A 57,367-nucleotide genomic window follows, 5' to 3' on the forward strand; every position below is an offset into this window, starting at 1 on the left:
GATGGAAAGAGGGTCATCTTTATCCATCGCCCTGCAAGATAAGACTTGCGGGGCGTGGTGTGTCCGGAAATAATAGGTAGAACCATTAGCGCATTTGCGCGGGAGTGAGGACTGGATGGGACAGGTGTCCGAGATCAAGATCGACCCGAAGACCGTGCTGGCGGGCAATCCGCGCAAGATGCTGATCGACGGCGAATGGGTCGATGCCCTGAGCGGCGAGACATTCGACACGATCAACCCGGCGAACGGCGAGGTGCTGGCCACCCTGCCCAAGGGCGGAAAGGCGGATGTCGACCGGGCCGTGGCCGCGGCGCGGCGCGCCTTCGAAGGGGACTGGTCCCGGCTGACGCCGTTCGACCGGCAGGGCCTGCTGATCAAGCTGGGCGACCTGATCGAACGCCATTTCGACGAGATCGCGATGACAGACACGCTCGACATGGGCGGCCCGATCTCGCGCACCCTTCTGGGCCGTCGTCGCGCGGTCGGCCTTTGCCGGTACTACGCGGGCATGGCGACCAGCGTCCACGGTGCGAGCTATGCCAATTCGGCGCCCGGCAACCCGCTGTCCTATTCGGTCAAGGAACCGGTTGGCGTGGTCGGCGCGATCAACCCCTGGAACGGACCCTTCGGCCTGTCTTTGTGGAAGATCACCCCGGCGTTGGCCGCGGGCTGCACCATCGTTCTGAAGCCGGCCGAACAGGCGCCCCTGTCGCCGCTGGTCCTGGGCAAGCTTTGCATGGAGGCAGGCATCCCGCCGGGCGTCGTGAACATCGTCACCGGCTTTGGCGACGCGGGCGCGGCGATCGCGGAACATCCCGGTATCGACAAGGTCGCCTTTACCGGCTCGACCGAGGTCGGCCAGTCGATCATCCGCGCCTCGGCGGGCAACACCAAGCGCGTGTCGATGGAACTGGGCGGCAAGTCACCCAACATCGTCTTCGCCGATGCGAACCTGGCCAAGGCGATCCCGGCGGCGGCGATGGCGGTGTTCATGAACTCGGGCCAGATCTGTTCGGCCGGCACGCGGCTGTTCATCGAGCACTCGATCTACGACGAGGTGATCGACGGCATCGCCGCGTTCACCCGCACGCTCAAGCTGGGCGATCCGACCGACCCGGCCACCGACCTCGGCCCGCTGGTGACCCGCGAACAATACGAGAAGGTCGCGGGCTATATCGAGAGCGGCCTGGCGCAGGGTGCACAGATGAAGACCGACCCCGACTGGCGTCCCGGCGGGGACATGGCCCGGGGCAACTACATCGCGCCCACCCTGTTTTCCGAGGTCCAGGACGACATGAAGATCTGCCGCGAGGAGATCTTTGGCCCGGTCATCTCGGCCATCCGCTTTTCCAGCATCGACGAGGCGATCCGGCGGGCGAACGACACGCCCTACGGGCTCGGCTCCGGCGTCTGGACCCGTGACATCAACAAGGCGAACAAGGTGGCCGCGGGGCTTCAGGCCGGGTCGGTCTGGGTCAACTGCTACCAGCAGCTTGATCCTGCGGTGCCCTTTGGCGGCTACAAGATGTCGGGCTTCGGACGCGAAAGCGGTCCCGAGCATATCGAAGAGTTCCTGAACACCAAGGCGATCTGGGTGATGCCGGACGAGGTCGCCTGAGAACCGGGCGGGGGGAGGACACGCGGATGAGCGAGACCTACGATTATATCGTCGTCGGGGCCGGATCTGCCGGGGCGGTCGTCGCCGCCCGGCTGGCCGCCGACACGCGCATCCGCGTGGCGCTGGTCGAGGCGGGCGAAAGCGACAGGCGGTTTCCGTCGAACATCAAGACCTTGCTGCCTTTCGGCAATGTCTTCCTGCTCTCGGACAAGCGCTATAACTGGCAATACCAGTTCGAGGGCGCGCCCGAGGTCGGTGGCCGCGAGATCAATTGCCCCCGAGGCCGGATGCTCGGCGGCTGCACCGTTCTGAACGGGGCCGTCTACATCCGGGGTCATGCCCGGGACTATGACGACTGGGCCGCGCAGGGCGTGACCGGCTGGGCCTATTCCGACGTTCTCAAGGCGTTCAAGCGGCAGGAGAGATGGGCCGGCGAACACAGCCAGTTCCATGGCACGGACGGAGAGCTGGACGTGCGCCCTCTGCCCAGTCCGAACGCCGTGGCGCGGGCCTTTGTCGAGGCCGGCCAGCAGGCCGGATATGCCCGCAACGACGACTTCAACGGCAACACGCAGGATGGCGTGGGCTTTTATCATGTCAACCAGCGACGCGGGAAACGCCTGAATGCCTCCCGTGCCTTTCTTCGCGGGGTGGAGGGGCAGGCGAACTTCGACATCCTGACCGAGGCGCATGTGCACCGGATCGTCATCGCGCAGGGTGTCGCGACCGGGGTCGAGATCGAACAGGCCGGCCAGCGGCGCGTGATCCACGCGCGTGAAGAAGTGGTCCTGTCGGCAGGCACGATGAATTCGCCGCAGCTGCTGATGCTGTCGGGCATCGGCGCCGGGGACGAATTGCGCGCCCATGGGATCGACGTGGTCCTTGACCTGCCGGGCGTCGGCAAGAACCTCCAGGACCACCCGAGCATCGGCATCACCGCGCAGGACAAGTCGCGCGCATCCATGGCGCTGAACGCGCGGACCCTGCCGCGCATGGCCTTTGCCGGAGCCCGCTACCTGCTGGCGCAGGACGGGCCGTTCTCGTCCAACGCGGCCGAGGCGGGCGGGTTCGTCCGAACGCGTCCGGGGTTGGACAGGCCGGACGTTCAATTGACGCTGGTGGTCGGAATGAAGGGCCGGGCGGACATCCTGCCCAAGGAGCACGGCTTTGTGCTGCACGCCAACGTGGCGCGTCCGAAGTCGCGCGGGTCGGTATCTCTGCGCTCGGCGGACAGTCGCGCCAAGCCGGTGCTGGAACATGGCTTCCTCAAGGACGACGAGGATCTGCAGACGCTGGTGCGCGGCCTGAAGGTCAGCCGCAGCATCGTCTCGCAGCCGGCCTTTGCGCATGTCATGGGCGAAGAGATCACGCCGGGCGCGCGGTACCAGAGCGACGCCGAGCTCGAGCAGGCCGTGCGCGACCATGTGGCCACGGTCTATCACCCCGTCGGCACCTGCCGGATGGGGGTCGACAGCGACCCCTGGGCCGTTCTGGACGACCGCCTGCGGGTGCGCGGCATACGCGGTCTCAGGGTCGCGGACGCCTCGGTCATGCCGTCGATCGTCGGCGGCAACACGTCCGCGCCGGCGATGATGATCGGCGAACGGGCGGCGGAATTCATCTTGCAAGAACGGGGAGGACAGGCACATGAACTTCGATCTGCCTGAAGACGTGGCCGCGATCGTCGATACGACGAAATCGGTGGTAAAGAAACTTCTGGCGCACGAGCCCGAGTTCCAGCGGACCGGCGTGGTGCCGGACGTGGTCAAGCAAACGCTGCTGGATGGCGGCTATTACACCATCAACTTTCCCGAGGCCCATGGCGGGCTGGGGCTTGGCGCGCTTGCGACCGCCTGCGTGCAGGCCGAACTGGCGCATTTGCCACCGCAATTCTGGGCCGAGTGCCGGGCTCTCATGGGGCCGGGGTCGCGCACGCTGCTGAACCACGGAACGGAGGCGCAGCAGGAGGAATGGCTGCCACGGCTGATGTCGGGCGAGATCGGCATTTCCATCGGCATCACCGAACCGCAGGGCGGATCGGACATCTCGGGGATGCGGACCACGGCCGTCAAGGATGGCAACGGGTGGCGGTTGAACGGTGAAAAGACCTATATCTCCAACGGGTTGAAAGCGGGTGTCTGCTTTGTCCTGGCCTATACGGACAAGTCCCGCGGCCCCAAGGGCGGCATGTCGCTGTTCATCGTGCCGCGCGCTTCCGAAGGTTACAAGGTGGCGGGGACGCTCGAGCTGATGGGTACGGCCACGCCCGGCGTCGCGCATCTGACCTTTGACGATATCAAGCTGCCGGCGGATGCGTTGGTGGGCGAAGAAGGCAAGGGCCTTGCCTATGTCATGGAGGGGCTGAACGCCGGCCGCATGTCTGTGGGCTCCACCGCGTTGGGCATGGGCGAATTTGCCCTCGAACTGGCGACGGACTGGGCGCTCGAGCGCGATGTCCACGGCGGAAAGCTGGCCGACAAGCAGGCGATCCAGCACATGCTGGCGGACATGAAGCTCGACATGCATGCCGCGCGGATGGTGATGTACGAGGCGACGACGCGCTATGATGCCGGCAGGGGCACGCGGGCCTCGACCTCGATGTCCAAGCTCATCTGCACCGAGGCCGGATGGCGCACCGTGGACAAGGCGCTGCAGATCTTCGGGGGCGCGGGCTATGTGCGTGGGATGATCGTCGAACGCTTGTACCGCGACGTGCGGATCACCCGCATCTACGAAGGGTCTTCGGAGGTGCAGCGCAACACCATCGCCAAGGAAATGCTCGCGGCCTGAGCCGGGACAGGTCCGCTGCCCGTCAAAGGGCCGGCAAACCCGCCGCATCCGCGGCGGGTTTTCACGTGTCGCGGCGGTGTCTTGCGTAAAGGTGCACTTACACTTCACATTTTCCTATGCCCGCGGCGCATTTCGACAGGCCAGCAGGCATGGTTTCACCTTGGTGTATGTTGACGGATCAACGTAAAAGGTCGCAAATGGTCGGACCAAAAGACGCGAGCCTGACAGAACGATGAACGCCCTGTTTTCGAACGAGTTGCCACTGTGTCCCGGTCGCAGGATGGGGCGTATGCCCGGCCCTGTTCCGGCTCGGCCGCCAAGCCGCAACGGGGCGGCCCGGACCCTCGGGGCAGTCGATCCGGTCGCGTCCAAAAGAACTCAACTTGCGCCAAACGCATAGCGTAACCGAAGGCCGTTTCGGTGATCCGGGGCGCTTTTGGACGGCGCAATCACGTCAAATCGGGAGGAAACATGACCACATTCTTCAACATCGCACGCCGCGGCGTGATCGCCGGCCTCGTCGGGACGCTCGCCGCGCTGCCACTTGGCCTTGCGCCGGCCCAGGCGCAGGACGCGGAGGCCACGCTGAAGGTGTCGTTCTTCACGCCGCCGTCGTCGGACAACAACAAGCTGGTCCGTCGCCTGCAGGAGAGGCTGACCGAGGCCACCGATGGCCGCCTTGTGCTCGACTTTTACGAGGCGTCCCAGATGGGCCCGGCGCCGCGTCAGTTCGACCTGGTGCGCACCGGGGTCGCGGATGTCTCGATCATGCTGATCGGCCTCGCCCCGGGGCGGTTCCCGCTGCTTGAGATGCTCGACTATGCGGGTGTCATCGACGAGGGCGTGTCGCCGGAGGTCGCCGTGCCGGCCACCTCGGCCGCGCTCGAGATGAGCGATGCGTACCTGTCGCGCGAAATGGCGGGCGTCAAGCTGCTGAACATCGCGGTCCTGCCGAACCCGATCATCATCTCGAAGGATCCGATCACCTCGCTCGCGGACCTCAAGAACAAGCGCATCCGGCATCCCGGCGCGGCCCATGCGGTCATGCTGGAAAAGGTCGGCGCCGTTCCGACCGCCGTGCAGTCGAACGAGATGGCCGAAGCGCTGGCGCGGGGCGTCGTGGATGGCGTGCTGACCGGCTATACCGGTGTGGACGTGTTCCAGCTTCAGGACAGTGCGACATACGTGCTTGAACTGCCGTCGGGCGGCATGACCTTTATCGCTGTGATGAACCAGGACAGCTATGACGCGCTGCCGGCAGACCTGCAGGACATCTTCGATACGCAATTCGGTCCGGCCAACCAGGCCGAATGGGGCGCGCATCTTGCGATCGGCGAGGTAGAGGCCCGTGACCGTCTGCGTGCGGATCTGACCATCACGCAGCTGCCCGAGGCCGATATCGCCCAGTTCCGCGAGGTCACCGCCGGCATCCGCGAAGGCGCGGCCGCCGAGCGGGACGCGAAAGGCATTCCGGGCACCGAATTCCTCGAGCAATTGCGCAAGCGCGGCGAAAGCTACCGCTGATCGGCACCGCCTTTGCCGGCCGGGCGCGTCGGACACGCGTCCGGCCGGCTTGCTGTCTGGAATTGACCGGAGGACATGATGCTGGACCGCCTCAACAGGTTTCTCGTTATTCTGGCGGCTGTCGCGCTTTTCGCCGTGATCGCCGTCACGCTGTTCGACATCGGGATCACCCTTGTCACGGGGCGGCCCTACAGCGGGGTCTATGACATCGTTCAGGCCTTCCTCGCGGCTTCGGTGTTCCTGGCGCTGCCGGTCGTGTTCCGGGATGAAACGAACATCCAGGTCAATCTGATCGACGGATGGATGGGGCCGCGGGCGCGGGCGGTGAACCTGCTGGTCGCCCGGCTGGCGACGCTGGTGTTCATCGTGATCGTCGGCTGGGCCGAGATCCGGCCTTTCCGCGACACGCTGATGTTCGGGGACATCCTGTACGAGACCGGGCTCAAGGTCTGGATCATCTGGATTCCGATCCTCGCCGGCACCGCGCTGTCCATCCTCATGGTGCTCACGACCTTCCGGCGACCCGCGCCGCAAGCGACCGGAGGCAGCGAGGCATGAGCATCCAGGCCATCGGGGTGATTGGCGTCGTAACCCTCATCCTTCTGATCTTTCTTAGATTTCCCGTGGCCGTGGCGATGGGTCTTGTCGCCTTTGTCGGCTATGGCTCGATCAACGGGTTCCAGAGCGCGTTGCAGGTGCTGGGCGTCATTCCCTTCGATCTGGGCACGAACTATGCCCTGTCGCAACTGCCGCTGTTCGTGCTGATGGGCGACTTCGCCGTCCGCTCCGGCATGTCCGCGCGGCTTTATGCGGCGGCGCAGACGGTGTTTTCCGGCCTGCGCGGAAGCCAGGCCTATGCCACGCTGGGCGCAAGCGCCGGGTTCGGTGCGGTCAGCGGCTCGTCCATCGCGACGGCGGCGACCATGACCCGCGTCTCGGTGCCGCCGATGCGCGCGGCGCGCTATGACGACCGGCTGTCGGCCGGCAGCATCGCGGCGGGGGGCACGCTGGGGATCCTGATCCCGCCGTCCATCGCACTGGTCGTCTACGCCATGATCGCCGAGCAGTCGGTGCCGCGTCTCTACGCCGCCAGCCTGATCCCGGGCCTTGCGCTGTGCCTGCTTTACTGCGTCGTGGTCGCCGTGCTGGTCAAGCTGAACCCGGCCATGGCCCCAGAGAGCGAAGACCGCGTGGGCATCGCCCGGCGCATCCGCGCCCTGGGCCAGGTGTGGGAGATCGCGCTGCTGTTCGCCGTGGTGATCGGCGGCCTCTATTCGGGGATCTTCACCGCGACCGAGGCGGCTGCGGTCGGCGCCTTTGGCGCCTGGGTGCTGGGTTTCGTGACCCGGCGGCTGACCTGGCGCGACACGTTCGAAGGCTTTCTGTCGACCCTGCGGACGACCGCGATGCTTTATGTCATCCTGATCGCCGCCAATGCCTTTACCTATTTCGTGGTTCTCACCCAGATCCCGCAGGGGCTTGTCGAATTGGTGACGTCACTGGGGCTTGGCCCGGTCCTGGTTCTGATCGTGATCGGGGTATTCTATGTGATCCTCGGCTGCTTTCTGGAAGCGTTCGGCATGATCCTGATCACCGTGCCGATCCTTTTGCCCGTGGTGGTTCAGGCGGGGTACGATCCGATCTGGTTCGGTGTCTTCCTTGTCGTGATGATCGAACTCGGGATGATCACGCCTCCGGTCGGGATGAACATCTTCGTGATGCAGGCCGAACTGACCCGGATGCCGCTGTCGCGCCTTTACCAGGCCGTGCTGCCCTTCCTGTCGGCACCGATCGTGCTGGCACTCCTGCTGATCCTCGCGCCGGGCATCGCGACCTTCCTGCCGAGCCTGTTCTTTGACTGAGGCCGCGCGCGCGGCCCGGGCCCGCGACCCATTCAGGGTTGCGGGCGGTTCATTGCCCCGTTGCAAAAGGTCGCGAAACCGCTGAAACTCGAATGGTCTGACATTTAAAGGCCGTGCACCGTGACCGAAGCGAAGAATTTCAAACCCATCCGAACCAAGCGCGCCTTCGAGGAGGTCTGCGAACAGATCCGGCACGAGATACAGTCCGGCAACCTGACCCCCGGCGACAAGCTTCCCTCCGAGCGTGAACTGGCCGAGACCTTTCAGGTCAGCCGCTCGACCGTGCGCGAGGCGTTCCGCACGCTCGAGATCGGCGGGGTGCTCGAGTTGCACAAGGGTGTGCATGGCGGGGCCGTCGTGGTCACGGGCAACGAGCGCCCGATCACGCAGACCATGGCGGACCTGTTGTCGCTGGGTGGCATTTCCCTAAAGGATTACACCGAGGCGCGTGCCTGCATGCAGCGCGAGATGATCCGCCTTGCCTGCGAACGCGGCACCGACGAGGATTTCGCCGCGATGGAGGACAACCTGGCCCGGATGCGCGCGGTGGGGCCCGGCATCTCGGTCGAGGAGCGCACGGCCTTCACGCAGGAGTTCTACGACGGGCTGGCCCGGGCGACGCATAATGGCGCCATGGTCATCATCATGCGGGCCTTTACCGAACCGCTGTCGTTCTACCTCAACAAAATCGGCGTCGACCGGGCCTGGGATGTCGCGGCCTCGCGCGAGAAGTTCGTGGCGCATCTGCGCGACCGCGATGCCGACGCCGCGACCCAGGAGATGATCGGCCACATGGACCGCCTGCACACCTACATGTTGTCGCAGCAGGCCGAGTGAAGGCGGCGCCGCGCCGGGCGCGGCGCGCGGATCAGTTTCCGAACAGCAGGAACCCGGCGACGGCCAGGGCCAGCGCCGTCCCCACGAACGGGCCGTTCCAGCGCAGCCCGACCGTGCCCGCGCTTTGGCCCGTGGCGCCCGCCGTGACAATCACGGTCGAGGTCACGGGCGACAGCAAGAGCGAAAGCGACCATCCGACCTGGATGGCGAGGATCAACAGGATCGGCTGGATCTCGGCTTCGGTCTGGACGACCGAGGTGACGAGGACCGCCGCGATGATCAGCGGGTTGATCCCGATCAGCGAGGTGCCGATCACGATGATCGCCAGCGCGGCGGCAAGCTGCCCTTTCTCGAGGCCCGCGCCACGGACGATGCCGTCGATCACCGCATGCGGGATCAGGTCCACCGCGACGATGCCGAGAAAGCCCGCCGCGCCCATGATGCAGATTTCATTGACCGATCCGGGAAAACCCCGGGCCGTGCGCAGGGCCAGGTCCTGCAGGGCGCGGACCGGCCCCTGGCCCGCGCCGGCGCCCAGGATCGACCAGCCAAGGGCAAAGGCGGGCACCACGATCAGGATCGCGGCCCGCAGGGGCAGGCGGGTCAGGTATTCAAGCAGGGCGGCGCTGGCGCTGATCGCCACCAGAACGGCCAGCAGGCCCACCAGGGCAGAGGGCTTGCCGCCGCGCTGGACGATCGTGCCCGGGCTTGGCATCGGGTTCTGGATGCGGTCGAATATCCAGCCGAGGACCAGGTAGGATAGCGTCACGCCCAAGCCGTAGGGCAGGTAGTGCACCAGGCTGACGTCCGGCACGAGCGTCAGCAGCAGGTTCAGCGACAGCCCGAGCGGCGACCAAAGGATCGTGGCCGCGAAGCCCCGCATCGCGGCCGTGGTGATCCGGCGCAGCTGGATGTCGCGGATGCGGTCCGGCGTTCCCTTGGCGATCCGGCCCGCCATCGCAGTATCGAGCAGCAGCAGGTAGCCGCCGATATTCAGCAGGATGCCGAAGATGTGGCCTCCGCTTGCCAGAAGGACAAAGCGGCGGTTGGGCGGTTGGCGTACCGCGAACTCTCCGGCGTCGCGGATCATCGGCGACGAACGCGCCGCGAAGCGCAGGAGGGTGAGCACGATGATCAGGGCCGGCAGGTAGGCCGAGCGGTTGGCGACGCGGGCGAAATCCTCTGCGCCCGCGCCCTGAAGCCCGAAGAGCAGGGCGGCGGCGAGCGACAGCACCAGGAAGACCCGGGCGGTAGGGCCCGTCCCCCGAAGGTTGACCAGAACGAAGACCAGGATCAACAGGAAGGCCCCGATCGACAGGCCGTGCAGGCCCAGCACGAGGTCCCCGAGCACCAGTACGGGCGAGGCGACCACGGCCAGCGTGGCAGTCACCGACAGAATGTCCCGGCCTGACCGCACGCCCGCCTCCCGTATCTCTCAATTTTGGTTCTACCAATTGACGCGGCGCGGGCAAGCCGCGACACTGGGAACGGTTGGCGAAAGGCGGACCATGTTGCTAAGGATGAGCCGCAGCAGACAAGGGGAGCGTGATGGCCAAGACCAACCTGAAACCATTGGCGGTGCCGTTCAAGCCGGTACAATCGCACCGCAGTTTCGAACTGGTCTGCGAGCGCGTGCGCGAGAAGCTGCTGCAGGGCGAGTTGAAGCCGGGCGACAAGCTGCCGCCGGAACGTGACCTGGCCACGCAGCTTGGTGTCAGCCGGAACGTGGTGCGCGAAGCCTTGCGATCGCTGGAAATCGCGGGGGTCGTCGCGCTCAAGAAGGGCGTGAAGGGCGGCGCCTTCATCCAGGAGGGCGCCGCCAGTTCCATCTCGCAGGCCATGTCCGACCTCATCACCCTGCGGGCGGTGTCGCTCAAGGACCTGTTCGAGGCGCGGGTGATGATCCTCGAGATGGTCATCGACCGCGCCTTCAGCGACAAGGCCACGCCGGACCTCTCGGCGATGGAGGACGTGGTGGCGCGCACCGCGGTCGCGGCCCGCAACAATGCCATCGCCGAGCGGGTGCGACTGGCGCGGGAGTTCTACCACGAGCTGGCGTCGCTGACCGTGAACACGGCGATCATCTTTACCGTCGACAGCCAGACCGAGCTGGTCCAGACCTTCCTGCGATACCGGGTCGGCGAGCTGGAGCCGGAGGCGCTGATCGCCTCGCGGACCGAGTTCCTCGGGTTGCTGAAAGCCGGAGACATCGACGGCGCCAAGGCCAACCTTCGGGCCCACCTGAACAAGGTGCACACCAGCCTGTGGTAGAGGTCAGCCAAGCAGGCCCCGTGTGCGGAACCTGTCGACCTCGGCCGTTGAAAAGCCCAGGATCTCGGTCATGACATGTTCGGTGTGCTCACCCAGTCGCGGCGAGGCGGTGCGCAGCACGGTCGGCGTTTTCTCGAACCGATAGGCGGGCCCGTTGTACTTGAGCGTGCCCATCTCTTCGTGGTGGAGCGGCCAGAAATGGCCGCGCGCCTCGAGGATGGGATCGTCCAGCAGGTCGGAGCCCTTGTAGGCGACGGCGGCGGGAATGCCCGCGCCGCGCAGGCGGTCCCAGAGTTCGAAGGCGTCCTGAGGCGCGGTGAGTTTGGCAATCGCCGCGTCGAGCGCATCCTGTCCGGCCGCCCGCGCGGCGTCCAGCCCGGCCGCGTCCTCCAGCAGGTCGCACAGCGTGCACCAGTGGCTTTCGGTCTCGCATTCGATCACGATCCAGCGCTCTTCGCCCGCGCAGGGATAGACGCCATGCTGGATCGCGCCGTCCTTGCGGTTGCCGTTGCGCTGCGCCTCGCGCCCGGTGACCTGCAGGTCAAGCAGTTGGGGCGCGACAAGCTGCACGGTCGCCTCGATCTGCGCGAGCTCGACGAACTGACCTTCGCCGGTCTTTTCGCGGTGGATGAGCGCGGCCATCAGCGCAGACAGCGCGTACCGCGGCGAGACGCTGTCGGAATAGGCGCCCTTCGGCGTGGCCGGGGGCCGATCCGGCCACCCGGTCATGTGCTGGATGCCCGCGAGCGCCGCACCTTGCGCACCGTAGCCCGGATGCTTGGCCCAAGGCCCGGTCGAGCCGTGCAGAGACGAGGACAGGACGATGATCCTGGGATTGATCTGTTTCAGGTCTTCGTAGCCCAGACCCCACTTTTCCATCGTGCCGGGGCGGAAACTGTCGGTGACGACATCGGCCCATTCCACCAGTGGGCGGATGATCTCGAGCCGGTCCGCGTGGCTCATGTCCACCGCCATGCCCAGCTTGGACGAATGGAAATCCGCGAAGAAGCCCGAGCGGTTGATGCCCGGCTTGTTGTCGATGAACGGCCCGCCCAGCCGGATCGAATCCGGGTGTTTCGAGCTTTCGACCTTCACCACCGTCGCGCCGTTGTCCGACAGCTGTTTCGTCGTGATCGGGCCAGCGGCGGCCCACATGAAATCGCAGACTTTCAACCCGTCGAAGATGCCTTTGGTCACGTCGCGGTCTCCGTCTTTCTGATGTCTTGCCAGTATTTGGCGGTTTGCGCGCCCGGCGCCGGGGCGGGACGGGGTGCGTGGATCGGCGTCTCGCTCATCCGCACCCAATTCGTCGGGAGCTTCACGTCGAGACCCCGCGCCGGATCGTGGAGCACCTGGAAATAGTCGCGCGCGTCGTGCTGCGGGTTGACGAGGATATCGCCCAGCCCGTTGATCGGCGCCATCAGGATGCGTTCGGCCACCGCGCGGGTGGTCAGCTCTTCGAGCGTCTTGGTCTCGATGAACTTGCGGATCACCTCGGTCACGGTGTCATAGTCGTCCTGGCTGATGAAGAACTGGCCGTCGCCGTTCCAGTCCCGGCTGGTGAGAATGTCGGCGGTGATTCCGTCCTCGGCCATCCACTTGAGCAGGGCGTCGTAGGATTTGACGCGGGCCGAACCGCCGCCGCCGCCCACCGGGCCAAAGACGACATAACCGTCGCGGCAGGGCCATACGAGGCGGGTGAAGAACTGGTTCGCGCGTTCCTTTCGGATCGCGCCGCCGCGCAATTCGTTCAGCTGGAGGATCTGCCACGCCATCGTGGTGTTGAGCAGCGTCCATGTCACGCATTCCTGCACCGACACGTCGACGCGCTGGCCCTCACCCGTGCGCAGGGCGTGGTAATAGGCCATGAGCGCGGCGTTCGACGCCTCGGCCCCGGCCTGGATGAGCCCCACGGGCACGCCGATACGCACCGGCGGGCGGTCCACGTCGCCGTTCTGGTAAAGGTGCCCGCCCAGCGCCTGAAGCGTGGTGTCCGTCGCCGGCACCCGGTCATAGGCATGGCCGCGCCCGAAGGGCAGAATCTCGCACCACACCAGCGCCGGGTTCACCGCACGGGCGATGGCGGCGAGCCGGTCCATCTCGTCTATATCCATGCGCTGGAAGTCGGTCACGACGATGTCGGCGGTCTTTGCCAGCGCCTCGAACGCCGCGCGCCCGTCGTCCGAGGACAGGTCCACCGTAACGCTCGCCTTGCCGAGGTTATAGACGATCCAGGCCGCGCTTTCTTCGCCGCCCTCGACCGGAATCAGGGGGAAGTCGCGGCGCGCAGGCTCGCCTCCTTCCGGCTCCAGCTTGATGACTTGGGCCCCGAGGTCTGCGAGCGCGCGCCCGCAGACAGCCCCGGAGAGCGACGAGATTTCGATCACGCGGACGCCTGCAAGCGCGGTCTTGCCTTCACTCACAGCTCGTACCCCAGCGGCTCTCCCACGTTGGCGCGCATCAACTGGTTGCCGCTGTCGGCCCACGGCTCGTCCACGGGGAGTTTCAGCGACAAGGCGCGCACCTTGTAAAGGTCCGGGTCGTTGTAGCGGTCCGGCAGCTTGCCGGTCTCTTCGAACGCTCCGGCGACCTCGAGCAGCATCCGCCGGGTCATGGCGATGCCGGTGTCCGAGGTGCAAAGGTTCTCGGTCGAGCGGTCGTAGACCCGCGCGACGCCCGACTGACAGGCGGCATCCTGTACCCACAGTCCCGGCAGACCCGAGAACCACGTCGTTTTCTGAAGGTCGTAGTCGAAGTGGTAGCCGGTTTCGCGGCGGTACCTTGAGACGTAGCGACCATAGGGCACCTCGGGTCCGAGGTTGGCATGGCCGGCCTCGGAATGATGGCCCGTCTCGCGCCCCTTGTGGCCGCGCAGGAACACCTCGCGCGATTTGGGGTTCAACGGCTCGTCAGGGCGGTAGGAGAACATCAGGCACAGGGTGTTCTCGTCGTCGATCGGCACCCAGGCGTGGCCGGACAGCTCGTAAAAGTCGTTCGCCTGCGGTGGAACGAGACTGTAGAACGGCATCACGAACTGGTTCACGCGCCAATAGAGCGTGTCGTCGTTCAGAACCCGGCGGGCCGCGATGGACATGCCGAAATCCTGCCGGACGCATTCGAACTTGGGCCGCAGGTCGCGCTTGGCCACCCATTGGTTGATCGAGCCGCCGTCATCGATCCGGCCGTGCAGGATCGGGGCATGGGCGCTGTCGATCTCGCCCTCGAGCGCCTGGAGCCAATTGCATTCCTGCACGCGGAAGGTGACCACCACGTTTTCGTCCGACACCATGTTCCATTCGAAATTCGGCAGCGGCGGGCGATCGGCCTCGGACGCCTCGCCCATGTAGGTCCAGACCACGCCGCCGCGCTCGACGCAGGGGTAATGCTTGATCTTGACCTTCTCTTTCAGGCGCGAACGCACCGGCTCGGCTGGCATATCGGTGACGTTGCCGTCCACGTCGAATTTCCAGCCGTGATAGACGCAGCGCAGGCCGCAATCTTCGTTCCGGCCGTAGATCAGCGGCGCGCCGCGGTGCGGACAGACCCGGTCGACCAGACCGACACGGCCATCGCTGTCGCGGAAGATAATCATGACCTCGTCGAGGATTTTCACCGTCTGCGGCTGCGCGTCCTTTTCCAGGTCGGCGCTGGCGAAGATCGGGAGCCAGTAATTGCGCATCAGCCCGCCCATGGTGGTGCCGGGTCCGATGCGAACCAGTCGTTCGTTGTCGTCTTGGGACAGCATTGGGTGTCTCCTTCGTTTGGTCAGTTGGACCGGCTGCGCCGGTAATCTTCGGGTGTCTGGTCGAGGAACGCGGTCACCTCGTCGCCGAAGCCGAGAAACCGCGCCCACCAGTCCGGGGACGCCGTCGCCAACGGCGGGCGGGGCACCGGGGGCAGATCTCCGGCCTGAAGCCGCTTCATGATCTCGGCAAAGCGCATCCGCTCGACGTCGAGATAGACGGTTTCAACGTCCACGCCCTCGGCATGGAACCCGCCCAGTTCCGGGTAGCTGAGGCGCCGCAGCCAGATGCCGTCGCCCACCTCCACCGGCTCGGCGAGCAGGGTGTAGGGGATGTTCAGGTAGTCTCTTACGGTCATCTCCGTCATCGGCGCCTCACTTTGCCGGTTCGATCATCAAAAAGGACGAGTCATCAAACGGCCCGTTGTGGACGAGGATCGGCCCGACATTCGGCTGTTGCCGCGCCCCCGCCTTGCCCGCGGCCTGGAGATAGGCTTCGCGCAGGTGGCCCATGCCGTGCATCCGGCCTTCGCCCAGACTGCCGCCGAAGGTGTTGAGCGGCAGGCGCGCGCCTGCATTGCCGTGACCGTCGCGGATAAAACGCCACGCCGTGCCGGTGTCGCAGAACCCGAAGCCTTCAAGCCATTCCCAGATCATCGACGAAAATCCGTCGTAGAGCTGGGCCTGGGTCACGTCCGCCGGGCTGCGCCCGCTCATGTCGAACACCGCCTTGGGCGTGGTGAAACCGGAAAAGCCCGTGACCCGCGCCGGGGTCGCGCCCTCTGGCACGTCGCCCGCGCGACACATGACGAATGCCATCGCGCCGCAGACTGGCATGTCGCAGTCGAGAAGCCCGTGCGGCGTCGCGATCATCGGGGCCTTGAGATAGTCCTCGAGCGTCGCACCCTTGTCGCGCCAGACCGCATCGGGGTTCTGCGCAGCGTGGCGGCGGGCGAGGGCGACGACCTCATACAGGTCTTCGCGGGACGCGCCGTGGGTCGCCATATAGCGCTGCGCTCGCGTGCCGAACCGGGCGCCCGCGGTGGTGAAGCCGAAGGGTTTGGTGAACTGGTCGTTGCCAAAGGCCACGTCCGCGCCCGATGTGGCGTAGGACAGGCCCGGCAGGTTGTACATCGCCCGGAGGCCGACCACATAGCGGCTCGTCCCGGACGCGAGCGCGTTGGCCGCAAAGCTCACCATGTCGGTCGGATAGCGGCGGAACAGGTCCGCGCCGTAGGTGAGCGGCAGGTTCATGGCTTGCGCCACGGACTTGAGCGATATCTCGTCGCCGCCTTCGGCATGGGGCGAGCCTGCGTTGGTCGCGAAAGGCGCACCCACGTATCCGTCGACATCGTCCGCCGAGAGGTGTGCATTCGACAGGGCGTCACGGATCGCCGCAAGCGACAGGTCGGTGATGGACCGATCCGTCTTGCGCAGGATCTCGGAGGCGCCAAATCCGGCGATGACCACAGCGTTCATGGCGCACCTTCCTGGTCTGCCGGCCGGACGACCGGAAAGCTCCAGCCGTTCGGATCCCGGACGAAGCCGATGGTCAACGGCGCATCGGGCGGGAGGTCCTGGACGACGCCCAGTTCGTCGAGCGCGACAAGGACGGCGCGGGAATCTTCGACAAGCGTGACCTCGACGACCGTGACCGGCGGCTCACGGCCCGGGACGGCCGCGATGTGAATGCGGCTCCATCCCTTGAGCGTCCCGCGTCCCGAGAGAGTGGCCCAATTCAGTGCCGTGCCGCGACAGGAGGGGCAGGCAGGCCTGGGCGGACAGACGATCCGGCCGCAGTCCGCGCATTCCGGCAGGGAGAGAACGCCTCTTTGCCCGGCCTCCCAGAAGGGGCGGGTGTCGGCGGTCGGAATGGGCTGTGGGCGCGTTGCTTTCATTGGTCCGCGATTCGAGTCGTCATAGATTGATCTAACCCTATAAAGGTCAGACCATTAACGCAATGGGGGAGACTGCAAGTCGTGTGTCGGTGGGGCCGTCGCTGCGACTGCCGCCGTCCGTCGGTCCATGAACAGAGAGGTACGTCCAAAATCGAACAATCAACACTTTGTAAATAAGCATAAAAGCAAGTTTGACTTCAAAAGGTACTACCTTTAATGATAAGGCAAAGCGATCAGTGGAGGACGCGATGCTGGAATCATTCGACCAATCCGAGGAACTGCAGATGTTCCGGGATGCCGTGCGGAAAATGAGCGAAAAGGAATTCGCCCCAATCGCCGCCCAGATCGACGAAGACGATGCGATGCCGGACAAGGTGCTGCCGCTTCTGGGCGATATGGGGCTGGTTCAGCTGCAGGTGCCCGAAGAATACGGTGGCCCCGGTGGTTCGCTTCTTATGAACTGCATCGCGAAGGAAGAGGTGGCGCGCCACTCGTTCGCGATCTCTCACCTCGTTGGGGCCTGCGATTTCGCGATGGTGCTGCCCCTGCGCGATTTCGGGACCGAAGATCAGCGCCAGCGGTTCCTGCCCGAGGTTGCCAAAGGCAATATCACGGCGGCCATCGGGCTCACCGAGCCGGGCACGGGGTCGGACGTATCGGGGATGAAGACATCGGCCCGGCGCGACGGCGATCACTGGGTGATCAACGGTCAGAAGACCTTTATCACCAAGGGCGATACCGCGCAGTACATCAACGTCATCGCCCGTACCAGCGAAGGCAAGGGCGGCAATGGCCTGTCTTCCTTCCTGGTCGAGAAGGGCACGCCCGGCCTCACCGTCGGCGGATCGGTCCGCAAGATGGGGATGCGGGGGATCAAGTCCGTCGACCTGTTCTTCGAGGACATGCGGGTGCCGGCAGAAAACATGCTGGGCGAAGAGGGGCGCGGCTTCAAGAACGCGATGAACAGTCTCAACTACAACCGTCCGACCGTGGCCGCCTCGGCCCTGGGGTTGGCGCAGGGTGCGCTTGACGCGGCCGTGGCCTATGCCAACGACCGCGTGCAATTCGGCCAGAAGATCATCGAGTTCCAGGCCATCGGGCACAAGCTTGCCGAGATGCGGATCAAGGTCGAGGCTGCCCGCGCCTTGCTGTACCGAGTCTGCCATCTTGCCGACAGCGGCCATACGCACGGTCTGGCCGAGATGGCCTCCTGCGCCAAGGCCTTTGCCAGTTCCGCGGTGATGGAGATCACGACCGAGGCCGTTCAGGTCTATGGCGGGGCCGGATACCTGCGCGACAACCCGGTCGAGCGGATGATGCGGGACGCCAAGGTGACGCAGATCTACGAAGGCACCACCGAGATTCAGAAGCTCATCATCGCGCGGTCGATGGTGACACGCTGACCGGTCTTGCCGGGGCGGCGCATGGGCCTGCGCGTCAGGTCAGGCGTCGTCCCGGTACATTTCCATCACGTCGGCCATGTTCTCGTGCACCCGGTGCAGCAGCTTGAACAAGGTTTCCCGGTCCTGGTCGCTCAGTCCCTTCATGAGGACTTCTTCACGCTTGAGGGCGATCTGGAGCACCTCGTTGTAAAGTCGCACACCGGGACCGGACAGCCGCATGACCGAGCGGCGGCCCTGCTGCTCGGCAAGTTCGACGCAGCCCAGCGATCCAAGGAATTGCAGGCTCCGGCTGATCGCCGCCTTGTCCATGCCAAGAAAGTCGCTCATCTGCGCGCCGGTTCCCGTGCCCTTGACGCCGAGGTAGGCAAGGACGCGCCAGTCGGCGATGCCGATCCCGAAGTACTTCCGATAGATGCGCGAGGAATCCGAAGCGTATTTGTTGTTCACCCATGTCACGAGGGCCGGAAGATACCGGTCGAGGTCAAGTGCCTGCGGCGTTTCGTGTCGTGTGCTCAAATCTGTCATCCGAACTGACCCATATCCGATCCTTATAACTCGGCAAAGGCGAATCCCAAAGAAACGGCCATTGCCTCTCCCCCTATGTTGATGTATCAACATAGGGGGAGAGGCAATGCGCCCATCTTGTTCCGGAGGAGACATGGCAATTCATCCCGAGATCCAGGCGCTGCTGGACCTGCGTGTGGCGACAGGTGCGCCGGCTTTTCACACGTTGTCGGCAGAAGCGGCACGGGCGGGGCAGGCAGCGGCGCGCGCGGCCGCGAACGTGACGCCGCCTCGGGTGCACGAGGTGCGCGACATCGACGAGGGGCCGGTGCCGATGCGGCTGTATCGCCCGGACATGGCCGATGCGCAGCCGGCTCTCGTGTTCCTGCATGGTGGCGGCTGGGCCACGGGCGATCTCGACTCGCACGATATCCTCTGCCGCAGGCTTGCGCTGGCTTCCGGCGTGGTCATCGTTGCCGTGAACTATCGCCTTGCGCCCGAGCATCCGGCCCCGGCCGGGCGTGACGACTGCTGTGCGGCGCTTGACTGGGTGATCCGGCAGGCGGGACGTCTCGGCCTCGATCCGGGCCGGATCGGGATCGGCGGCGACAGCGCGGGCGGAAATCTCGCGGCGCTTGCCGCGCTCCATGCCCGAGATTCGGGCGGCCCCGCGCCGGCCGCGCTGTTCCTGCTTTACCCGGCGACCGACTTGCGGTTCGGCTACCCGTCCTACGATGAAACATTGCCAGGACTTCCGGTCGACGGACCCGCGATGGAGGCGTTCCGTGCCTTCTACCTCTCGGACCCGGCGCTGGCGGACCGTCCGGACATCTCGCCCTTGCTTGCCGATCTCAGGGGGTTGCCACACAGCTACATCCTGACCCTGGGCCATGATCCCCTTCGCGACGAGGGATTGGCCTTTGCAACGGCGCTGACCAAGGCCGGAGTTTCCGTCACGGCTGACCATCTTCCGGATCGGATCCACGGCATCCTGACCCTTGGCACCGCCATGCCATCGGTCGTCGCACTTACCAGAATGCTTGGCAGCCGCCTTGGCGCGATGCTGGCCAAAGCGTGACCAATCGGGAGGACAGAATGGACGAACAATCGGGCGTGATACTTGACGCCATCATCGTCGGCGCCGGGTTCGGCGGCATCTATGCGCTGCACCGCATGCGGCAGATGGGGCTGAAGGCGCAGGTGATCGAGGCAGGCAGCGGCATCGGCGGCACGTGGTTCTGGAACCGCTACCCGGGCGCGCGATGCGACATCGAGTCGATGCAGTATTCCTATTCGTTCAGCGAAGAGATCCAGAACGAATGGACCTGGAGCGAGCTTTACGCGACACAGCCCGAGATCCTGGCCTACATCAATTTCGTGGCCGACAAGCTTGGCCTTCGCGACGGGCTGAAGCTGAACACCCGTGTGCTGGCCGCCACGTTCGACGAGGATCGGGCGGTGTGGACGGTGACATGCGACGACGGCAGCACCCGGCGGGCGCGGTTCTGCGTCATGGCGACCGGCTGCCTGTCGATCCCGCTCGCCCCGAACATTCCGGGAATCGAAAACTTCGAGGGACCGCTGCTGCGCACCTCGGACTGGCCCGCCGAGGGAATCGACCTGTCCGGCCAGACGGTGGGCATCATCGGAACGGGGTCGTCCGGCATTCAGCTGACCCCGGCGCTTGCTCCGCAGGCCGGGCGGCTTGTCGTGTATCAGCGTACCCCGAACTATGCGATCCCGGCGCACAACCGCCCCATCGACGAAAAATATGTTCGGACCTGGCGCGCGCAATATCCCAAGCGCCGGGCCGCCGCCCGCATGACCCGCAACAACACGCTGAACAACGCCGGCTACCGCACCGGCGCCGAGGTGACGGAGGACCAGTTCCGGACCGAGATGGAAAGCCGTTGGGCGATCGGCGGCATCGCGTTCATGTATGGCTTTTCCGACATCACGTCGAACCCGGAAACGAACCATCGCGTGTCCGAGTTCGTGCGCGAAAAGCTCGCTGAAAAGATCGACGATCCGGCCGTGGCCGAGACGCTGATCCCGAAGGATTACCCGATCGGGGCCAAGCGGATCTGCGTCGACTCGAATTATTACGAGACGTTCAACCGCGACAACGTCGAGCTGCGGGATATCCAGCGCACCCCGATCGAAGCCGTGACCGCCAGCGGGATCCGGCTGGCGGACGGGCAGGAAGACAGGCTCGACGTGCTTGTCCTGGCCACCGGCTTCGACGCGATGACCGGGGCGCTGAAGCGGATCGACATCACCGGCCGCGCGGGCCGCAAGCTTGTCGACGAATGGGAAGCAGGTCCGCTGACCTATTTCGGTCTCGGGGTCGCGCATTTCCCGAACATGTTCATCGTGGCGGGGCCGGGCAGTCCGTCTGTCTTTTCCAACATGGTGACCAGCGCCGAGCAGCATGTCGACTGGATCTGCGACACCATCCGGCACCTCGACGCGGTCGGGCGCAGTTCGATCGAGGTGACCGAGGACGCGCAGGACGCCTGGGTGCGCCACGTCAACGAGGTGGCGGACGCGACGCTCATGTTCGAAGGCAAGAACAGTTGGTACATCGGGGCGAACGTGCCCGGAAAGCCGCGTGTCTTCATGCCCTACCTCGGAGGCGTGGCCGATTACCTCGCCGCGCTGGAAGATGCGACCCGGGACGGGTATCGCGGGTTCCAGATCGCCTGACGACAAAGGCCCGGCGAAGGCGCCGGGCCTTTCTTTCGCATGGCTTCGGTCAGCGGGTGGTGGCGTGCAGCGCCGCGTTCATCAGTTCGGCCAGTTCGCGCGGTTGCGTCACGACGCTGCCATGGGCCGGGGCAATCCGGGCCGGCGGGTAGGCCGCGAATAGCTCCTCCATCTGGCCGATGATCCCGTCCTTCTCGGCGAACCGGGTCCAGTAGAGCGCGAGGTCGAGAACCTGCTTGCTGTCCTCGACCGTGGGGGCGGTGGGCAATTCGTCCGAAAGCAACGTGCATTCGTCGGTCTCGTAATGAGAGAACCCGAAAGCATCCGACACGAACATGGTGGCGCTTCGGTCGTCCCATGCCCAAAGCGTGTTCGGCAGGTCATGGATGATCGCCGGCAGGGCATGGACAACGCGGCCGCCCAGGTCGATCCTGTCCCCGGCCGCGATGGGCCGAAAGCGCCCGGCGTCATAAGCCTCAGGGTGGTACAGGTGATAATTGCGCACATCACCCAGAACAATGGCGTCCGGAAAGGCGTCGAGCAGCCCGCCGAGGTTGCCCGCATGGGGATATTCCTCGTGCGTGGGAAAGATGTAGAGCCTTCGGTCGCCAAGGTGGTCTGACAGGTAACGGGCGGCTTGTTGCGCGTCCTTTGCGTGGCACGTATCCACGATCAGCGCCGCATCCTCGCCGAGGATGAGGTAGGCGCTTCCGTGGGAGTGAAAGGACTTGCCGTACATCCGGGCATGAAAGCAACCGCCCAGCAGGTGAATGCCGTCGCCGATGTCGCGGGTCTTGAAGCCGGAATAGATCATCCGGTTGGTCGCGACGACTGCCTGATCCTGCCTTGCCGGGTCTGGCGCCCCCGACCCTGTGCCGGGACGGTTGCGGCCAAGGTCGCGCAGTACGTCAAGAAGCACGGTTTGATACTGTTTGACGACGGCGGCGCCGACGATGAGGCAGCCACGCGACGGCGCGAGCGTCTCGACCTCGTAGGTCGCGAAAAGCGTCTCGAGGTCTGAAATGATGTCGGTCAGGTTGCTGAAGGTCAGCCAGTCGTACTTCACGACAACATGCCTGCGCATGCGGTCGTAAAGGGTTGCCCGGTCGGGGACACCCCGCAGCAGCGGATCGCCCCCGCGCGGATGCGTGCCCGATGAAAAGATGTCCGAGGTGAACAGCGTGCGGGTTCCCGTATCGTAGTACCAGATCGTCGACAAAAGCCGCAGCGGGGTCTGGACCGGTTCCAGCCACCGGTCGGGGCCAAGCGCGATCCGTGTGCCGGGCAGGGCGGGGTGCTGATCGACCCCGAAGCTCTTCATGTGCAGGTGGGCACTGGCGTCGTCGAAGAAGTCGAACGGGTTGATGACGCCGGGGGTGTAGGCCGTGTGCACGCCGCAGGCGGCCGCGAGGTTCGGGAGATTCGAGATCGTGTCGGGCTCGTTGCGCGTGACGGCCAGTCTTTCGACCCTTTCGCCCGGCGCAAGCAGGGATTGAAGCTGACTGGCGATCCGGTCGCGATGCCGGGCGATTCCCGCCTCGACCAGAATGCAGCCGTCCTCACCGCGCAGCAGGTAGACATTGAACGGCTCGCACAGGCCATGGGTGCATGGCGCGCGCCAGCTGATGCGCGCGTCGATGTCTTCGCTGTCGCCCAGCATGTAAAGCCTGCCGCTGACAAGCGTGACGGGGTCTGCGGTGTTGCGCCGCTCGGACATGGGCCTCCCTTCTCGCCCGCCCCGGACGCGCGCCTGCCCTGTGTAGGGGCGCGCGTCTCAATGCGGCGACTGCCTCGGATCATGCAAGATACTTGACTCCGGAACCATTATTACTAATGGTTCTACCATTAGACAATTAAATTGCACCTGTTTGAATGTTGAGGTATCAACATAGGGGAGGCAAGGTCAAGTGAGAACGCCCGCCGGGCGGAAAGGGAGGGAGCCTTGGTATTTGAGCAACCGGCGTGGGTCCGGTGGGTTGTGCGCGTCAATCTCTTGATTGGCGGACTGGCTGTCGCGGCGATGCTCATCCACATCATCGTGGATGTCGCCGCCCGCCACCTGTTCAACATCGCGGTCCAGGGCACGCTCGAGATCGTGTCGTTCTACTACATGGTCGGGCTCGTCTATCTTGCCATTCCGCTGGTGCAGGCCCGCAATGACCATATCTTTGTCGAGCTGTTCACCGTGACTGCGCCGCCCAAACGGCAGGACCTGATGGATGCCGTGATCCGGGTCTTCAGCGCGATCCTGCTGCTGTTCTTTGCCTGGGTCGCAAGTGACGAGGCGCTTCACCAGACCGCGATCCGCGCGGTGGTCGAGGCGGGGACCGACACGATGCCGGTCTGGCCGACCCGTTGGCTCATCCCGCTTTCGATGGCCTCAACGGCCGTGTTGTGCCTGTGGCAGGCGCTTTACCTGTTCCGGCACGCGGGCGAGCGTCCGGCAAATGCCTTGGCGGAGGCTGCCCATGGATAGTATCCTGATCGGCAGTCTGGGGCTTGGCGCCATCCTGGTCCTGCTCGCGCTGCGCGTCCCCATCGCGATCACGCTGATCTCGGTCTCGCTGACCGGAATCTACGCCATCGTCGGGGAACGTGCCGCCATCGGATCGCTCAAGACGATCCCCTACGAGTTCGTCGCGCACTGGTCGCTGTCGGCGATCCCGATGTTCCTGCTCATGGGGGCCGTCGCATTCAACGCCGGCATCGTGAGTTCGATCTACAAAGCCGCGCGCCTGTGGCTTGCCGGGTTGCCCGGTGGCCTCGCCATCGCGTCGAACTTTGCCTGCGCGGGCTTCGCCGCCGCCTCGGGGTCTTCCGTCGCGACCTCGAGCGCGATGGGGCGGATCGCGGTGCCGGAAATGCTCAGGTTCGGCTATGACAAGGGGCTGGCGACCGGTGTCGTGGCGGCCGCGGGGACGCTGGGTTCGCTGATCCCGCCGTCGATCCTGATGGTGCTTTACGGAACCTTCGCCGAAGCGTCGATCTCGAAGCTGATGATCGCCGGGATCATCCCTGGCATCCTGACCGCCGGCATTTATGCAGTCATGATCGCCGCGCGGTGCAAGATCTCGCCCGAACTCGCCCCCCCGGTCGATTTCAAGCCGACCTGGGGCGAGCGCTTCGAATCGCTCAGGGATGTCTGGCCCATGCCCTTCCTGATCCTCGGCGTGATCGGCGGGCTTTATTCCGGGATCGTGACCGCGACCGAGGCCGGCGCGCTGGGGGCCTTTCTGTCCATCGTCATCGCGGCGGGCTATCGCCGCCTGACCTGGGATGTCCTGCTGCAAAGCGTCAAGGACACGCTCTATGGCACCGGCGTCATCTTCTTCGTCTCGATCGGCGCGGTCCTGCTGTCCCGGTTCATCGCCTTGTCCGGCATCCCCTTCGCGATGGTCGATTTCGCCGAGGCCTACGGCGTCCAGGGTTACGGCGTCGTGCTGTTCTGCGGCTTCGTCTTCCTGATCCTGGGAATGTTCCTCGACCCGATCGGGCTGCTTCTGATCGCGTTGCCCGTGTTCCTTCCGATGATCGAATCGTCGGGCTTCGACCTCATCTGGTTCGGCATCCTCGTCATCAAGTTCGTCGAGATCGGACTCATCACCCCGCCCGTCGGCCTGTCGGTCTACACGATCAAGGGCGTGGTCGGGGACACCGTACCGCTTGGCACGATCTTCCAGGGCATCCTGTGGTTCCTCGCCTGCGAGCTTCTGGTCGTCGTCCTGCTCGTCGTCTTTCCCGGCATCAGCCTGTTCCTGCCGGGGCTCATGAACTGAGCTCCGCCCATCCAAACATCGCGCACTACAATCAGGAGAGGAGACTACCATGCACAACAAGGTGATACTTGCCGCGGCCCTCGGGGCCGCCCTTGCCGCCCCGGCGGCGGCCGAGACCTACAATTACGCGACCTTCGTGCCGCCGGCTTCGTCGAACAACACGCTCGCGCTCGAGCCTGCTTTCGCGAAGATCGCCGAGGAATCGGGGGGCGCAATCGACTTCAAGCTGTTCGCCGGCGGCCAGCTTCTGGGTGGGCGAGAGATGCTCGCCGGTCTTCGCGACGGCATCGCGGATGCCGGGTTCGTCGCCCCGAACTACTTCATTTCCGAGCTTCCCAGCGCCGCGATGCTGCCGGACATGATGCCCTTTGGCGGCGACCCGGTGGCGGTCGCCGGCGCCATGCTTGAGACTATGTTCTTCGATTGTCCCGCCTGCATGGAGGACTACACCAAGAACAACCTCGTCTATCTCGGCGGACAGGTGCCCACCCCCTATCGCCTGCTGTGCTCGGGCGAGATCGACGGCTCGGCCGATGCGGTCAAGGGCCTGCGGATGCGCGGTGGCGGGACTGCCATGTCCCGCACCTCGGAGGCATTGGGCGGCATCGCCGTGTCGATGACCGCGGGCGACATGTACGAGGCGATGGAGCGGGGGCAACTCGATTGCATCGTCGGGCCGACCGCCTGGCTCAAGCAGTACAGCCTCGCCGAGGTGGTGAAGACCGTCGTGGAGGAGCCGTTGGGCGTGGTGGCCGGCCTTGGCCTGGTGACCTTCAACCGCCAGTCGTGGGATGATCTCGGCGCAGAGGGTCAGCAGATGGTCCTGCGCCAGATGCCCTTCATTGTCGCCCAGTCTACGGTCACCGGCTACATGGGCGATGACGACCGCGCCCGGGAGATGGCCATCAACGACCATGGCGTGTCTTTCGTCACGGGCGACGAGTCGATGAAATCGGCGCTGGCCATGGCGAATGACAAGGCCCGCGACATCATCCTGTCCGAAGCCGCCGAGCGCGGCGTCGAAAATGCCGAGGCGATCATGGATGCCTATGTTGCCAACCTCGAGAAGTGGCGCAAGATCTCGGACGAGCAGGTCAAGGGGGAAGCCGCTGTACTTGAGCAGGTGCTTTGGGATGAGATCTACAGCAAGGTCTCGTTCTGACCGGCTGCCTGCCACGACTAGGAACGGGGCGCTTCGGCGCCCCTTTTCGTTGGATCAGTAGCGTAGGATGAAAAAGGCTGAACCCAGCAGCAGGATCGTAAGCGCGGTCGCGCCGTTCCACTTCAGCCCGACGACCGATGCGGGTTTGCCCAGCACGCCCGACGCAATCGCGATGGTCGCGGTCATCGGCGACACGATCACCGCGCAGGACCACCCGATCAGGGCGGCAAGGACGAACATCGCGTCCGGCATGTCGATGCCGACCTGCGCGATTGCCGCAACAAAAAGCGTGCCGGTGATCACCGGGCTGATCCCGACCATGGACAGCAGGAAGATCAGCGCAGCGACCGCCGAGGCCAGCAGCCCACCGGACAGGCCCGACAGGACCACGATCGCCTCGACCACGCGCACCGGGACCATTTCCGCCAGGGCCAGGCCGACGAATCCCGAGGCCGTCATGACGCAGATCTCGTTGGTCGACCGCGGAATGAGCCGGGCGCTTTCACTGCCAAGGTGGGCGATCGCGCGACCGGGGCCCAGTTCGCCTCGGTTGACGATCATCCACGCCATCGCATAGCCCGGCACGACAATGAGGATGGCCGCGCGCAAGGGGATGCCAAAGGTCGCCTCGGCCAGGCCGGCGGCACCGGCAATCGCCGCAAGCGTCAGGACCAGAAGGAGAAGGTCGCGCGCCCGGCCGCGGCGGCTCTGTACCGGGCGCGCCGTTCTGGCGCGCGGCTCCAGGAGGTCAAAGGCCCAGGATATGCCAAGGTAAAGCACCAGTGCCGACAGGCCGTAGGGCAGGAATTCGAGCCAGCTCAGGGCCGGAAAGATCGGCAGCAGAAGATTGATCGCGACGCCGAGCGGGGACCAGTAGATGCCGGGGGCGAAGCCGCGCAGCGCCGCGTTGGTGACGCGCCGTGTCTGGATTTCGCGCACCCGGTCGTTCGGGGCCGTCGCCTCGACCGTGCGCAGCGCGATGTTCATCAGCAACAGGAACCCGCCCACGTTCAGCAGGACACCAAAGATCTGGCTGCCGATGGCCAGCAGGCCAAAGCGGCGCGACGGCGGTTGCTCAACGACGTAATGGCCCGCGCCGGTCACAAGCGGAGACCGTTCCGCGGCGACGCGAAGCACGGTCATGACCGCGACCAGCGCGGGCAGATACATGCTGCGCGAGGCGATGACCGAGAACTCGGCCCAGGTCACGCCAAGCACGAGACATCCGATCACGGCGGCAGATGACATCAAAAGCATGATCCGCGCGTTGATCCTCAGTGTCCGCCACCCTGAAAGGACAAAGGCAAGCACCAGAAACAAGGCGGGGCCCGCCATCGCGTGCTGACCCGTCACGAGATCGAAAAAAGTCAGGACAAGCGCCGGAAGGATGAGGGCAACGGGTCCGAAGCCAGCCAATGCGCCTCCCTGCCTTATCCGCTGGTGGATCGTCATCTTCTTGGAGCCGTCATTTGGTCATGCCTTTTGTTCGGCATGAAATCTGCGCGAGTCTCGGGAGTTTCCGCAGCAAAATTGAAGGTATCGAGCGTAGAGTTCCGCTTCATTCCGCCTTGCCTTTAAATGGACCTACCTTTAGAGTTTAGGCGGAATTGAGGGAGATGGAAATGTCCGAAACGAAGCGTTCGCCAATACGCGTTGTCGATTTCTCGCAGGTGATGGCGGGGCCCTTTGCGACGCGGCTGATGGCCGATGTCGGGGCAGAGGTCATCAAGGTGGAACCGAAGGGTGGTGAATCCATGCGCGGGCGGCCGCCTCTCCGGGATGGCGTGTCGACCTATTTCGGGTCCCTGAACGCCGGCAAACGCAGCGTGGTGCTTGACCTCAAGTCCGATGAGGGCCTCGCGCAGGCCCATGCCCTGATCGAGGCCTCAGATGTGGTGGTCGAGAATTTTCGCCCTGGGGTGATGGACCGTCTCGGCCTGGGATATGACACGCTGTCGTCGCTGAACCCGCGATTGGTCTATTGTGCCATCTCCGGGTTCGGCCAGGCCGGCGCGGCGGCGACGCGGCCCGCCTATGCGCCGATGATCCATGCCGCATCCGGGTTCGATCTTTCGCTGATGGCCTTCGACCCCGCAGCCTCCCGGCCGGCGCCGACCGGCATGTTCTTTGCCGATGTCCTGGCCGGCGTCTATGCCTGGGGTGCAATCCAGACGGCCCTGCTCGAGCGGGAAAGCTCGGGCCTCGGGCAGCTTGTGGACGTGGCGCTGATGGACTGCATCCTGTCGATGATGGTCTACGAGGTGCAGGAGGCGCAGTTCCCGCAGGATGCGCCGCGCCATGTCTATGTGCCGGTCAAGGCGGCGGACGGGTTCGTCATGACGGTGCCGCTGAGCGACAAGAACTTTGCCGGTCTGCGGCAGGTTCTCGGCGATCCGGATTGGTGTGCCGACCCCGCCTATGTCACGACGGTGGACCGGCAGCACAACTGGGCCCGGATGATGGCCCATATCGAAGAGTGGACATGCACGCGCAGCGCAGACGACTGCGTGGCGACGCTGATGGCAGCCGGTGTGCCGACCTCGCGGTATCGCAGCGTCGCCGAAGCCATGACCAGCGACGAAGCGGTCGAGCGTGGCATACTCGGTTCGGTGACGGACCGGGCGGGCACATACCAGGTGCCGAACCCGCCGTTCAAGTTCTCGCGCTCTCGGGCGCGTGTCGGCGCGCAGGTGCCCGACGTGGGCGAGGGGAACGAAGAGCTTCTGTCGAAGCTTCGGTGAGGGGCGCGCTTCGTTCTGCGGAGTGGCCATAGGTTTTCCGAAATCGTGCAATGCCTGGATTGGCTGAAATAGGGGGCGGTATCGCCCTCAAGGCACTGAATTAAATGGCCTCGTCCAGATCGGGGGATGCGCGTTGGAGCCTCAGGATTCCAAGTGTTGACACATCAATATAGTAGACCATGATCGACGGAGCTCTGCGGAGCGGGGAGGACACCATGTACGATCAGCGTGACGCAACCACAGGCCTTTTCCGACCGGCACTGGTCATCGACGGCGCCCGGGCCACCGCAGCGGCAGAGCTTTCGGTCATCAACCCCGCGACCGGCGCGCCGGTCGGCACCTGCCCTGACATCGACCGGGCGATGTTCGACCTGGCAGTGCGGGCCGCGCGGGCCGGTGCCGATGTCTGGAAGGCGACGCCGATGGAAAGGCGCCGCGAGGCGCTTCGGCTGATGGCCGACCGGATCGAGGCGAACCTCGACAGCCTGACCGCGATGCTGACGGCCGAGCAGGGAAAGCCGCTTGCCGCCGCGCGTGGCGAGATCGCCAATACCGCGCTGACGATCCGCGAAGTGGCCGATCTGGACCTGCCGCCCGAGGTTCTTCAGGATGACGAAACCCTGCGCATCGAACGCCACCGCGTCCCGCTTGGCGTGGTCGCGGCCATTGCCCCGTGGAATTTCCCGATCAAGCTGGGCTACTGGAAGGTGGCGCCGGCGCTTCTCACCGGTAATGCCGTGATCCTGAAGCCGTCGCCGTTCACCCCGCTTACGACCCTTGCCATTGGCGAGCTGATCCACGACCTGCTGCCCAGGGGCGTTTTTCAGACCGTCGCGGGCGGCGATGCCGTCGGCCCCTGGCTGACCGAGCATCCGGATATCGACAAGGTCAGCTTTACCGGGTCGTCCGCCACCGGATCGCGCGTGATGGCCAGTGCGTCCGGGTCGCTGAAGCGGGTCACGCTGGAACTGGGTGGCAACGATGCGGCGATCGTGCTCGACGATGCCGATGTCGAGACGGTCGTGCCCAAGGTGTTCTGGGCCGCGTTCCGAAACTCGGGCCAGGTCTGCATCGCGTCCAAGCGCATATATGTGCACGACAGCCTGTTCGACGCCTTTCGGGATCGCTTTGTGGCCATGGCGAAATCCGTGCGGGTCGGCAATGGCGTTGAGGACGGGATCGAACTTGGCCCGATCCAGAACAAGCTTCAATTCGACAAGGTGATGGCGCTCGTGGCCGACTGCAAGCGGACGGGCCTGGCAGTGCACGAAGGGCCGCTGGATCCCTCGGCCAGCGCTCGCGGCTACTTCGTGCCGGTCACCGTGGTCGAAACCCCCCCCGAAGAGTCCCGCATCGTGCAGGTCGAACCCTTCGGTCCAATTGTGCCACTGCTGAAATACAGCAGCCTTGACGAGGTGATCGGCCGCGTCAACGCGTCCGACTACGGGCTTGGCGGTTCCGTCTGGACCAGCGATCCGGGCCGTGGCGCCGAGGTGGCCGCCCGGATCGACAGCGGCATCGTCTGGATCAACGACGCGCAGGCCATCAACACCGTGACGCCTTTCGGCGGAATGAAGAAGTCCGGCATGGGCGTGGAAAGCGGGATCGAGGGGCTGGCAGAGTACACCGCCGGCAAGACCATCGTCCTGCGACGGGGCTGAAACGCGCATCCGCGTCAATACCTGTTGACCTTTTAAAGGTCTAACCATTTAATCACCTAAAATATTCGGGCCGCATGGAGGATTCGCGGCTCCGGAGAACCGGGCGACACTGCCCACAAAAGGGAGGAGCCATTCGTGGCAATCACAAAGCATATCCGCGCGGCAGCGTTGTCTTCGGTCATGGCCATCGCGGCCGGCGCCGCAAGTGCCGAGGACGTCGTCCTGCGCTATTCCAACTGGCTTCCGTCGGGCCACCTTCTGGAAAGCGTATTCAACGACTTCTTCGCACAGGTCGAGGATGCGACCGAAGGGCGTGTGACCTTCGAAACCTTTCCGAAGGTCGTCGGCAGTGTTCCGGCGCAGCTCGAGGTGGTGGCCAACGGGCAGGCCGATGTCGCCTTCTTCGTGACTGCCTACAAGCCGGACCGGTTCCCGATGGCCCGGGCTTTCGAGCTGCCCTTCGTCTGCAATGACCTGTCGGCCAAGGTCGCGACCCTGAACGCCTATTACACCGAGAACTTCAGCCGGTTCGGCGAATTCGGGGATGATGTCCACGTCCTGTCCCTGTTCTCCACGTCCGAAGCACAGCTGTTCACATCCGACGACAAGGTCGAGAGCATTGCGGACATGAAGGGTCTCAAGATCCGGACCGGGGGCGGCACCATGGTCCGCACCGCCGAGCTTCTGGACATTGTCCCCGTCGCCAAGCCGGTGAGCGAAGTCTACGAGATCCTGTCCGCAGGCATCGCGGACGGCGTCATGACACCGGCCGAGGTCATCAAGAGTTTCGGCCTGGTCGATCTGACCCGAAACGCCGTCCTGGTCGAAGGCGGAATCGCCTCGGGTGCGATCCTGTCGCTGATCATGAACGCGGACAAGTGGGACCAGATCAGCCCCGAGGACCAGGCCGCGATCACCGAGCTGGGCGGCAACGCCATGGCCCAGGCCACGGTCGAGAAATACGCCGCCGCCGACAAGGCGTCCTATGACGCGATGATCGCGGCAGGCGGCTCGGTGGCCGAGGCAACGCCCGAGATGGTCGACGAGCTCAAGCAGGCGCTGGCGCCGATCCGGGCCGACTGGGTGGCAGAAGCCAAGGCTGCCGGCCTCGAGGATCCCGAGGCCGCAATCGAGAGCATCACCGCCATGTGCCAGGGTTGATCCCGGCACCATGGCACGCCTGGTTGCTCTCTTCGAAACGATCTTAACGGGGGCGATGTCCATCGCCCTCGTCGCGCTGATGGGCGTCGTCACCTGCGACGTGATCGGGCGAAACCTGTTCGATCACCCCTTGATCTGGGCCGGCGAGATCGTAGAAATCCTTGTCGCCTTGTCCGTCGTGCTGGGCTTTCCCCTGCTCGCCCTTCACGGGCGGCACATCACGGTCGCTATCCTGCCGGTCAATGGCGCGGCAGAGCGGATCATCGGCCTTTTCGGGGCGGTCCTGTCGGCGGCGATGTTCGCGCTGGTGTCCTATGTGCTGTTCAAGCATGGCGGCGATCTGAAAAGCTGGGGCGAGAACACCATGATCATGCGCCTGCCGCTGTGGATCTTCGCGCTGGCGCTCGGGGTGCTGTTCGGCCTGTCGGCGATCGCCTTTCTGATTCCGGGGCGATGGGTCACCACAGACCTTCCGGACAGCGAGGTCTGACATGGCCGCCGCGCTTTTGTCATTCGTCGCGCTCTTTGCCATGATCGCGATACGGGTTCCGATCGCGGTCGCCCTCATGGCCACCGGGGTTGCAGGTTACTGGGCCCTCGTCGGGCTGAAGCCGATGCTGGGCATGGTCTCGATCACCGTCTGGGACTTCAGCTTTTCCTACACCCTGTCGGCGATTCCCCTGTTCGTTCTCATGGGCAACATCGTCGCGCGGTCGGGCATCGCCGAAGACCTGTTCGGCGCCGCGGAGCTCTGGCTTGCCCGGTTCAAGGGAGGGCTTGCCGTCGCCACCGTGTCGGCCTGCGCGGGGTTCGGCGCGATCTGCGGCTCCTCCGCGGCGACGGCCGCGACCATGTCCCGCGTCGCGCTGCCCTCGATGCGCAGACGCGGCTACGACGACGGATTGTCGGCCGCGACCGTGGCGGCGGGCGGCACGCTTGGAATCCTGATCCCGCCGTCGATCCTTCTGCTGACCTATGGCATCTTCACCCAGACCCACATCGGCAAGCTCTTTGCCGCCGGCATCATTCCGGGGCTCATCGGCGTCGCGGGGTATATCGTCGCGATCCGCTGGGTCACCTGGCGTACCCCCGGATCCGCGCCCGACATCACCGATCGCCCGGATATCGGGACGCGCCTCAGGGGACTGTTCAGGATCTGGCCCGTCCTTGCGTTGTTCGTCCTGGTCATGGGGGGCATCTACGGCGGCTTCATGACCTCGACCGAGGCGTCGGGCATCGGCGCCGCCGGGGCGCTGGTCCTTGCCGCTGCGCGCAAGGGCTTCGGCTGGCGCAAGTTCAGGCTTGTCCTGTGGGAAAGCGGGATCCTGTCGGCCACGATCTTTGCCATCATACTGGGCGCGGCGGTCTATACCGAGTTCCTGAACCAGTCGGGCATTCACACCACCCTGATCAGTGCGATCACCGGGTCGTCCATCCCGGGCTGGGGCGTGATCCTGATCATCATTGGGATCTACATCGTGCTGGGCTGCGTGCTGGAAAGCGTGGCGCTGGTTCTGCTGACGATCCCGTTGTTCTTTCCCGTGGTCATGGCGCTTGGCTACGACCCGGTATGGTTCGGCATCCTGCTGGTCCTCGTGACCGAACTTGGCCTCATCACGCCGCCCATCGGGCTCAACCTGTTCATCATCCAGGCGGCGGCCGGAAACATCCGGCTTGGCACCATCATTCGCGGCATCGTTCCGTTCATCGTGCTCGACGTGATCCGCGTTCTCATCATCGCCTTCATCCCCGCGCTGTCGCTCTGGCTGCCGGGGATCCTGTTCTAACCAAACGGTCGGAAAGAGCCGTCATCGCACCTTAGGGAGAACCTGAAATGCTTGATCAATCCATCGACGACCTGATCCCCGATCACGGGACATACGCCGATCTCGAACGTCAGCACCAGATGTACACGGATCTGCGCGACGGCGACCCGGTCCATTGGACCGAACCGGCCGGCTACCGTCCGTTCTGGACCATCACCAAGTACAATGACATCATGGAAATCGAGCGCCAGCAGGACAAGTTCCTGGCCCAGCCCCGCTCCAAGCTGTTCCCGATCGAATTCGAGAGGAAGATGGCCGAGGCGACGGGCGGCAAGGCCCATTTCGGCCGGGCGATCTCGCAGATGGATCAACCCGATCACCGGATCTTCCGGGGCATTGCCAACGAATGGTTCATGCCGAACGCGCTTGAACGTATCCGGCCGGATGTCGATGCGCTGGCCGAACGCTCGATGAAGGAGTTCCGGGCCCTCGGTTCGGACATGGACTTCTACCATGACGTCGCCTCGCCCTATCCGCTGCGGGTCATCATGCTGATCCTCGGCTGCGATTTCGCGGACGAGCCGCGCCTGCGCGCCGCCACCAACGGCTATTTTGCCGGCAACGATCCCGAGATGTCGGGCGGCATGGACATCATCAAGGCGACGCAGGAATACTTTGCCTATTTCGAGCCCATCGCGGCAGAGCGGCGCAGGAACCCCTCGGACGACGTGGCCTCGATCATCGCGAACACGAAGATCGACGGCGCCTATATCGACGATGGCATCGTCAAGATGTACTACGTCGCGCTGGCGGGGGCGGGGCACGACACCACCGGATCGACCAGCGCCGGCGGCGTTCTGGCCATGATGCAGAACCCGTCGGAATGGGACAAGCTCAAGGCCGATCCCGAACTGACCAAGCTGGCGGTCGAAGAGATGATCCGCTGGGTGTCGCCGGTCAAGCACTTCATGCGCACCGCGGCGGTCGATTACGAGCTGCGCGGCAAGACCATCAAGGCGGGCGACAGCCTAATGCTGGCCTATCCCTCGGGCAACCGGGACGAAGAGATCTTCGAAGACCCGTTCACCTTCCGGATCGACCGCAAGCCCAACCGCCACATGGGGTTCGGGTTCGGGCCGCATATCTGCCTGGGCATGTCGCTGGCCCGGATGGAACTGCAGATATTCTTCCGCAAGCTGATGCCGCTGGTCAAGCGGTTCGAGCTGACCGGCACGCCGCGCTGGACGCAGACCAACTTCGTCGGCGGGCTCAAGCATCTGCCGGTCCATGTGGAGTGGGAGTGACCCTGCCATGCCGCTGACCATCCGGGCCGCCGTGACGCCGGCCGAGGGCGCGCCGTTCGACCTGCGCGACGTCACGCTCGACGATCCGCGACCGGACGAGATCCTCGTCCGCATCGCGGGGGTCGGGCTGTGCCATACCGACCTCGTGGCCCGCGACGGCGGCATGCGGGCCGCCTTCCCGGCGCTCTTCGGGCACGAGGGGGCAGGGGTGGTCGAAAGGGTCGGGGCCGGGGTCACCAAGGTGACGCCCGGCGACCATGTCGTGTTGACCTTCAATTCCTGCGGCCAGTGCCCGCGCTGCGCCGCGCTTGAGCCGTCCTATTGCGTGGACAGGAATGCCTACAATTACGCGGGCAGGCGCCCAGACGGCGACGCGCTGGTGACCGATGCCGGTGCGCCGATCCATGCGAACTTCTTCGGGCAATCCTCCTTTGCGACCCATGCGATCGCCAATGAACGCAACACGGTCCGGATCGACAAGGCGATGCCGCTGGACCTGGCGGGCGCGCTGGGGTGCGGGATTCAGACCGGGGCAGGGGCGGTCATGCGCTCGTTGTCATGCGAGGCCGGCAGTTCCATCGTCATCATCGGTGGCGGATCGGTGGGCCTTGCCGCGGTCATCGGTGCAAGGCTTCAGGGCTGCGGACCGATCATCGTGATCGAACCCCATGCCGTGCGCCGCGACCTGGCCAGGGAGTTGGGCGCGACCCATGCGCTGGCCATCGGCGAGGAGGGTCAGGTCCGCGCGCTCATGCCGCTTGGCGTCGATTATGTCCTCGACACCTCCGGGGTTCCGGGGGCCTTTGCCCATGCGCCGGATTACCTGCGCTCGCGCGGGACCTTCGGGTTCCTGGGCGTGCCGCCGATGGCGCAGGCCGACGCGGCGCTGCCGGGCAGCCTGCGGCAGGTGATGGGCGGCGGGTTCACCTATCGCGGTATCGTCGAAGGCGACAGCGATCCGGATGCGTTCATCCCCGAGCTGGTCGCCCATCACCTTGCAGGGCGGTTGCCCATCGACCGGTTCACCAGGGTCTACCCGCTGTCGGCCATCAACGATGCCGTGCATGACCAGGAGACAGGCGTTTGCGTCAAGGCTTGCCTCAAGCCGTGACACCACTCGCCGCCGCCGTCGCGACGCGGTGGCCTTCCCCTTGCGCAGCACGGGAAGGCCACCGGAACAGGCCGGTTTGCCGGCCGATCAGTTCGGGTGCAGGACCACGCCGCCGCAGGCCGAGATGACCTGCCCGGTCACGTAGGACGACAGGTCGGTCGTGAGGAACTCCATCACGTTGGCCATGTCGTCGGTGGTGGCAAAGCGGCGCAGGGCGATCGCTTCCAGCTGCGCATCTGTGCCGACCCCCATCGAGGCGTCAAGCTGCCGTAGCCGTTCGGTCATCACGATGCCCGGCGCGATGGCGTTGACGCGGATGCCATGCGGGCCAAGCTCGGCTGCGAGGGTTCGGGTCAGGTAGGCCACCCCCGCCTTTGCCGCGCCATAGATGGCGAGGTTCCCGTCGTCGAGCAGGGCGACGCCGGTCTGGGACGAGACGTTCACGATGGCGCCGCTGCCCTGCGTCTTCATCGCGGGCACCACCGCCGCGCAGCAATTATGCGCGGTCTTGAGGTTGGCGTCGATCAGGTAGTCAAAGGCCTCCGGCGTCGTGTCGCTGGCATGGGTGCCGCTGTTGCGGGCCACCGCGACGCCGGCATTGTTCACCAGCACGTCGATCCGCCCGAAGGCCTCGAGCGACCGGCGGGCCAGGTCCTCGGCCGCGGCGCGGTCGATCAGGTTGCCCTCGACCCCGATGGCGCGGCGCCCCAGCGCCTCGATCTCGGCCATGACGGTGTCTGCGGTCAGGGTCTCGCCGATCTTCGCGGCGCCCGCCAGGTTGAGATCCGACACCACCACGTCCGCGCCTAGCCGCGCGAGCCGCAGCGCATAGGCGCGTCCGATCCCGCGCGCCGCCCCGGTCACGATGGCGGTCTTTCCCAGCAGCGGCTCAGTCATGGAACACCACCGATTCGCCAAGGGTGGCGCGTCCGACGCGGGCCTGGTTGGCATGGTAGGTCGTGTCCTCGTAACCGAACGAGATGCCAAAGATCAGCCGGTGGCTGTCGTCCAGGCCAAGTTCCTCGCGGGTGATGCCGCAATACAGGCCAAGCGCCCCCTGCGCGCAGGAGGCGATGCCGCGCGCCGTCATGGCCAGCATCAACGACTGGGCGTACATGCCCAGGTCGACCGCCTCGCGGGCCTCGAAATCGCTGTGCATGAAGATGAACACGGCATGGGGCGCGCCGAAAAACTCGAGGTTGCGCCGGTAGGCCCAATCGCGCCGCGGTCGGTCGTTCCGGTCGATCCCCATCGCCCCGTAGAGCTGCACCGCAGCGTCGATCTGCCGGTCGCGGTAGGTGCCGGTGAACTTGCGCGCGGCAAAGAAATCGGGGTCGGGGGGCACGCCCTGCTTTGCGGCCTCGACCATCCGCTGGCCAAGACGTTCCAGCGCCGCGCCCGAGACGACATGCGGTATCCACGGCTGGATGTTGCAGTTCGACGGGGTCGTCTGCGCGACCTCGAAGATCTCGCGCATCGTCGCCTCGGGCACCTGCTGGTCGGTATAGCCCCGGACCGAGCGCCGCGTGCGCAACGCCTCGTCCACTGTCATCGTGTTGTCTTTGCCTTCGAACATCTGCGTCTCCATCTCGGCGCCGGTCATGAGGAGTACTTTGCCGCCTGGTCCTTCAGGACGAATTTCTGGATCTTGCCCGAGGCGGTCCGCGGCATGGTCTCGATCACCTCGACCGCTTCGGGCCAGTACTGCTTGGCCGCGCCGCTCTTGGCCATCCATTCGGTCAGCTCGTCCATGCCGAAGGCGCCGCCGTCGTTCACCGCGATGAAGGCGCAGCCGCGCTCGCCCATGCGGGCATCGGGGTAGCCGACGATGGCCACGTCCGCCACGCGGGGATGGCGATAAAGGATGCTCTCGATCTCGAAGACGGGCACGTTCTCGCCGCCGCGGATGATGATATCCTTGGACCGCCCGTCGATGCGGATGTAGCCTTCGGCATCCATGTAGGCGAGGTCGCCGGTGTCGAACCAGCCCTCGGCGCTGCGCCCGCCGAGCCCCGGCTTCTTGTAATAGCCCAGGAACTGCTGCGACCCGCGGAAGTAAAGCCGCCCCGTTTCGCCCGTGGGCATCGGGTTCAGCTCTTCGTCGGCGATCAGCAACTCGACCCCGTCGACGGCGCGCCCGTCGGTCGAGGCCGACTTTTCGGCCGCGCGCTCGGGTTCGGTCAACGTGCCCGCCAGCGACTCGGTCATCCCCCATAGCGAGGACACGTTGAGATCGAGAAGATCGCGCGCGCGTTCTACCACGATCGGCGGAATCTGGGCGCCGCCGCACAGGAAGGTGCGCAGTTTCGGCGCCGGCTGGCCTTCTTCGACCTTGCGGCAGATATCCGCGAGGAAGGGGGTGGCGGCCGCCATGTGCGTCACGCCTTCGCGCGTCATGATCGGAACGGCGCCATCCGGAAGCCAGATGTCCATGAGCACCATCGTCCCGCCGTAGTACAGCGTCTGGTACATGACGGCGGTGTAGCCGGTCATGTGCCCGAACGGGGTCGAGCCGATCTGGACGTCCTCCGCGCGCAACCCGAACCGTTCGCCCAGCGACTTGACGCAGGCGATCATCGTGTTCTGGCAATGCATGACGCCCTTGGGCTCTCCGGTGGTGCCCGAGGTGTACATGAGCACGCTCATCGCGCCGGGATCGATCCGCTCCACGTCCTTGGGACCAAGCGGCGCGGCATCGGACCCGGCGATCAGGGCGTCGTAGGAATTCGCACCGTCGCCGCCCACCACGATGACATGGGCCAGATCGGGCAGGTCGGACCTCAGCCCGTCCATCATCGCCTCGAAATCGTGGCCCCGGAATGTCTTGGGCACGATCATCGCCTTGGTTTCCGCGAAGGCGCACATGAAACGCAGCTCGCGTTCCCGGAAGATGTGCATCAACGGGTTCGGCACCGCCCCGATCCGCGTCAGCGCCAAGGCGGAGATCACGAATTCCACCCAGTTGGGCAGCATGATCCCGACCACGTCGCCCTTGCCGATGCCAAGTGCGGAAAAGGCGCCGGCGGCCTTCGACACGGCCTCTCCCAGCTGGCTGTAGCTCAGCGTCGCCACGGGTGCCTCATATCCGGCATCCGCGCGATAGGCCACGATGGCCGTCTTGTCCGGGTCCGCCGCGATGGCCCGGTCCAGCAGGTCGTCGGCGGTCAGATCCTGCCACCACCCCTCCTTGCGCATCCGTTCAGCGTGTGCGGCCCGGTCGAATTTCGACTCGCTCATGTTGTATCCTCCCGTGGATCATGTTGTGCGCAGTCACCCGCGCGGCCTGATTTCTGCCCCGACGCGGTCCCCCGCCCGTCAGTATACGAACCGTCCCGCAGGGTGCGTGCAGGAAATTCCCCCGTCGACCGGCAAGAGCTGGCCGTCGACATAGGCCGAATCGTCGCTGGCCAGGAATGCGACCACGCCCGCCATGTCCGCGACGTAGCCGGGGCGTTGCATCGGCGTGAGCTTGCCCATCCGGCCTTCCTTGCCCTTGTCCCGGGCCCAGTCGAACATCGGTTTCGTGAGACCGGTCTCGGTCAGGCCGGGCAGGATCGCATTGACGCGCGTGTTGCGCCCGGCAAAGGCGCAGGCCGCGGTCTGGGTGAGGTTGTTCACCGCAGCTTTAGCGGCCCCGTAAGCCTCGGTTCCGCCGCGCGCCCGGAGCGAGCCGGTGGACGAATTCAGGATGATTGAGCCGCCACCGTTCTCGATCATGTGGCCGCCCGCGAGCTTGCAGGCGATGAAGGCGGTGATGACGTTGTCGCGGTACATGCCTTCCCAGGCCTCGACGGTCTGCTCGAGAAAGGGTTTCACGCTGTCGGTGTTGCCGGCATTGGCGAAAAAGATCTTCAGGCCGCCATACAAGGCGATGCATCTGTCCACGGCGGCCCGCATCTGCGTCTCGTCTGCGGCATCGGCCACGAAAAGCTCGGCCACATCGCCCGCGGCCGTGATGATGTCGCGGGTCTCGGCCAGGGTGGCTTCGGTCCGACCGACAAGCAGAACCCTGGCGCCCTCGGATGCCAACCGGATCGCCGAGGCGCGCCCGATGCCGCTTCCGGCGCCGGTCACGATGGCCGGCCGTCCCTCGAGTCGTTTCATGGCTCTCCTCCAAACACCATTCCGTTGCGATGTATTATTGCAAGTTAAGTACGGTGCTGTAAAGTACGCTAGCAATCTAATTATCGAGGGAGCCGGGGACATGGCGAACAAGCTGGATCACATCGGGATCTTCGTGGACGATCTGGATGCCGCGATCGCGTTCTACCGAACGGTGATCGGCACCAAGGATCCGATCATCCGCGAGGTGCCGGAACTGAAGCTGAAGCTGGCCTTCTTCACGGACCAGGGGGGCGAGATCATCGAACTCGTCTCGACGACCGGCAAGACCGAGATGGGCCAGGGCGACGTCGTGGTGGCGCTGGAGGTCGAGGATCTGGACGCCGAGATCGCGCGCTACGGCTCGGCCGGTATCAAGGTCCACGACCAGCCGCCGACCGAGAACCTTCCGCTACGGCGCGGCTGGGTGACGAAGGGCGGCGGGATGAATACGATCATCGAGCTGTGTCCCAAGGGCGCGGTCCGGGCCTTTGTCACCGGCGCTGCCTGAGGGCGGCAAGACCACGAGGGGGAGGATACATGGAACCATTGTTCGGGCAGTCCCTGATGCGGCCGCTTCTGCTGTCGATCATCAACGAACACGGCGCGGTTGCGAATTCCGGGTGCAAGGTGATCTGGCGCGACCTTGACGGAACGGTGAAACGCGCGACCTTCGCCGAGGTGAACGCCCGCTCCAAGCAATTGGCCAACGCGCTGACGGCGCGCGGCCTGACGCTGGGCAGTCGCGGCACCACGATCGCGTGGAACACCCAGCGCCACCTCGAGCTGTTCCATGGCCTGACGGGCATCGGCGCGGCGATCCATACCACCAACCCGCGGCTGGCCGCCGACCAGATGAACTTTGTCATCAACGACGGAGGCGGAGAGATCCTGTTCTTCGACGCGGACATGCTGCCCCGTGTCGAAGAGATCGCGGCCGACCTGACCCGGATCCGGGAATTCGTGGTCCTTGCCGACCGGGCCGACATGCCTGAAAGCGCGACACTTGACCTGACCTGTTACGAGGACATGATCGCCGGCGAGGCCCCGGCGTTCGACTGGCCCGAGTTCGACGAACGGACGGCGGCCACGATCTGCTATACCTCCGGCACGACGGGCCTGCCCAAGGGCGTGGTCTATGCGCACCGCGACTGTTTCCTGCAGACCATGACCCTGTGCTCGGTCGCCTGGCTGCCGGTGCCGGCGGCGAACCCGCTGGTGATGATGCCGCTGGCCCCGATGTTCCATTCCTCGGCCTGGAACTACCCGTTCGGGGCCTTCTACGCCGGGGCCAACCTCGTGCTGTCCGGGCGTGACATGACGTCCGATTCGGTCCTGCACCTGATGCGGGCCGAGGATGTGACCAACCTCGCCACCGCGTCGTCGGTGATGATGGGGCTGCTGCAGCACGTCGACGCGACGGGCGGCGATTTCGGCAAGCTCGAAAGCCTCATCACCGCCTCCACGGGGATGCCGGCGCATATCATCGAACGTCTCGAGACCGAGTTCGGGATCGAAACGGCGCACAACTGGGGCATGACCGAGATCATGTTCGGCTCGACCGGCAAGTTGTCGGGCAGCGAGGCCGCGCTGCCGCTGGCCGGGAAGCTGAAATACAAGACGACCGACGGGCGCCAGACGCCGGGGATGACCTTCAGGCTGGTCGATGACGACGGGCAGCCGGTGCCGCATGACGGCAAGTCGCAGGGCCACCTGCGGGTCAAGGCGCTGTGGTCGACCAAGAGCTATCTCAACAAGCCGGACGGCTCGGCCACGGATGCGGACGGGTGGCTGATCACCGGCGACATCGCGACGATCGATCCCAAGGGCTACATGAAGATCGTCGATCGGGCCAAGGACCTGATCAAGTCCGGCGGCGAGTGGATTGCCTCGATCGACCTCGAGAACGCCGCGCTGTCGCACCCGGGTGTGGCGCAGGTCGCCGCGATTGCGGTCGATCACGACAAGTTCCAGGAACGGCCGTTGCTGGTGGTCGTGCCCAAACCCGGCGCGACGGTGACCGAGCGGGAGATCCTCGACATCATGCGTCCGAAGATGGCGAAGTGGTGGCTGCCGGAAGCGGTGGTCTTCGTCGACCGGGTCGAGGTGAACGCGAACGGCAAGATCCGCAAGAACCTGCTGCGTGATACCTACAGGCAGTACCTCACGCAGGGGGTGTGCTGATCGCGCGCCCTGCCGGCCCGGCCGCGCATGGTCCCGGCTGATCCCGGTACGCGCGGGGCCCGATACGCGCGGGGCCCGATACGCGCGGGGCCCGATACGCGCGGGGCCCGAGCGGCCGGGGCAGGCCGTTCGAACCCTCCTGCGTCGCGATGATCAGCCGATCTTCCGGTCGCGGCCGTCCCAGAACGGATCGCGCAGCACATTCTTCTGGATCTTTCCCGCCGGGCCGACCGGCAGGGGATCGGTCTGGAACGAAATGCTCTTGGGACATTTGTAGCCGCCGATGCGTGTGCGGCAATGGGCGATCAGGCCGGCCTGGTCCGCCGCATGGCCGGGGCGCAGGACCACGACAGCATGAACCGCCTCGCCCCATTCCTCGGACGGGATGCCGATGACGGCGCATTCCATGACCGCCGGATGGGCGTAGAGCGCACGCTCGACCTCGATAGAATAGACGTTCTCGCCGCCGGTCACGATCATGTCCTTCACGCGGTCCGCGACATAGAGATAGCCGTCGGCATCCACGTGCCCCGCATCGCCGGAATGCATCCACCCGTCCTTCAACGCCGCCGCCGTCGCCGCAGCCTTGCCGAGGTATCCGGCCATGAGATAGTCCGACTTCATCAGGATTTCGCCGGTCTCGCCGACAGGCAGCTCGGTCCCGGTTTCGGGGTCGGCGATGCGGATCTCGACGCCCGGCGCAGGCTGGCCGCAGGCGCCGATGCGGTGCGCCTTGGGGCCGTCGAAGACGTGGTCGCGCCAGCGCAGCATCGTCGCGAAGCCGCCCGTCTCGGTCATCCCGTAAATCTGGTAGAAGCGCCAGCCGGGCAGTTTGCGTGCGGCTTCCTCCATCAGCTCGCGCGGCATGGGAGAGCCGCCATAGACCAGCGTACGAAGCGAGGACAGGTCGTGCTGCGCAAAATCCGCGTGGTTCAGCATCATCGTGATCATCGTCGGCACCATCACCGCATTGGTGACCCGGTGGGTGCTGATCGCACGCATCATCGCCACCGGCTCGAACTTGGGCAGGACCACATGCGTGCCGCCGGCCAGCGTGATGTAAAGCGCGGGGTTCGCGGCAGAGAAATGGAAGAACCCGCCGACATAGGCGAAACTCAGATCCTCGACATCCGGCAACATGGCAAGGTAGGCAACGGTCGCCTCGCAAAGCGCCTGGTGCGTAAAGACGACGCCCTTGGGATCGCCCGTCGTCCCTCCGGTGTAGAAGACGGCGTAGACGTCATCGCCCGCGCGCCCCGCATCCGGGCCCGGTTCCGTCGTGGCAATGAGGTCCTCGTAGGACAGCATCCCCTCGGGCGTCTCGCCTTCGCCCATGTAGATCACGGCCTTCAGCGCAAAGCGGGCGGCAAGGTCGCGGGCCTGGTCGACGAAATCGGTGCCGACGAACAGCACCTGCGCCCGGCAATCGTTCAGGGCATAGAGGTTTTCCGCAGCCGACCAGCGCACGTTCATCGGCGCAAAGCATCCGCCGGCGTAGGGTATGGCGAAGAACAGCTCCACGTAGCGGTCCGAGTTCATCGACAGGACGGCGACAAAGGCATCGCGGTCGAGGCCGAGCCGCGCGAGGGCCGTGCCCATCCGCGCCGCCCGGTCGGCAAAGCGCGTCCAGTCCTGCTGCCGGTCCTGGTAGACAGTCGCGGTTCCGGCGGGGTTGGCCATGCGGGCCTGCCGCATGAACTGTGTGATTTGCATGTGTCGTCCTCCCTGCCATTCGGACTTGTGCCGTGGCCTCAATTTAGGTTAGCTTGATTAAAGTAAACTAGCGAACGACAATCTGATCAACAGGAAATCCATGGCCGGACCCCTTTCAGACGTAAGAATCGTCGAGATGTCGGCGCAGGGCCCCGCCCCTTTCGCCGGCGCCCTGCTGGCCGATTTCGGCGCGGACGTCGTGGTCATCGACCGGCCGCAGCAAAGCGGCTGGACCCCCGACGTGGCGCGCAAGTACGACTTTTACATGCGCAACAAGCGGTCCGTCGGGATCGACCTGAAGTCCGATGCGGGCCGAGCGCAGGCGCTTGCGCTGATCGGCAAGGCGGACGTGCTGATCGAAGGCTATCGGCCGGGCGTGATGGAACGGCTCGGGCTGGGCCCGGACGCCTGTCTTGCGGCCAATCCGGCGCTTGTCTACGGGCGCATGACCGGATGGGGCCAGGATGGGCCGATGGCGCAGGAGGCGGGGCACGACATCAATTACCTCGCGCTGACCGGCGCCCTGCATGCGATCGGGCAGGCAGATGCGCCGCCGCCGCCGCCGCTGAACCTCGTGGCCGATCTGGGCGGCGGGGGCATGTTCCTGGTCATGGGCATCCTGACCGCCCTGCACGAGGCGCGCAACAGCGGGCAGGGGCAGGTCGTGGATTGCGCGATGATCGACGGGGTGGCCCAGCTGATGTCCGCGTTCCAGGCGTTCCGACAGCAGGGCAGCTGGTCGGGCAACCGGCAGGACAACATCGTCGATGGCGGCGCGCCGCAGTTCGGCACATTCGAGACAAAGGACGGCAAGTACGTCGCGCTGGGCGCGATGGAGCCGAAGTTCTGGGCCAACCTTCTGGCGGTTCTGGGCCTGCGCGAAGACGAGATCCCCAGCCGCGACGACCGCGCCAACTGGCCCGCGCTGCGCAGCCTCTTCGCCGGGCTCTTCCGCAGCCGCACCCGGGACGAATGGGTTGCCGCGATGACGGGCAAGGATGCCTGTTTCGCGCCGGTCCTGTCCATAGACGAGGCCTGGTCGCATCCGCAGATGACCGCCCGCGCGACGTTTGGAGAGATGGACGGGCTGCGCTATCCGAACCCGGCACCAAGACTGAGCCGCACGCCGGGCAGGCATCGCGCCCCAGCGCCCGAGCCCGGGGCGCAGACGGAGGAAGTGATCGCGGACTGGCTGGGAGACACAGCATGATATTCAACGAGGACCAGCTGGCACTCAAGGACGCGGCAGAGCGGTTTGCCCGGGACGTGCTGCTGCCCGGCTACCAAAGGCGCGAACACGAGGCGATGCCGCGGGATCTGGCGCGCGAGATGGGCGCGCTTGGCCTGCTTGGCACCGACCTGCCCGAGGAGGTCGGCGGGCTTGGCGAAAGTTCGATCACCACGGGCATGGTGGCCGAGGCGCTGGCCCTTGGCGACTTCAACATGGCCGCGCTGCCGGTGAACATCTCGCTCAATGCCGCTGTCCTGTTGCAGCACGGCACGCGGGACATCATCGACGAATGGGTGCCGCAGATGATTTCGGGCGACAAGCTCATGGCGATCTGCCTGACCGAGCCGCGCGGCGGATCGGACGCGGCCCATGTCTCGCTGCGGGCGACAAGGAAAGGGTCGGACTATGTCCTGAAGGGCGAAAAGACCTCGATCACCTTCGCGGATTGCGCCGACATCTTCATCGTGTTCGCCCGGACCGGCAGCCCCGAGGATGGCGCGCGTGGCGTTTCGGCCTTCTTCATTCCCGAGGGCACGCCCGGCATCGAGCGGCTCAAGTTCGAGGACGTCGGCCACCGGGTCGTCGGGCGCGGCTCGCTCTTCTTCGACGACGTTGTGGTGCCCGAATGGTGCCGCCTGGGCCCCGAAGGGTCGGGCTTTACGCAGGTCATGCATGGGTTCGACTACTCCCGGGCGCTCATCGCGCTGGAATGTGCGGGCGCGGCGCAGGCATCGCTGGACGAGACCTGGGGCTACGTCAAGGAACGGGAGGCCTTCGGCCGGCCCATCGGCCAGTTCCAGGGCGTGAGCTTTCCGCTGGCCGAGGGCGAATCCCACATCATGGCCATTCGACAGCTCGCCTATCATACGCTCGAGCTGCGCGAGGCCGGGATGCCGCATACGGCCGAGGCGGCGATGTGCAAGTGGATGGGGCCGCGCTATGCCTTCGAGGCCATCCACAACTGCATTCTGATGTCGGGGCACTACGGCTATTCCTTCGATCTCCCGCACCAGCAACGGATGCGCGACGTGATGGGGCTGGAAATCGGCGACGGTACGGCCGGCATTATGAAGCAGGTCATCGCGCGCCAGAAGATCGGGCGGATCGCCGTGCCCTATTGAGCGGTGCATCCGCGACGGACACACTAACGATTTCGGATTTTGAATGGGCAGATCGACCTACGAAGCCCTCAGCCGCCAGATTTGGTTCGCTACCTCACAAAATCCTTTCCGCAAGCAAACAAATACGCTAATGTACTATAAATGAGGCTTCATATCTTTCGCGTGAGGGCCATGCGCTTCGGGGAGGGGCGGTCGGGTCACCCATCACGCGGAACCGAGTGAAGCCTCGGACATGAAATGGCGAAACGGGATCGCCACAAGGGGAGGACACCATGTCATTCAAGAAAAAACTGCTTGCGGCTTCGGCCTTGACGGCAATCGGTCTGGCCGCGCCGGCCTTGGCCGAGGTCAAGATCGGCTACCTGTCGGACCTGTCCGGCGGCTCGTCGGCCCTGACCGGCAAGAGCTCTCAGGTCGCGATCGAGATGGCCATCGAGGATTTCGGCGGCACGGTGAACGGTGAGCCGATCGAGCTTCTGGTTGCGGATCAGCTGAACAAGCCCGACGTCGGACTGGGCATCGCGCGGGAATGGATCGACGTCGAGAACGTCGACATGATCTTCTCGGTCGACAACTCTGCCGTGGCGCTCGCGGTAAGCCCGCTTGCCGCAGAGAACAACACGATGTTCATCACCGGCGCGTCGTCCACCGCGATGACCAACGACAGCTGCCAGCCCTACCAGGTGCAGATGCTGATGGACACCTACGGCCTGGCCCGCGCAATCACCGTGCCGCTGGTCGAGGACGGGCTGGGCAACTGGTTCTTCATCACCATCGACTATGCTTTCGGTCATGACCTCGAAGCCAAGGGCGTCGACGGCATCAAGTCCGTTGGCGGCAACGTGGTGGGTACGGTGCGGCACTCGCCGCAGGCCACCGATTTCTCGGCCTTCCTGCTGGAAGCGACGGCAAAGGGCGCCGACACGATCGGCATGGCCACCTTTGGCCCGGCGCAGATTGCCATCGTCAAGCAGGCGGCGGAATTCGGGATCGACCTGCCGCTGGTGCCCTATTTCATGTCGATCGAGGACATCAATTCGGCCGGGATCGAGAACCTGCAGGGCGTGCGCGGCGCGATCCAGTTCTACTGGGACGAAAACGACGCCACCCGCGCCTTCGCCAAGCGGTTCGAAGAGCGCTACAGCCGCCCGCCGACCTTCACGAACGCGATGCACTACGAGATGATCACGCATTACCTCAAGGCCGTGGAAGCGGCCGGCACGGACGAGGCGGAAGCGGTCAACGCCAAGCTGCGCGAAATGCCCATCGCGCTGATCAACGGGGCCACCGGTTCGATCCGCGCGGACGGCCGGGTCTCGCGCCCGATGTACACCTACCGTACCAAGTCCTCGGACGAGATGACGGGCAAGTGGGACTTCCTCGAACTGACCGGCATGGCAGAGGGCGACAGCCTGCTGCTCCCGGCCGAGGAGAGCACCTGCGCACTGCTGAAGTAACGTGACAAGACTGACCCGCCGGGCCGGAATGTTCCGGCCCGGCGAGTTCGCATAAGGGGAGCGAGCGACGTGGCGGATTACGTACTGCAGGCCAAGGGCATCACCAAGAGTTTCGGCGCCTTCAAGGCGGTGGATACAGTCGACCTGGATATCGAGAAGGGCGAGATCCACGCCATGATCGGACCCAACGGCGCCGGAAAGACGACCTGCTTCAACCTTCTGACCGGAGACCTGCCGCTGACATCAGGCACGATCCATCTCGAGGGTCGGAACATCTCGGGCATGTCGATGGACCGGATCGCACGGCGGGGGCTGGTGCGCAGCTATCAGATCTCTTCGATCTTTCCGGACTTCACCGTGCTCAACAACGTGCGGTTCGCGTTGCAGCGCAAGCGGGGGCAAAGCCTCGACTTCTGGCGCTCGGAACGCACGCTTGACGATCTGAACGCGCGCGCGCTCGAACTGCTCGAGGATCTCGGGCTGGCCGATGTGGCGGGCGAAAGGGCGGCCGAGCTGTCCTATGGCAAGAAGCGTGCGCTCGAGATCGCGACCACGCTGGCCCTCGATCCCTCGGTCCTGCTGCTGGACGAGCCGACCTCGGGCATGGGGCGCGAAGATATCGGCCGCGTGGTCGACCTGATCCGCAAGGTGGCCAAGGGCCGGACCGTGCTGATGGTCGAACACAACCTGTCGGTCGTCGAGGGTCTGTGCGACCGGATCACCGTGCTGGCCCGGGGCCAGGTCATCGCGCGCGGCCGCTATGCCGAAGTCGCCAAGGACCCGCTGGTGGTCGAAGCCTATCTGGGAGCGGCACATGCTTGATATTGCAGATCTCGACGCCTGGTACGGCGAAAGCCACGTCCTGCACGGGCTGAACATGCAGGTGCCGGACGGTAAGGTCGTGTCCCTGCTCGGTCGCAACGGCGCGGGCAAGACGACGACGATGCGCACCATCATGGGTCTGATGGGCAAGGTGCGGGGCCGGCTCTCCTACGAAGGGACCGACCTGCTCAAGCTCCGCCCCGACCAGGTGGCGCGCAAGGGCATCGCCCTGTGCCCCGAGGATCGGGCAATCTTTCCGTCGCTGTCGGTGCACGAGAACCTGATGCTGCCGCCGATCATCGCCCAGGGTGGCATGTCGGTCGAGCACATCTACGAGCTGTTTCCCAACATCAAGGAACGCAGCAGCAGCCGCGGCACGCAATTGTCGGGTGGCGAGCAGCAGATGCTCGCGATCGCCCGCATCCTGCGCACCGGTGCCAAATTCCTGCTGCTGGACGAGCCGACCGAAGGACTTGCGCCGGTCATCGTCCAGCAGATCTCGCGCACGCTCGCCGAGATCAAGGAGATGGGCTACACCATCCTGCTGGTCGAGCAGAATGCCCATTTCGTGCAGGGCATCGCGGATATCCACTACCTGATCGAGAACGGCCACATCGTGGACCGGCTCGAGGCCGGCGAGTTCGAAAAGAACATCGCCAAGGTCGACAAACTTCTGGGACTGTGAGGGGCGCGCCATGGATTTCAACCTGAATCTCATCCTCGGCCAGATGGTCCTTGGCCTCGTGAACGGGGCGTTCTACGCCATCCTGTCGCTGGGGCTGTCCATCATTTTCGGTCTGCTCGGGGTCATCAACTTTGCGCATGGCGTGTTCTTCATGCTGGGCGCCTTTGCCGCCTACATGCTGAGCGAGGTCTTCGGCATCGGCTACTGGCCCGCGCTCATCCTGGTGCCGCTGATGATCGGCGCGCTGGGCGTGGTGGTCGAAGTGACGCTGATCCGAAGCCTCTACAAGCTAGATCACCTCTATGGCCTGCTTCTGACCCTCGGGCTCGCCTTCGCGATCGAGGGGCTGATCCGCATCGTGTTCGGGCCGCAGGGCCTGCCCTACAGCATCCCTGATTCGCTGCGGGGCGCGATCAATCTCGGTTTCATGTTCCTGCCCTACTACCGGGCCTGGGTCGTTATCGCCGGGATCATCCTGTGCCTCAGCGTCTGGCTGGTGATCGAACGAACGCCGCTCGGGGCCAAGCTGCGCGCGGCGACCGACAATCCGCAGATGGTGCAGGCCTTCGGGATCAACGTGCCGGTGATGCTGACGCTCACCTATGCCGCTGGCGTCGCACTGGCCGGCATCGGCGGGGTCATGGCCGCGCCGATCATGTCGGTCGACCCGGCCATGGGCACCAATATCGTGATCGTGGTCTTCGCGGTCGTCGTGATCGGCGGCATGGGGTCGATCTTCGGTTCGATCCTGACCGGCCTCGCGCTGGGGCTGCTGGAAGGCTTTACAAAGGCGGTCTTCGCAGAGGCCTCATCGACCGTGATCTTCGTGGTCATGGTGATCGTTCTCATCGCGCGGCCGCGCGGCTTGTTCGGGAAAATGGCATGACATTGGCGGATATGAAACAGATGACACCTTCGCACCCGATGGCCGAAACCGCATTGCACCCTCTGGGCTTCTCGCGCGCGCGCTTCATTCTCTTCGTCGTCACGGCCCTTGCCGTGGTGATCGCGCCCTTCGTGCTCTACCCGATCTTCCTGATGAAGATCTATTGCTTCATCATCTTCGCGGTCGCCTACAACCTTCTGCTGGGCTACACCGGCCTCATGAGCTTTGGCCATGCCGCCTTCTGGGGCATGGGGGCCTATCTGACCGCCTATTCGGCGGCCAACTGGGGGTTCGGCTTCGAGGCCGCGCTGCTGACCGGCACCGTGACGGGCGCCGCGCTCGGGCTGATCTTCGGCCTGGTCGCGATCCGGCGCACCGGGCTCTACTTCGCGATGATCACGCTTGCGCTGGCGCAGATGGTCTATTTCATCTGCCTGCAATCTCCCTTCACCGGGGGCGAGGACGGCGTGCAGGGCGTGCCGCGTGGCAGCTTGCTGGGGCTTGTCGATCTGAACAACGACTGGAACCTCTACTGGCTGGTCGGCACGATCCTTCTGGGCACGATCATCCTGTCGAACCGGGTGGTGCATTCGCCCTTCGGCCAGGTCCTGCGGGCGATCCGCAATAACCCGGCACGGGCCAAGTCGCTGGGCTACAACGTGGACCGCTACAAGCTGTGCGCCTTTGTCATGTCGGCGGCGCTTGCGGGGTTCGCCGGGGGCCTCAAGGCGATCATTTTCCAGATCGCGACGCTCACCGACGTGTCGACCGTCGCCTCGACCGAGGCCGTGCTGATCACCCTGGTCGGCGGGATCGGCACGATCTTCGGGCCGGCGGTCGGATCGATCATCGTGCTGTCGCTGGAACATTACCTCGCGCCCTTCGGGCCCTGGGTGATGTTCACGCAAGGCGTGGTGTTCGTCTTCTTCGTGCTGGTGTTCCGCAAGGGCCTGCTGGGCGAATTCCAGTCGTATTTCAAGACCAGTCTCTGAAGCCAGGAAGGCGGCGTCGCCCGCACCGCGGGCGGGGCCGGAGAAAAGCGGGCACTGTCCCGCGTCACGTTATGGCCCCTGGAGGGCACGCGCCGAAAGCGCGGCATCCCCAGGCGAAGGGCCACACATATGGGAGGACCAGAATGAAACGTTCCACAAAGTTCGTCGCGGCCGCTGTCGCCGCGCTTGTCGCGGCAAGCGCCGCTCAGGCCGAGGTGACGATCGGCTACCTTGGCGCCTTGACGGGCGCACAGGCGGACATGACAGGCGAAGCCGCGCTGCATGCCACGCGCATGGCGATCGCGGACTTCGGCGGCGAAGTGAACGGCGAGCCGATCGAAGTGCTGGTGGCCGATCACGCGGGCAAGCCCGACCTCGGCCTTGCCACCGCGCGGGAATGGGTCGATGCCGAAGGCGTCAACCTGATCCTGAACGTCGACAACTCGGCCGTGGCCCTCGCGGTCAGCGATCTCATCAAGGACAAGAACGTCACGATGGCCATGGGCGCGTCCAGCTCGCGGCTCATCAACGAAAGCTGCGGTCCGCACCAGATCATGCTGCTGCTCGACAATGGCACCCTTGCGCGGGCCGTGACCCTGCCGCAGCTCGAGGCCGGCGCAAAGGACTGGTACTTCATCACCGTCGACTACGCGCTCGGCCACGACCTGGAAGCGCAGGCCACCAAGGCGATCGAGGCCAATGGCGGCACCGTCAAGGGGTCGGTCGTCCATTCGCCGCAGGCCACCGACTTCTCGTCGTTCCTGCTGCAGGCGCAGTCGAGCGGGGCGACCAACATCGCGCTGGCCACGTTCGGCGCATGGCAGAACGCCATCGCCAAGCAGGCACAGGAATTCGGTGTGCAGCAAAGCCTGTCACCGTTCTACCTGGCCGATACCGACATCAAGTCGGCCGGCCTCGACACCCTTCAGAACGTGACCGGGACGATCCAGTTCTACTGGGACGAAAACGACGCGACGCGGGCCTTCTCGGATCGCTTCCGCGAGGATTTCGGCCGTCCGCCGACGTTCACCAACGCGTACCACTATGAATTCACGACCCATTACCTGAAGGCGATCGAGGCCACGGGCGGCACCGATGCGGATGCCATTCAGGCGTGGATGCGCGACAACCCGATGGCGCTGATCAACGGCGACACCGCCACGATCCGCGAGGACGGAGCGGTCGTCCGCGATGTCCTGTCCTACCGGACCAAGACCCTGGCCGAAAGCACGGGCGACTGGGATTTCCTCGAGATCACCGGCAAGGTCGATGGCGAAAGCATTGCCCAGCCGCTTGCCGACAGCGCCTGCCCGCTGGTCGCGTCGAACTGATCGACCGCCAAGAACTGGAACGGGCGCGCGATCCGTCGCGCGCCCGTTCTGCATGGGCCGATGCCGTGCTGCGGGGTCAGTAGACCGCGCGCCCGCCCGACAGGTCGTAGACATGCCCGGTGCTGTAGCTGCAGGCCGGCGAGGACAGCCAGGCCACCAGCTCGGCGGCCTCTTCCGGCTGGCCCTTTCGCTTCATCGGGATCATCGCGACAGCGGCGTCCATCGCGCCCGGGGTGGCCGCCGCCGCCTCGTCCGCGAGGGGCGTTGCAAAGACGGTCGGGCAAATGGCGTTCACGAGAACCCCGGTTGTCGCAAGCTCGCGCCCGATGGACTTGGTCAGGCCGATGACCCCGGTCTTGGCCGCGACATAGGGCGCCATCTGGGGGCTTCCGTCCTTTGCCGCCTGGCTGGTCGTGTTGATCACCCGGCCCCAGCCCGCGTCGATCATCGACGGCAGGAACGCCTGGCAGGTGTGGAACACGCTGTCGAGATTCACGGCGAGCGCCTTGCGCCAGACGTCCGGCGTCAGTGTGGTAAAGGGGCCGAAGGCGACGTTGTGGCCGGCACAGTTGAACAGGATGTCCAGCCCGCCCCAACCCCCGAGCAGCGCCTCGGCCCCCGCCGACACCTGCGCGGGGTCCGACACGTCGACCGAGGCGATCGTCACCTCTCCAAGCGGGCCAAGGGCGTCACGCGCGGCGGCGAGCTTGGCCATGTCGCGGCCCCAAAGCGCGACACGCGCGCCGTTTTCCAGGTAGAGCCGCGCCGTGGCCAGTCCGATCCCGGACCCGCCCCCGGTCACCAGGGCGCGCCGACCCTCGAGGTCGTACCGCCCCACGATCAGCACCCCTTGAAGTCGGGTTTGCGACGGTCGGCAAAGGCGGTCAGCCCTTCCCAGACGTCGTCGGTGGCGGCGAGACGGGCCATCGCCTGCGCCTCGTGCTCGAGCTGGGTCTCGAACGGCTCGGTCCGGGCCGACAGGATCGTGCGCTTGATCTCGCCGTAAGCCCGTGTCGGCCCGGCAGCCAGCTTGCGGGCCGTCTTTTCGGCCTGCGCCATCAGCTCCTCTGCCGGGACGACGAAATCGACCAGGCCCGCGCCCTGCGCCTCTTCGGCGGTGAGCGTTTCGGACAGCATCAGGAACCGCTTGGCCCGGGCCAGCCCCATCCGGTTCGACAGCGACACGGTCGAGCCGGAATCGCCGCAATAGCCGATGCCGGTGAAGGCGGCGACAAAGTTCGTGCCGGCCGCGGCGAAGGCCACGTCGCTATGGGCGACAAGCGAGACCGAGCCGCCGACCGCGTCGCCGTGCACGGCCGTGATCACCGGCGCGTTCATGCGTTGAAAGCGGGCGAGCCCGGCATGCAGGCTGGCGGTCCAATCCAGCACCTTGGCCGGCAGGCCCGCGCGGTCCGCCAGAAAGGCCCGGATGTCACCCCCGACCGAAAAGAACCGTCCCTCGGCCGAGATGAACACGGCGCGCACCGACGGATCGACCGAGAGCGCGACCGAGAGGTCACAGAAATCCTTGCAGAAATCCCCGTCAATCGGGTTGCCACGCTTTGCTTCTGTCAGCGTGATCCGGGCCAGGCCCTCGTCTGTCGTGCAGGTCAGCGTCTTGTAATCCGTCCGCATCTTTCCCGTCTCCTCCGCATTTCGCAAGTATCGTACATTTTAGTATGGTATTCTAGCGTACTGTTAGTCTAGCCTGTCCGCGTGCGAAAGAACAAACGAAACACAGCGCGGAAAGGGCAGGGATGACCACGCCAGAAACCATCTCTTTCACCAACGAGCCGGACACCCCGCCGGCGGGATACGCGCAGATCCCCTATGGTGAGCCTGAAACATTCGCCGGCCCCTATTACGAACGCGAGGCGGACGGGCGGTTCCAGCTTGGCTTCCGGGTCAAGCGACGCCACATCAACCATGGCGGGTTCCTGCATGGTGGCTTCATCGCCACGTTCTGCGACCTGCAGGTGCGGCCGATCAAGCTGGCGCTGGGACTGTTCGAGTTCTCGCCGACCGTGAGCATCGCGGTGGATTACCTCGAAAGCGGCAAGCTGGGCGACTGGATCTGGATGGAGCCGGAGCTGGTCAAGCAGACCGGCAAGATGCTGTTCACGCAGGCCATCGTCATGGCCGAAGACCGGGCCATCGCGCGCACCAACGCGATCTACCGCATCATGCGCCATGATACCGGCGCGAAAGAGCCGACCCGGCCGACCTGAAGCCGGGCGGCCGGGGCCGCGGACCTACTTTCTGGTGAACCCCCGGCTTGCCGCCCTTTCGGCAAGCGAGCCCGTCCCGCGGATCAGGATCTGGGTACGGTTCTCAAGCTCGAGCGCGGCGGCAAGGCTGCCGGCCTCGAGGTTGGCCCACATGCCCCGCTTGGTCAGCCAGGTGTTGAGTGATCCGTTCTGTGCGATCTGACCGGCCATCGCCTGCGCCTCGTCCATCAGGGCATCGGGTGCGGTGATCCGCTGGATCAGCCCGATGCGCTCTGCCTCGGCGGCCTCCACCATCCGGCCGGTCAGCATCATCTCGGCCGCGCGGGTCGTCCCGATGGCACGGGGCAGCAGGTAGCTGACCCCGATATCGCAGGAGGACATGCCGACCTTGATGAAGGCGGCGTTGAATCGGGCCTTGTCCGATCCGATTCGCGTGTCGCACCCGAGGGCAAGCCCAAGCCCGGCGCCGGCCGCGGCGCCATTGACCGCCGCGATCGTGGGTTGGGGGATGTCGCGCAGGCGCGTGACGATGGCGGCATAGCGTTCCTGACGCGCCATCCATGCATCGGTTTCCGGGCGGTCGTCGCCCGCCACGCCATCGGCCAGGGACAGGTCGAACCCGGCGCAGAATCCGCGCCCGGCCCCGGTGACGATCAGCACGCGGGCGCGGCTGGTTGCGACCCTGTCCAGCGCCGCGAAGAAGGCGCGCACCATGTCGTCGGTGAGGGCGTTCAGCTTGTCGGGTCGGTTCAGCGTCAGGACCGCGACGTCGCCGTCCAGCCCGTCCAGGAGCATGCTCTCGTCGCTCACCGCCCCTTGCGCTCCTTCGCCTGCGAGGCCGTCAGCGCCTCGCGCGCCTTCGCCCAGTCCTCGTCCGTCATCTTGCTCATTTCGGCAAAGGTCGAATGTGCCGTCAAGCGGTGGCCGCCGTCGATCGGGATCGTTGCCCCGTTCACATACTGGCATTCGTCCATCATCAGGAAGATCATCAGGTTGCGCAGCTCGTCCATTTCGCCAAAGCGGCGCAGCGGCACCATGTCAGGCTGGGTCGCGCCGAAGGACGAGCCCGGAATGGGGTTCAGTTTCTCCCACGCGTTCTCGGTGGGGAAGGGGCCCGGCGCCACGGCGTTGAGGCGGATGCCCTTGTTGCCCCATTCCGCCGCAAGGCTCATCGTCATCGCGTGAATCGCCGTCTTGGCCATTGCGCAGGGCACGACATAGGCCGATCCCGACCAGACCCAGGTGACGAGGTTCGACAGCACCGTGCCCGGCAGGCCGCCCTTGATCCAGCGCGTTCCGCAGGAATGGGTGGCGTAGAACGACCCGTCCATCACCGTCGCCCGCACGGCATCGTAGGCCCGGTGCGAGATCGATTCGGTCGGCGCGATGAAGTTCGCCCCCGCGTTGTTGAGCAATCCGGTCAGCGGGCCGCCCTGCCAGAGGTCCTCGACCATCGCATCGACGGCCTCCGCGTCGCGGATGTTCACCGTGCGATACTCGGCCGTCCCGCCCGAGCGGTCCTCGATCTCGGCCACGGCGTCCTTCAGCACGTCCTCGCGCCGTCCGCAGATCGCGACATGGGCGCCGTGCGCGGCAAAGCCAACCGACATCTCCTTGCCAAGACCTGTACCGCCTCCGGTCACGAGGATGCGTTTCCCGGCCAGCAGGTCCTTGCGATATGGGCTCATGTCATGTCCTCCCGTTGACTCCGACGCAGCGCGGCAGATGATATGTGTACCGTAAAGTACGTCAGAGTATTAAAGTGTCGCGTCACGTGTTGCAATGGTTCGCTACCATACTATAAATGACCTGACCATTGAAAACGCGGAGAGGGAGCGCGGGATATGACGGAGTTTCCGGACCTGAAGGAATTTCGGCTCGAGAGGACGGAGGACGGGATCGTCCACATGATCTTCGATGCGCCGGGCCGCTCGATGAACGTCTTCTCGAACCGCGCGATCCACGAGGCAGAGGCCTTTGCCGACTGGCTCAAGTCGGCCGATGTGAAGGGCGTGGTGATCTATTCCGGCAAGGACACGGCGTTCTGCGCCGGGGCGGATCTGAGCGAGCTGTCCTCGGCCTATGAAATGATCATGTCGACCCCCGAAGCCGAACGCGATGCCGTCACGGTCAAGGAATATTCGCCCATCGGCCGCGCCTTCCGCAAGCTCGAGACGGCGGGCAAGCCGGTCGCGGTTGCGGTGAACGGGCTGGCGCTTGGCGGCGGGTGCGAGCTGGCGCTGGCCTGTCATTACCGCGTGCTGACGGATGCCAAGGGCGTCGCGCTGGGCCTGCCGGAATCGCTGGTCGGGCTGTTGCCCGGCGGCGGCGGCACGCAGCGGATGCCCCGCGTTGTCGGGATCGGGCCAAGCCTGCCGATCCTGCTGGAAGCCGGTCGGTTCACGGCGCAGGAGTCGCTCGATCTTGGCCTTGCGCATGAGGTCGTGGCATCCGGACAGGAGGTCGCCGCGGCGGAAGCCTGGATCCGGTCCAACCCGGACCCGCGCCAACCGTGGGATCGGGCAGATTGGCGGAACCCGACAGCGGACGAGGTCAAGGCAGAGGTCGACCCGACCCGGTCCGAGATCCTGCGCAAGCAAGGCGGACACTACCCGGCAGAACCCGCGATCCTCGACTGTCTGTACAGGGGGCTGGTCGTGGACATGGACGAGGCGGTGGCCGTCGAGATCGACATCTTCAAGGATCTCGTCCAGCGGATCGAACCGCGCAACATGATTGCCGCGCAGTTCCTCGGCCGGGTCGAATTCGACCGGCGCAA

52 protein-coding genes (1 of these 52 running past the window's edge) are annotated in these 57,367 nt (G+C 65.3%); 33 read left to right on the plus strand and 19 right to left on the minus strand.

What is annotated here, in order from left to right:
• Positions 1-115: 115 nt before the first annotated feature.
• From MF270_RS15740 to MF270_RS28370, 7 genes are all read left to right on the plus strand, one after another.
• Positions 116-1,618, plus strand: coding sequence for an aldehyde dehydrogenase family protein (locus MF270_RS15740; RefSeq protein ID WP_238366859.1), 1,503 nt, complete (start codon positions 116-118; stop codon positions 1,616-1,618).
• Positions 1,619-1,644: 26 nt separating this feature from the next.
• Positions 1,645-3,285, plus strand: a complete 1,641-nt coding sequence (locus MF270_RS15745) for a GMC family oxidoreductase (RefSeq protein WP_238366860.1) — start codon at positions 1,645-1,647, stop codon at positions 3,283-3,285.
• A complete protein-coding gene (locus MF270_RS15750; protein WP_238366861.1) occupies positions 3,266-4,408 on the plus strand; it encodes an acyl-CoA dehydrogenase family protein in 1,143 nt (380 codons plus the stop codon). The genes MF270_RS15745 and MF270_RS15750 overlap by 20 nt, the downstream gene beginning before the upstream one ends.
• A gap of 471 nt (positions 4,409-4,879) precedes the next feature.
• Positions 4,880-5,932: a TRAP transporter substrate-binding protein DctP gene (dctP, locus tag MF270_RS15755; protein WP_238366862.1), complete on the plus strand. Its 1,053-nt coding sequence runs from the start codon at positions 4,880-4,882 to the stop codon at positions 5,930-5,932.
• Positions 5,933-6,010: 78 nt separating this feature from the next.
• Positions 6,011-6,490 carry a TRAP transporter small permease gene (locus tag MF270_RS15760; RefSeq protein WP_238366863.1) on the plus strand — a complete coding sequence of 160 codons (480 nt, stop codon included), beginning with the start codon at positions 6,011-6,013 and terminating at the stop codon, positions 6,488-6,490.
• Positions 6,487-7,794, plus strand: a complete 1,308-nt coding sequence (locus MF270_RS15765; protein WP_238366864.1) for a TRAP transporter large permease — start codon at positions 6,487-6,489, stop codon at positions 7,792-7,794. Before MF270_RS15760 ends, MF270_RS15765 begins: the two co-directional genes overlap by 4 nt.
• Before the next feature lie 120 nt (positions 7,795-7,914).
• Positions 7,915-8,631, plus strand: a complete 717-nt coding sequence (locus tag MF270_RS28370) for a FadR/GntR family transcriptional regulator (protein ID WP_238366865.1) — start codon at positions 7,915-7,917, stop codon at positions 8,629-8,631.
• Positions 8,632-8,662: 31 nt separating this feature from the next.
• Here MF270_RS28370 and MF270_RS15775 read toward each other — a convergent pair whose 3' ends face one another.
• Complete coding sequence (locus tag MF270_RS15775; protein WP_238366866.1) at positions 8,663-10,048, minus strand: hypothetical protein; 1,386 nt, start codon at positions 10,046-10,048, stop codon at positions 8,663-8,665.
• A gap of 131 nt (positions 10,049-10,179) precedes the next feature.
• Between MF270_RS15775 and MF270_RS15780 the strand changes: the two genes are divergently transcribed.
• On the plus strand, positions 10,180-10,902 hold the full coding sequence (locus tag MF270_RS15780; protein WP_238366867.1) for a FadR/GntR family transcriptional regulator: 723 nt from the start codon (positions 10,180-10,182) through the stop codon (positions 10,900-10,902).
• Between the two features lie 3 nt (positions 10,903-10,905).
• Here the strand turns inward: MF270_RS15780 and MF270_RS15785 are convergent, their stop codons facing one another.
• The 6 genes from MF270_RS15785 to MF270_RS15810 are packed head-to-tail and all read right to left on the minus strand — an operon-like array spanning position 10,906 to position 16,542.
• A complete protein-coding gene (locus MF270_RS15785) occupies positions 10,906-12,099 on the minus strand; it encodes a CaiB/BaiF CoA transferase family protein (RefSeq protein ID WP_238366868.1) in 1,194 nt (397 codons plus the stop codon).
• Positions 12,096-13,325: a CoA transferase gene (locus MF270_RS15790; protein WP_238366869.1), complete on the minus strand. Its 1,230-nt coding sequence runs from the start codon at positions 13,323-13,325 to the stop codon at positions 12,096-12,098. Before MF270_RS15790 ends, MF270_RS15785 begins: the two co-directional genes overlap by 4 nt.
• Complete coding sequence (locus MF270_RS15795) at positions 13,322-14,647, minus strand: Rieske 2Fe-2S domain-containing protein (RefSeq protein ID WP_238366870.1); 1,326 nt, start codon at positions 14,645-14,647, stop codon at positions 13,322-13,324. Before MF270_RS15795 ends, MF270_RS15790 begins: the two co-directional genes overlap by 4 nt.
• Before the next feature lie 20 nt (positions 14,648-14,667).
• Positions 14,668-15,003: a hypothetical protein gene (locus tag MF270_RS15800; RefSeq protein WP_238366871.1), complete on the minus strand. Its 336-nt coding sequence runs from the start codon at positions 15,001-15,003 to the stop codon at positions 14,668-14,670.
• Positions 15,004-15,019: 16 nt separating this feature from the next.
• Complete coding sequence (locus MF270_RS15805; RefSeq protein ID WP_238366872.1) at positions 15,020-16,123, minus strand: thiolase family protein; 1,104 nt, start codon at positions 16,121-16,123, stop codon at positions 15,020-15,022.
• Positions 16,120-16,542 carry a Zn-ribbon domain-containing OB-fold protein gene (locus MF270_RS15810; protein ID WP_238366873.1) on the minus strand — a complete coding sequence of 141 codons (423 nt, stop codon included), beginning with the start codon at positions 16,540-16,542 and terminating at the stop codon, positions 16,120-16,122. The genes MF270_RS15805 and MF270_RS15810 overlap by 4 nt, the downstream gene beginning before the upstream one ends.
• Positions 16,543-16,790: 248 nt before the next feature.
• Between MF270_RS15810 and MF270_RS15815 the strand changes: the two genes are divergently transcribed.
• The gene (locus MF270_RS15815) at positions 16,791-17,945 is read left to right on the plus strand and encodes an acyl-CoA dehydrogenase family protein (protein WP_238366874.1); all 1,155 of its coding nucleotides are present in this window, start codon (positions 16,791-16,793) and stop codon (positions 17,943-17,945) included.
• 39 nt (positions 17,946-17,984) lie between these two features.
• On the opposite strand, the gene MF270_RS15820 is transcribed toward MF270_RS15815, so the two are convergent.
• Positions 17,985-18,461, minus strand: a complete 477-nt coding sequence (locus tag MF270_RS15820; protein ID WP_238366875.1) for a MarR family winged helix-turn-helix transcriptional regulator — start codon at positions 18,459-18,461, stop codon at positions 17,985-17,987.
• 142 nt (positions 18,462-18,603) lie between these two features.
• On the opposite strand from MF270_RS15820, the gene MF270_RS15825 reads away from it, so the two are divergent.
• Positions 18,604-19,527, plus strand: a complete 924-nt coding sequence (locus MF270_RS15825; RefSeq protein ID WP_238366876.1) for an alpha/beta hydrolase — start codon at positions 18,604-18,606, stop codon at positions 19,525-19,527.
• A 17-nt stretch (positions 19,528-19,544) separates the two neighbouring features.
• Entirely contained in the window at positions 19,545-21,155 is a 1,611-nt protein-coding gene (locus MF270_RS15830; RefSeq protein ID WP_238366877.1) for a flavin-containing monooxygenase, read from the plus strand.
• A 49-nt stretch (positions 21,156-21,204) separates the two neighbouring features.
• Here MF270_RS15830 and MF270_RS15835 read toward each other — a convergent pair whose 3' ends face one another.
• The gene (locus MF270_RS15835; RefSeq protein ID WP_238366878.1) at positions 21,205-22,872 is read right to left on the minus strand and encodes an MBL fold metallo-hydrolase; all 1,668 of its coding nucleotides are present in this window, start codon (positions 22,870-22,872) and stop codon (positions 21,205-21,207) included.
• Between the two features lie 303 nt (positions 22,873-23,175).
• Between MF270_RS15835 and MF270_RS15840 the strand changes: the two genes are divergently transcribed.
• From MF270_RS15840 to MF270_RS15850, 3 genes are read left to right on the plus strand one after another with little or no spacing between them, the layout of a single operon-like run.
• Positions 23,176-23,631, plus strand: a complete 456-nt coding sequence (locus tag MF270_RS15840) for a TRAP transporter small permease (RefSeq protein ID WP_238366879.1) — start codon at positions 23,176-23,178, stop codon at positions 23,629-23,631.
• Positions 23,624-24,931 carry a TRAP transporter large permease gene (locus MF270_RS15845; RefSeq protein ID WP_238366880.1) on the plus strand — a complete coding sequence of 436 codons (1,308 nt, stop codon included), beginning with the start codon at positions 23,624-23,626 and terminating at the stop codon, positions 24,929-24,931. Before MF270_RS15840 ends, MF270_RS15845 begins: the two co-directional genes overlap by 8 nt.
• Before the next feature lie 49 nt (positions 24,932-24,980).
• On the plus strand, positions 24,981-26,093 hold the full coding sequence (locus MF270_RS15850; protein WP_238366881.1) for a C4-dicarboxylate TRAP transporter substrate-binding protein: 1,113 nt from the start codon (positions 24,981-24,983) through the stop codon (positions 26,091-26,093).
• A 54-nt stretch (positions 26,094-26,147) separates the two neighbouring features.
• On the opposite strand, the gene MF270_RS15855 is transcribed toward MF270_RS15850, so the two are convergent.
• A complete protein-coding gene (locus MF270_RS15855; RefSeq protein ID WP_238366882.1) occupies positions 26,148-27,341 on the minus strand; it encodes a hypothetical protein in 1,194 nt (397 codons plus the stop codon).
• 374 nt (positions 27,342-27,715) lie between these two features.
• Between MF270_RS15855 and MF270_RS15860 the strand changes: the two genes are divergently transcribed.
• The 7 genes from MF270_RS15860 to MF270_RS15890 all read left to right on the plus strand — a co-directional run bounded on the left by MF270_RS15860 (position 27,716) and on the right by MF270_RS15890 (position 35,837).
• Positions 27,716-28,834 carry a CaiB/BaiF CoA transferase family protein gene (locus MF270_RS15860; protein ID WP_238366883.1) on the plus strand — a complete coding sequence of 373 codons (1,119 nt, stop codon included), beginning with the start codon at positions 27,716-27,718 and terminating at the stop codon, positions 28,832-28,834.
• 215 nt (positions 28,835-29,049) lie between these two features.
• The gene (locus MF270_RS15865) at positions 29,050-30,495 is read left to right on the plus strand and encodes an aldehyde dehydrogenase family protein (RefSeq protein ID WP_238366884.1); all 1,446 of its coding nucleotides are present in this window, start codon (positions 29,050-29,052) and stop codon (positions 30,493-30,495) included.
• A 135-nt stretch (positions 30,496-30,630) separates the two neighbouring features.
• The gene (locus MF270_RS15870; RefSeq protein WP_238366885.1) at positions 30,631-31,656 is read left to right on the plus strand and encodes a TRAP transporter substrate-binding protein; all 1,026 of its coding nucleotides are present in this window, start codon (positions 30,631-30,633) and stop codon (positions 31,654-31,656) included.
• 55 nt (positions 31,657-31,711) lie between these two features.
• Positions 31,712-32,146, plus strand: a complete 435-nt coding sequence (locus tag MF270_RS15875) for a TRAP transporter small permease (RefSeq protein WP_238366886.1) — start codon at positions 31,712-31,714, stop codon at positions 32,144-32,146.
• A gap of 1 nt (position 32,147) precedes the next feature.
• A complete protein-coding gene (locus MF270_RS15880) occupies positions 32,148-33,443 on the plus strand; it encodes a TRAP transporter large permease (protein ID WP_238366887.1) in 1,296 nt (431 codons plus the stop codon).
• A 47-nt stretch (positions 33,444-33,490) separates the two neighbouring features.
• Positions 33,491-34,726 carry a cytochrome P450 gene (locus tag MF270_RS15885; protein ID WP_238366888.1) on the plus strand — a complete coding sequence of 412 codons (1,236 nt, stop codon included), beginning with the start codon at positions 33,491-33,493 and terminating at the stop codon, positions 34,724-34,726.
• A gap of 7 nt (positions 34,727-34,733) precedes the next feature.
• Complete coding sequence (locus MF270_RS15890; protein ID WP_238366889.1) at positions 34,734-35,837, plus strand: NAD(P)-dependent alcohol dehydrogenase; 1,104 nt, start codon at positions 34,734-34,736, stop codon at positions 35,835-35,837.
• Between the two features lie 87 nt (positions 35,838-35,924).
• Here MF270_RS15890 and MF270_RS15895 read toward each other — a convergent pair whose 3' ends face one another.
• The 4 genes from MF270_RS15895 to MF270_RS15910 form a co-directional block, all read right to left on the minus strand.
• Complete coding sequence (locus MF270_RS15895) at positions 35,925-36,734, minus strand: SDR family NAD(P)-dependent oxidoreductase (RefSeq protein WP_238366890.1); 810 nt, start codon at positions 36,732-36,734, stop codon at positions 35,925-35,927.
• Positions 36,727-37,440: a nitroreductase gene (locus tag MF270_RS15900; protein ID WP_238366891.1), complete on the minus strand. Its 714-nt coding sequence runs from the start codon at positions 37,438-37,440 to the stop codon at positions 36,727-36,729. Before MF270_RS15900 ends, MF270_RS15895 begins: the two co-directional genes overlap by 8 nt.
• Positions 37,437-39,074, minus strand: coding sequence for an AMP-binding protein (locus MF270_RS15905; protein WP_238366892.1), 1,638 nt, complete (start codon positions 39,072-39,074; stop codon positions 37,437-37,439). Before MF270_RS15905 ends, MF270_RS15900 begins: the two co-directional genes overlap by 4 nt.
• Positions 39,075-39,152: 78 nt before the next feature.
• Positions 39,153-39,941: an SDR family NAD(P)-dependent oxidoreductase gene (locus MF270_RS15910; protein ID WP_238366893.1), complete on the minus strand. Its 789-nt coding sequence runs from the start codon at positions 39,939-39,941 to the stop codon at positions 39,153-39,155.
• 100 nt (positions 39,942-40,041) lie between these two features.
• On the opposite strand from MF270_RS15910, the gene MF270_RS15915 reads away from it, so the two are divergent.
• Both MF270_RS15915 and MF270_RS15920 read left to right on the plus strand, forming a co-directional pair.
• Positions 40,042-40,449, plus strand: coding sequence for a VOC family protein (locus MF270_RS15915; protein ID WP_238366894.1), 408 nt, complete (start codon positions 40,042-40,044; stop codon positions 40,447-40,449).
• A gap of 29 nt (positions 40,450-40,478) precedes the next feature.
• Positions 40,479-42,122 (plus strand): AMP-binding protein, encoded by a 1,644-nt coding sequence (locus tag MF270_RS15920; RefSeq protein ID WP_238366895.1) that lies wholly within the window; start codon positions 40,479-40,481, stop codon positions 42,120-42,122.
• A gap of 153 nt (positions 42,123-42,275) precedes the next feature.
• On the opposite strand, the gene MF270_RS15925 is transcribed toward MF270_RS15920, so the two are convergent.
• Complete coding sequence (locus MF270_RS15925; protein ID WP_238366896.1) at positions 42,276-43,835, minus strand: long-chain-fatty-acid--CoA ligase; 1,560 nt, start codon at positions 43,833-43,835, stop codon at positions 42,276-42,278.
• A gap of 100 nt (positions 43,836-43,935) precedes the next feature.
• Between MF270_RS15925 and MF270_RS15930 the strand changes: the two genes are divergently transcribed.
• From MF270_RS15930 to MF270_RS15965, 8 genes are all read left to right on the plus strand, one after another.
• The gene (locus tag MF270_RS15930) at positions 43,936-45,045 is read left to right on the plus strand and encodes a CaiB/BaiF CoA transferase family protein (RefSeq protein WP_238366897.1); all 1,110 of its coding nucleotides are present in this window, start codon (positions 43,936-43,938) and stop codon (positions 45,043-45,045) included.
• The gene (locus tag MF270_RS15935; protein ID WP_238366898.1) at positions 45,042-46,187 is read left to right on the plus strand and encodes an acyl-CoA dehydrogenase family protein; all 1,146 of its coding nucleotides are present in this window, start codon (positions 45,042-45,044) and stop codon (positions 46,185-46,187) included. The genes MF270_RS15930 and MF270_RS15935 overlap by 4 nt, the downstream gene beginning before the upstream one ends.
• A gap of 272 nt (positions 46,188-46,459) precedes the next feature.
• Positions 46,460-47,644, plus strand: a complete 1,185-nt coding sequence (locus MF270_RS15940) for an ABC transporter substrate-binding protein (RefSeq protein WP_238366899.1) — start codon at positions 46,460-46,462, stop codon at positions 47,642-47,644.
• A gap of 69 nt (positions 47,645-47,713) precedes the next feature.
• Positions 47,714-48,466, plus strand: a complete 753-nt coding sequence (locus tag MF270_RS15945; RefSeq protein ID WP_238366900.1) for an ABC transporter ATP-binding protein — start codon at positions 47,714-47,716, stop codon at positions 48,464-48,466.
• Positions 48,459-49,151: an ABC transporter ATP-binding protein gene (locus tag MF270_RS15950; RefSeq protein ID WP_238366901.1), complete on the plus strand. Its 693-nt coding sequence runs from the start codon at positions 48,459-48,461 to the stop codon at positions 49,149-49,151. Before MF270_RS15945 ends, MF270_RS15950 begins: the two co-directional genes overlap by 8 nt.
• A gap of 10 nt (positions 49,152-49,161) precedes the next feature.
• Positions 49,162-50,037: a branched-chain amino acid ABC transporter permease gene (locus MF270_RS15955; protein WP_238366902.1), complete on the plus strand. Its 876-nt coding sequence runs from the start codon at positions 49,162-49,164 to the stop codon at positions 50,035-50,037.
• Between the two features lie 20 nt (positions 50,038-50,057).
• Positions 50,058-51,029 carry a branched-chain amino acid ABC transporter permease gene (locus MF270_RS15960; protein WP_238366903.1) on the plus strand — a complete coding sequence of 324 codons (972 nt, stop codon included), beginning with the start codon at positions 50,058-50,060 and terminating at the stop codon, positions 51,027-51,029.
• 143 nt (positions 51,030-51,172) lie between these two features.
• Positions 51,173-52,360 (plus strand): ABC transporter substrate-binding protein, encoded by a 1,188-nt coding sequence (locus MF270_RS15965; protein ID WP_238366904.1) that lies wholly within the window; start codon positions 51,173-51,175, stop codon positions 52,358-52,360.
• A gap of 76 nt (positions 52,361-52,436) precedes the next feature.
• Here MF270_RS15965 and MF270_RS15970 read toward each other — a convergent pair whose 3' ends face one another.
• Together MF270_RS15970 and MF270_RS15975 are read right to left on the minus strand one after the other, a co-directional pair.
• Positions 52,437-53,207 (minus strand): SDR family NAD(P)-dependent oxidoreductase, encoded by a 771-nt coding sequence (locus MF270_RS15970; RefSeq protein WP_238366905.1) that lies wholly within the window; start codon positions 53,205-53,207, stop codon positions 52,437-52,439.
• Positions 53,201-53,995, minus strand: a complete 795-nt coding sequence (locus MF270_RS15975; protein ID WP_238366906.1) for an enoyl-CoA hydratase/isomerase family protein — start codon at positions 53,993-53,995, stop codon at positions 53,201-53,203. Before MF270_RS15975 ends, MF270_RS15970 begins: the two co-directional genes overlap by 7 nt.
• Positions 53,996-54,117: 122 nt before the next feature.
• On the opposite strand from MF270_RS15975, the gene MF270_RS15980 reads away from it, so the two are divergent.
• Positions 54,118-54,588: a PaaI family thioesterase gene (locus tag MF270_RS15980; RefSeq protein ID WP_238366907.1), complete on the plus strand. Its 471-nt coding sequence runs from the start codon at positions 54,118-54,120 to the stop codon at positions 54,586-54,588.
• Positions 54,589-54,612: 24 nt separating this feature from the next.
• On the opposite strand, the gene MF270_RS15985 is transcribed toward MF270_RS15980, so the two are convergent.
• Together MF270_RS15985 and MF270_RS15990 are read right to left on the minus strand one after the other, a co-directional pair.
• Complete coding sequence (locus MF270_RS15985) at positions 54,613-55,398, minus strand: enoyl-CoA hydratase/isomerase family protein (protein ID WP_238366908.1); 786 nt, start codon at positions 55,396-55,398, stop codon at positions 54,613-54,615.
• Positions 55,395-56,276: an SDR family oxidoreductase gene (locus MF270_RS15990; RefSeq protein WP_238366909.1), complete on the minus strand. Its 882-nt coding sequence runs from the start codon at positions 56,274-56,276 to the stop codon at positions 55,395-55,397. The genes MF270_RS15985 and MF270_RS15990 overlap by 4 nt, the downstream gene beginning before the upstream one ends.
• 156 nt (positions 56,277-56,432) lie before the next feature.
• On the opposite strand from MF270_RS15990, the gene MF270_RS15995 reads away from it, so the two are divergent.
• Positions 56,433-57,367 carry the 5' portion of an enoyl-CoA hydratase-related protein gene (locus tag MF270_RS15995; RefSeq protein WP_238366910.1) on the plus strand. 412 nt of this gene lie beyond the right edge of the window, so 935 of the gene's 1,347 nt are visible here — the first part of the coding sequence; it begins with the start codon at positions 56,433-56,435; the stop codon falls past the right edge of the window.

The organism is Mesobacterium pallidum, assembly GCF_019966535.1.
GTDB lineage: Bacteria > Pseudomonadota > Alphaproteobacteria > Rhodobacterales > Rhodobacteraceae > Mesobacterium > Mesobacterium pallidum.

Bases quoted from the DNA above. Each gene is read 5' to 3' on its own strand.
- MF270_RS15740 (WP_238366859.1), top strand. From the start codon at position 116: ATGGGACAGGTGTCCGAGATCAAGATCGACCCGAAGACCGTGCTGGCG.
- MF270_RS15745 (WP_238366860.1), top strand. From the start codon at position 1,645: ATGAGCGAGACCTACGATTATATCGTCGTCGGGGCCGGATCTGCCGGG.
- MF270_RS15750 (WP_238366861.1), top strand. From the start codon at position 3,266: ATGAACTTCGATCTGCCTGAAGACGTGGCCGCGATCGTCGATACGACG.
- dctP (WP_238366862.1), top strand. From the start codon at position 4,880: ATGACCACATTCTTCAACATCGCACGCCGCGGCGTGATCGCCGGCCTC.
- MF270_RS15760 (WP_238366863.1), top strand. From the start codon at position 6,011: ATGCTGGACCGCCTCAACAGGTTTCTCGTTATTCTGGCGGCTGTCGCG.
- MF270_RS15765 (WP_238366864.1), top strand. From the start codon at position 6,487: ATGAGCATCCAGGCCATCGGGGTGATTGGCGTCGTAACCCTCATCCTT.
- MF270_RS15780 (WP_238366867.1), top strand. From the start codon at position 10,180: ATGGCCAAGACCAACCTGAAACCATTGGCGGTGCCGTTCAAGCCGGTA.
- MF270_RS15795 (WP_238366870.1), bottom strand. From the start codon at position 14,647: ATGCTGTCCCAAGACGACAACGAACGACTGGTTCGCATCGGACCCGGC.
- MF270_RS15800 (WP_238366871.1), bottom strand. From the start codon at position 15,003: ATGACCGTAAGAGACTACCTGAACATCCCCTACACCCTGCTCGCCGAG.
- MF270_RS15805 (WP_238366872.1), bottom strand. From the start codon at position 16,123: ATGAACGCTGTGGTCATCGCCGGATTTGGCGCCTCCGAGATCCTGCGC.
- MF270_RS15810 (WP_238366873.1), bottom strand. From the start codon at position 16,542: ATGAAAGCAACGCGCCCACAGCCCATTCCGACCGCCGACACCCGCCCC.
- MF270_RS15815 (WP_238366874.1), top strand. From the start codon at position 16,791: ATGCTGGAATCATTCGACCAATCCGAGGAACTGCAGATGTTCCGGGAT.
- MF270_RS15825 (WP_238366876.1), top strand. From the start codon at position 18,604: ATGGCAATTCATCCCGAGATCCAGGCGCTGCTGGACCTGCGTGTGGCG.
- MF270_RS15830 (WP_238366877.1), top strand. From the start codon at position 19,545: ATGGACGAACAATCGGGCGTGATACTTGACGCCATCATCGTCGGCGCC.
- MF270_RS15835 (WP_238366878.1), bottom strand. From the start codon at position 22,872: ATGTCCGAGCGGCGCAACACCGCAGACCCCGTCACGCTTGTCAGCGGC.
- MF270_RS15840 (WP_238366879.1), top strand. From the start codon at position 23,176: ATGCTCATCCACATCATCGTGGATGTCGCCGCCCGCCACCTGTTCAAC.
- MF270_RS15845 (WP_238366880.1), top strand. From the start codon at position 23,624: ATGGATAGTATCCTGATCGGCAGTCTGGGGCTTGGCGCCATCCTGGTC.
- MF270_RS15850 (WP_238366881.1), top strand. From the start codon at position 24,981: ATGCACAACAAGGTGATACTTGCCGCGGCCCTCGGGGCCGCCCTTGCC.
- MF270_RS15855 (WP_238366882.1), bottom strand. From the start codon at position 27,341: ATGTCATCTGCCGCCGTGATCGGATGTCTCGTGCTTGGCGTGACCTGG.
- MF270_RS15860 (WP_238366883.1), top strand. From the start codon at position 27,716: ATGTCCGAAACGAAGCGTTCGCCAATACGCGTTGTCGATTTCTCGCAG.
- MF270_RS15865 (WP_238366884.1), top strand. From the start codon at position 29,050: ATGTACGATCAGCGTGACGCAACCACAGGCCTTTTCCGACCGGCACTG.
- MF270_RS15875 (WP_238366886.1), top strand. From the start codon at position 31,712: ATGTCCATCGCCCTCGTCGCGCTGATGGGCGTCGTCACCTGCGACGTG.
- MF270_RS15880 (WP_238366887.1), top strand. From the start codon at position 32,148: ATGGCCGCCGCGCTTTTGTCATTCGTCGCGCTCTTTGCCATGATCGCG.
- MF270_RS15885 (WP_238366888.1), top strand. From the start codon at position 33,491: ATGCTTGATCAATCCATCGACGACCTGATCCCCGATCACGGGACATAC.
- MF270_RS15890 (WP_238366889.1), top strand. From the start codon at position 34,734: ATGCCGCTGACCATCCGGGCCGCCGTGACGCCGGCCGAGGGCGCGCCG.
- MF270_RS15895 (WP_238366890.1), bottom strand. From the start codon at position 36,734: ATGACTGAGCCGCTGCTGGGAAAGACCGCCATCGTGACCGGGGCGGCG.
- MF270_RS15900 (WP_238366891.1), bottom strand. From the start codon at position 37,440: ATGACCGGCGCCGAGATGGAGACGCAGATGTTCGAAGGCAAAGACAAC.
- MF270_RS15905 (WP_238366892.1), bottom strand. From the start codon at position 39,074: ATGAGCGAGTCGAAATTCGACCGGGCCGCACACGCTGAACGGATGCGC.
- MF270_RS15910 (WP_238366893.1), bottom strand. From the start codon at position 39,941: ATGAAACGACTCGAGGGACGGCCGGCCATCGTGACCGGCGCCGGAAGC.
- MF270_RS15915 (WP_238366894.1), top strand. From the start codon at position 40,042: ATGGCGAACAAGCTGGATCACATCGGGATCTTCGTGGACGATCTGGAT.
- MF270_RS15920 (WP_238366895.1), top strand. From the start codon at position 40,479: ATGGAACCATTGTTCGGGCAGTCCCTGATGCGGCCGCTTCTGCTGTCG.
- MF270_RS15925 (WP_238366896.1), bottom strand. From the start codon at position 43,835: ATGCAAATCACACAGTTCATGCGGCAGGCCCGCATGGCCAACCCCGCC.
- MF270_RS15930 (WP_238366897.1), top strand. From the start codon at position 43,936: ATGGCCGGACCCCTTTCAGACGTAAGAATCGTCGAGATGTCGGCGCAG.
- MF270_RS15935 (WP_238366898.1), top strand. From the start codon at position 45,042: ATGATATTCAACGAGGACCAGCTGGCACTCAAGGACGCGGCAGAGCGG.
- MF270_RS15940 (WP_238366899.1), top strand. From the start codon at position 46,460: ATGTCATTCAAGAAAAAACTGCTTGCGGCTTCGGCCTTGACGGCAATC.
- MF270_RS15950 (WP_238366901.1), top strand. From the start codon at position 48,459: ATGCTTGATATTGCAGATCTCGACGCCTGGTACGGCGAAAGCCACGTC.
- MF270_RS15955 (WP_238366902.1), top strand. From the start codon at position 49,162: ATGGATTTCAACCTGAATCTCATCCTCGGCCAGATGGTCCTTGGCCTC.
- MF270_RS15960 (WP_238366903.1), top strand. From the start codon at position 50,058: ATGACACCTTCGCACCCGATGGCCGAAACCGCATTGCACCCTCTGGGC.
- MF270_RS15965 (WP_238366904.1), top strand. From the start codon at position 51,173: ATGAAACGTTCCACAAAGTTCGTCGCGGCCGCTGTCGCCGCGCTTGTC.
- MF270_RS15975 (WP_238366906.1), bottom strand. From the start codon at position 53,995: ATGCGGACGGATTACAAGACGCTGACCTGCACGACAGACGAGGGCCTG.
- MF270_RS15980 (WP_238366907.1), top strand. From the start codon at position 54,118: ATGACCACGCCAGAAACCATCTCTTTCACCAACGAGCCGGACACCCCG.
- MF270_RS15990 (WP_238366909.1), bottom strand. From the start codon at position 56,276: ATGAGCCCATATCGCAAGGACCTGCTGGCCGGGAAACGCATCCTCGTG.